A 57,671-nucleotide genomic window follows, 5' to 3' on the forward strand; every position below is an offset into this window, starting at 1 on the left:
CAATTTACCCCGAAATTAGGTGGTCAATTTGGATTGGAAAGTGGTGGTCAATTTGCTCCGGAACTGGTGGTCAATTTACACTGGAAAGTGGTGGTCAATTTGACCGGTTTTTCCAATGATGATTATAACAGCTTGTTTATTTTCGAGTTGTTCCAAAGCACAAAATACTGTTAAGCAAGAAAAAGATAATTTGAACCCAAATAGGATTCTTATTGTCTATTTAACTCGTACAAAGAACACTAAAGCAGTTGCGCAAATCATTCATAACCATATTGGTGGCAAATTAGTTGAATTAGAGCTTCAAAATCCTTACCCTGAAAATTACAAAGCAATTGTTGATCAGGTCGCCAAGGAAAACGAAACAGGGTTTTTACCACCACTCAAAACCAAAATTGACAGCATTGAAAAATATGATACTGTCTTTATAGGTTTTCCAACTTGGGGAATGCAATTACCCCCTCCAATAAAAAGTTTTTTAAGTCAATACAATTTAAAAGGTAAAACTATTATTCCATTTAACACCAATGCTGGTTATGGTATTGGGAGTAGTTTTGATAAGATTAAAGAACTATGCATTGAATGTAAAATATTGGAAGGATTTTCCATTAAAGGAGGTAAAGAAAGAGACGGAATTTTATTTGTGATGGAAGGTGAAAAGAAAATCGAAGCCGAAAAAGAAATACAAAAATGGTTAAAGGAAATAGGGATTCTGAAGAATTGAAATATTTGAAAGAACTGTAAAAAAAATAAGTATGAAGGATTTTAAAATTTTCACTTTTGTAGTGATGATAGTAAGCATTACATTGTTTCCTAATTACGCTAAAGCACATCAGATGGCAACTAACGACTGCAATTTAAGTGCAAAGGAAAAAAGCATTATTAACATTGCATCACTTACAGCAAAAGGCGATTTAGTCAAACTAAAATCAGAGTTAAACATAGGTCTTGAAGCGGGACTTACCGTGAATGAAGTAAAAGAAGTATTGGTTCATACCTATGCCTATTGCGGTTTTCCAAGGAGTATAAGAGGATTGCAAACTTTTATGGAAGTGCTTAACGAACGAAAAATAAAAGGTATTATTGATGCAGCAGGTAAGGATGCTTCTCCAATCAAAGAAGAGGTCAATAAATATGAAAGAGGCAAAAAGATTTTGGAACAACTTACCAAAACGCAACAATCGGATAGCCTTACTGGATATTCAGCTTTTGCACCGGTAATAGATATCTTTTTAAAAGAACATTTGTTCGCAGCAATTTTTGAAAGAGATGTTTTAACCTACACTCAAAGAGAATTGGTTACGCTTTCCGTTATCAGTGCGATTGGGGATGCTGAGCCAATGCTAAAAAGTCATTTGTCAATTGCTCTCAATCTCGGTTTATCGCCTGATCAATTGAAAGAATTTATAGGTGTAATCCAACCAATCATAGGAAGAAAGAAAACTAAAGCTACAAAAGAAGTTGTAAACGAAGTGCTGAAAAGCAAAAAATCTCAATAATTTTAAAATAAAAGAAATGAAAAAATCATCATTAATAATCGCATTAGTAATGTCAATAGCAGCTATAGATATGTCAAATGCTCAAACTACTCAAAAGACACATCAACAAAATCCATATACCTTAGTGTATGAGGGAGCAATAACTGAAAATGTTAAAGGGAAAGTAAACATCCATCCTGTCAGCTATAAAATTAAAGATATTACAATAGTTGCTAATGTTTACACACCTGCTAACTTTGAATCATCAAAAAAATATCCAACATTAGTTATTGCTCATCCTAATGGTGGTGTAAAAGAACAGGTGGCTGGGTTATGTGCTCAACGTTTAGCAGAACAGGGTTATATTACTATCACGGCAGATGCAGCATATCAAGGAGGTAGCGGCGGAGAGCCACGTAATGTGGATAAACCGGCAAACCGAATTGAAGATATACACGCAATGGCCGACTTTATTTCTCAATATAAAGGTGTTGACACAGCAAGACTTGGATTACTTGGAATTTGCGGCGGGGGTGGTTATTCTTTAAAGGCTGCCCAATCTGACAAACGATTTAAAGCAATAGCAACATTAAGCATGTTCAATTCAGGTGTAGTAAGACGTAACGGTTTTATGAACTCACAATTTTCAACGATCCAGGAACGATTAAAACAAGCTTCAGATGCCCGTGCCCAAGAAGCAGCAGGTGGTAAAATTATGTATGTAGGCGATACTCAACTCACAGATAAACAAATAGCAGCACTACCGTTTGATTTATATCGTGAGGGATTTGAGTATTACGGCAAAACACATGCTCATCCAAATTCCACATTCAGGTATACTATGAGTAGTCTTATGGATTTAATGACATTTGATGCCAGTAGTAATATGGACTTGATAAACCATCCTTTATTGATGATTGCAGGAAGCAAAGCCGATACTTTTTATATGACAGATGATGCATTCAACAAAGCAACCAATGCAAAAAATAAGGAATTATTTCTTATTAATGGAGCTACACACATACAAACCTATTGGAAGCCTGAATATGTATTACAAGCGGTAAATAAATTGGTAAATTTTTATCAAATCAATCTTTAAAGTTTAAAATGATGAAACTTAAATATATTGCAGGAATATTTCTTATTGGAGTGTCTGCTTTTACTTGCAATGCACAAAATAAATCAACACTTTCAACAAAAATGGAATCGCAAAAATCAATCATTTTCCCAAAAGGAGAAAAAATTACCAATTATAATTTTACTGGTAAAGCTTATTTACAAATGCTGATAGCTGCTGACAGTCTTAATCCAACCTCAGTAGGAAATGTAACCTTTGAACCTGGAGCAAGAACAAAATGGCATCTTCATCCGGGCGGACAAATTTTGTTGGCCACCGATGGAGTTGGATATTATCAGGAAAAAGGGCAACCTAAAAAAATACTTCGCAAAGGAGATGTAATCAAATGTCCACCAAATATTCAGCATTGGCACGGTGCTAGTGTTGATAGATATTTTGTTCAAGTAGCAATAACAAATACCCAAAACGGGGTGCCTGTTTGGTTAGAAGCTGTAACGGATGAAGAGTATACACAAGTTCAAACAAATAAATAGAAACAGAAAAAAATATCGCCAAAAACTAGTTGCAAAAGCACATGCCTGAAACCTTTAGTGATAATTATATCTGAAAATATTTAAAATTTAAATATTTCTTATTTTGGTTAAATAAATCCTGAATTAAACTGCATTCAATAATATAAAAAAATCCTGCTGAATTTTTTAGTAATTTTATCTTTCAAAAACAGTCGGCTAAGAGTTTCAAATCTTCGAGTAAAAAGGTTCGGATTTTGTACCATAATGTTCACTTAAACCGATACTTTAATTAGTATCGGTTTTTTTGTTTTTAGATGTATTGAAAACTCTTTTTATTATCTTATTTTTATAAAAAAATAGCATTCATGATTTTTTGTTTCAAACCATTTATAATCCTTTGTTCTCTTTTTTGGATTATTTCTTGTAAATCGCAATTGACTATTTCTGCTAATGAAGAAAAAAATAGTCCAATTATCAATGACACGACCTTCGTCAACTTAAAAGACTATAGTCAGGATTTTGTGTATGATATGAAATACGCAACAATGGATAATTTCCTAAAGGCAAAAGTATATGACTGTGCAGCATGTTTTTTAAGATTAAAAACTGTTGAAGCATTGCTGGAAGCCAATAAGAAATTCATAAAGAAAGGCTATAAAATCAAAATTTTTGATTGTTATCGCCCTTTAGATATCCAGAAAAAAATGTGGGAAATTGTTCCTAACCCAGAATATGTAGCTAATCCTGCTAAAGGCTCCATCCATAATAGAGGAGGAGCCGTAGATATTACTTTAGTCGACAGTAATGGAAAGGAATTAGATATGGGAACTTCTTTTGATTATTTTGGTGTTGAAGCCAGTCACAATTACCTAAATGTATCAGAAGATGTTAAAGCAAACAGGGAATTATTAAAAAGGATAATGAATAAAAACGGCTTCAATTCTTTTGATTCAGAATGGTGGCATTATAACCTAAGATCTGTTTTAAAAGAGAAAGTTTCTAATTTCAAATGGGATTGTAATTAACTTATTCTATACAATGGATGTTATTAATGAAATAAGTTTCTGGTTGATAAACCTCATTGTTTAATTCCGATTTAAATTCTTTTCTAAGAATATAATCTTCAGTGTCTGTCAAATATTTAATTCTCATCATTGATACAGGAGAATTTTTTAATTCTTCAAAACTATCTTTCATAAACATAAATTGACCTGAAATCACCCTATTGTCATAGCCTTTGTCATCACGAATCATAGTTCCACAATTCTCTTGATCGATATGCAGTAGTGTTATTATTTTTCCATTATTTAACTGCAAAAACAATTTTGAATTTTTGTCAAAGCAATTCGCTTTCATGAAGTCTTTACTCTTTTGAATCAATTGCACGTTCAATGTTGGTAAACCATCCGTTAAAGCCAATGAATAAAAGATATAACTGGAATTTCCGGCAAAATTTTTCTCACTAATCATGTATTCCTTTGTTGATTTATAAGTTCCCAAAGAATCAGTAACATTTACGCTATATTCACATGTTTTTTGTGCAAATAGGTTAAAGCTTAAGAATAATAGTATTGCGGTAATTGCTTGTTTCATTTCTATGATATTTTGGTGCAAATTAAAACTATTTTATGGTTATTTTCATCAGTTGTAAAAAAACAATATACATTTCCACCATCTTTTATTTTCCATTTTTTTCGAATAGTATCTACAGTGTCAGGAAAGTTTCGGGTTGTAATATTGGCTTTTGTATTTTCTAAATACATTTTCATTTCTGTCTTGCTATAAGCAAATGTATTTTGAATTTCAAAAACTCGTCCAGGAAAGGATATTAAGTCAAGTGAAGTGTATAAATGAGAGTGTTTGTGTAGCTTGTTTAGGTTGTAAAATGAACTTACTTCATCAAATCCACCAGATTTCATTATGGCACTATTTGGTTCATATAAATACTTCTGAGGAAAACTAAAATCAGCTAATTTAGTCTGTTCGCCCAAAACAAAGTCGAATGTTTCGTTCTTGTCTTTTAAAAGATTAACTGTTTTAATATTTACATTTCCAGAATAATCCTTGTGCAATTCCCATAATAATTCTTTTACTTCATTTTCTAGCGCTATTATATGAATCGTTTTAACATTTTGTAATTCTAATAATCCAGCGGAGATATCAAGTAACGGCGCTGTCTTTATTAAAATGGCATTCGAATTCTTAAAATAAAAATCTAGATTTTCTGGAACATTGGGCAAGCAATCTTTAAGCATAAATACTTTCCCCTTAACATCATTTCGACGTGAAGGATCGATATAAATCCAATCCCATTTTGTATTTAAAGTATTTAATGTAGTTAAACTATCTCCACTATAGCAAATGATATTCGAAACATTTAATTGCTCAAAATTATGTTTTACAAGGTCTGATAGTTCTGAATTGATTTCGCAATGAACGACAGTTTCTATTTTTTTTGCAAAATGGTAATCATCTACACCAAACCCCCCTGTTAAATCAATTAAACGTTCTCCTGAAACGATTGAAGCTTTATAAGAAGCTGTTTTTTCAGACGAAGTTTGTTCTATTGAGATTTTACTTGGATAAATAATATTTTTGGTGCTAAACCAATTAGGCAGTTTGTCCTTTGCTTTTGCTTTAGCTTCGATTTGATTTAAAATAGAAATCCAATCCACATCTGGAAAGGGATTTTTTTGAAGCGCTAATTTCGAAATAGAAATTCCGATATTTTCCCCTATAAATTCTTGAATTTCGGGATTTAGAATTTTTAAATCCAAGATTAAATATTTTTTGTTAATAGTTGTATAATCTTATTCTCAGGAAAAAATTCTTTACCAATTACTTTCAATATGGTAAATAATGGAACAGCTATAATCATTCCTAGTATTCCAAAAAGAAAGCCCGCAATTAATATGACAAGAAATATTTCTAATGGATGTGAGCTCACACTTTTTGAAAAAATAATAGGTTGAGACACATTATTATCAATAATTTGTACAATCCAAAAACCTATCAAAACATAAATGGTTGTTGGCAAAATTTGCGTTTGAAAATCACTACCTAAATTACCAATCATAGTCAAAATTGCAGCTAAAATTGAGGCAATTAATGGACCTACGTAAGGAATAATGTTTAAAACGGCACATAAAAAGGCGATGACAATTGCATTTGACACATCAAAAACAAGTAAAACGATAAAGTATAAAATAAACACAATAAATAATTGGAGTAGTAATCCAATAAAATAGCGGGATAATAAGTGATTTATTTTGTCTAAAGAATTTAAAATTTGATCTTCATGGCTGTCAGGAATTAATTTTTTGGCACCATCTTTAAATAATAATCTGTCTTTTAAAAAGAAAAAAGTAATGAAAAGTACTGAAGCTAATCCCATTCCAAAACTACTAATCGTACCTAAAACGGCATTTAGAAAATTTGGAATAAAATTAAAATTTATTTTAGAACTGATGTTAGATTCCTTTAGCATTTTTGTGGAATCAATATTATGACTTTCTAAAAATGAAGATATTTGGTTAATTAATTGAAGCGTATTTTTTTCTATTTCTGTGGTATTTAAAAGCGATAAATTTTGACCTTGTGATGAAATTAAAGGAATAAACATCATTATAAATCCAACTATTATAAGAACAAAAATTAATAATGTTGCAATTGTAGCAAATATATGTTTGAATTTTAATCTTCTTTTAAAAAAATCTAAAATTGGATTTCCAATTAATGTAAGAATTAATGCAACTATTAGATAAATCAGTACCGATTGAATTTGATATAGAAAATAAAGAGATAATGCGACTAAAACGATAGTACTTATTGCTCTTAAAATTCCATTAGCTATAATTTTTGATGTAATCATTTATATTTTTTAGGATATAAAGATAAAAAAAAACTCGCTAACAAGTAGCGAGTTTTAAATTCTAAAATCCGAAAAATTATATACCGAAACCTGCTCTGGCTCCACCAGAAACAAATAAAGCAGACATTCTTGCTTTTTGACCATTGGTAAACATGTACATTCCTTTGTCATCAGTATAATCCATATAATTCATAGTCATTTCGTTGTGAGCTGGCAAACATGGACTTAAATAAGGATATACAGGGTCACCAAAGTTTGCAGTTTTATGAACAGGCGTATCAGAAACTAAATCGTTTCCACAAGAGGCATCACCCCAAATGTGACGAAGGTTCATCCAATGGCCAACTTCGTGAGATGCAGTTCTTCCTAAGTTATAGGGGGAACTTGCAGCACTTGATAAACCAAAATAGAAAGAATCGATAACGACTCCGTCAGTTACTGAAGAACCTCCGGGAAATTGTGCATATCCTAAAATTCCACCTCCTATAGTACAAGCCCATATATTTAATGTTGTGGATGGTGAAGTTGGATCAATACCTCCTTTTTTTGAACTCTTCATTGCATCTCTTGTTCCCCAAGATGTTTTTGTAGTAGATTTTCGAATCGTATTTGCTAATTCAAAGGTGATACCGATATTTGCTGCTACACCTGAAAACTCACTTGGGATATTCTTAAAATCAGTATTGGTCGCAGTGTAATCTTTGTTCAATACATCAATTTGGGATTGTATCTGAGCATTAGAGATGTTTTCTGCGGCTGTTCTGTACAATACATTTACAACAACAGGAATTACTATTTTACCATTAACTAAACGGTTCGTTAACATTGCTTTTTGTGTAAAAGCTTCAATTTGATTCATTCTTAAAGCTAATGTAGGATCAGCTTTCAATTGTTCCGCTAAAACATCTTGTGAAGCACATGTTCGTCGGGCAATAGAGTTTGTCGTATTGGGCGTTAAATCTGTTTGGTCATTTTGACAAGAAAACAGCATCAAAAATGCTGTTGCAGTTAAAATAATTTTTTTCATAATAGTAATTTTTTAAGATTATAAAATACTGTTTATCAAATAAATAATAAGCAATTTACGATTATTATTTATTAAAAATAAATTTATAAGCTTTAAATTATATTGGACCATTACCATTAAAGGAAAATGATTTTCTAAAAGATTCATCAGAGCTATTCAAAAAAAACTCGCTAACAAGTAGCGAGTTTAAAAATCTAAAAACTAAAAAAAAAATTATATTCCGAAACCTGCTCTAGCTCCGCCAGAAACGAATAAAGCAGTCATTCTCGCTTTTTGTCCATTAGTAAACATAAACATTCCTCTATCGTCAGTATAATCCATGTAATTCATAGTCATTTCATTATGAGCAGGTAAACATGTACTTACGTAAGGGTATGTTGGTACACCAAAGTTTGAAGTTTTAGCAACAGGAGTATCAGAAACTAAATCGTCTCCACAAGATGCATCACCCCAAATATGTCTAAGGTTCATCCAGTGACCAACTTCATGAGATGCAGTTCTTCCTAAATTGTAAGGATAGCTAGCAGCGCTTGATAATCCAAAGTAATTAGAATCAATTACTACTCCGTCAGTTGCTAATGAACCACCAGGAAATTGAGCGTATCCTAAGATTCCTCCTCCAATTGTACATGCCCATAAGTTAAGGTTTGTACTTGGTGAAGTTGGATCTAATCCTCCTTGTTTAGTCTTTTTCATGGCATCTCTAGTTCCCCATGAAGTTTTAGTAGTCGATTTTCTATTGATTTTCACTAATTCGAAAGTGATACCAATATTTGCAGCAACTCCAGCAAACTCAGCAGGAGTACTGCTGAAATCAGGATTTGTAGCAGTATAATCTTTGTTTAATACATCAATTTGTGATTGTATTTGTGCATCAGAGATATTTTCAGCTGCAGTTCTGTACAATACATTTACTACTACTGGAATTACCACTTTACCATTTACTAAACGGTTAGTCAACATTGATTTTTGTGTAAAAGCTTCAATTTGGTTCATTCTTAAAGCTAATGTAGGGTCAGCTTTTAATTGTTCCGCTAATACATCTTGTGAAGCGCATGAGCGGCGTGCAGTAGCATTTGTTGCTGAAACTGTTGATTCAGTTTGGTCATTTTGACATGAAAATAGCATTAAAAACGCTGTTGCAGTTAAAAGAATTTTTTTCATAATAATACTGGTTTTTTGTTATAAAAAATTGATTTGGGTTAATAATAATGCAATTTTATAACAAATTATTCGATAAAACAAATTTTTGTAAAAAAAAATAAAAAATCAACTATATCGATATAGTAGTAACTTGTGCGACATTGATACTGCTGTTCTCGTCAAATATATTGATGTATGCGATTTGATTTAAAATTGTTAAAAGTTCATTAAAAACACATCCATTTTGTTGTCTATTTTTAATGAAACTTAAAAAAATCTTTTAAAAGGTTTATTTGTATCGGTAATTTCTAAGGAAATAATTCCGAGTAATACTCCAGTAAATTATTGGTTTCATTAATTATAGAGAATGGTACGTAAAGAAAGGTACTTTGGGCTGTTTTATGAATTGAGGGAATATTCTTTTCTTAAAAGATGATTTTTTCAACACTAAAAGCTTCACTAATTCTAAAAAGTGAGCCCATTTTGTTTTGGAAATAAATATAATGTATGCTGAAAATGATAGGAAATGTTTTCTTTCGAATTGATATCTTTATGCTCTAGTTTTAGAGATTAATTATTAAAGATATAATTAATAATGTTTGCGCCCATTTTTAATGCTTTTTCGCGAACATCTGCGGGATCGTTATGCACTTCAGGATCTTCCCATCCATCGCCTAAATCGCATTCGTATGTATAAAGAAGTACCAATTTACTTTCTATAAATATTCCAAAAGCTTGTGGTCGTTTTCCATCATGTTCGTGAATTTTTGGTAATCCATTAGGGAAAAGATATGGTTTTTGAAAAATAGCATGATTTGCAGGAATTTCGACTAGATCATTGTTTGGAAATAGTTTCTTTATTTCTTTTCTAATGTATTGATCCATACCGTAATTATCATCAATGTGAAGAAAACCTCCTGCAAGCAAATAATTCCTAAGATTAATGACTTCAGTATCGCTAAAAACAACATTTCCGTGTCCAGTCATGTGAACAAATGGATAGGAAAGTAAATCCGGACTTCCCGGCTCAACGGTTCCTGGTTTAGGTTTTATTTTGGTATTGATATTGGCATTGCAATATTTTATCAAATTAGGCAATGAAGTGGGATTAGCATACCAATCACCACCGCCACTATATTTTAATAATGCAATTTCCTGTGAAAATGAAGTAACAGAAATTAATAGTAATAAATAATATATTTTTTTCATAACTATAAATTCGGAATCATTAATTCTTAATTTTCATTAACAAAAACTACGCTATGACAAGCAACAATTGCTGCAGTTTCTGTTCTTAATCGGGTATTTCCTAAAGAAACCGGAATATAATTTGAATCAAGTGCTAATTCGATTTCTTTTTCTGTAAAATCTCCTTCTGGACCTATGAGTATTGTAACATTTTCATTCGGTTTTAAGGCTGTTTTTAAAGTTTTTTTATCGGTTTCCTCGCAATGAGCTATAAAATTTAATCCTTCTTGTTTTTGTTTCAAAAATTCTTTGAACGATATAGCATTATTTAATTTAGGAAGAAATAATACATTAGATTGCTTCATGGCAGTCAATAAAATTTTATCAAATCTTTCGGTATTGATTACTTTTCGTTCGGAACGATCGCAAATAATAGGGGTGATTTCATGAATACCAATTTCGGTAGCTTTTTCTAAAAACCATTCGAAACGATCATTCATTTTGGTTGGAGCTACTACTAAATGCAAATGAAATTTAGGAGTTGCTGATTTTTCAAAAGAAATAATTTTTACTGTGCATTTATTGTCGGATGCTAAGGTAATTTCGGTTTTAAATAAATATCCTAAGCCATTGGTTACAAATAAAATATCACTGTCTTTTTTGCGTAATACTTTAATTATATGCTTACTTTCTTCTTTGTCAAAAGAAAAGCTTTCAGTGGTCTCGTTTATATTTGGATTATAAAATAATTGCATAATTTAGAATTGTATTCTTGCTTTAGAAACGACAGATGAAGCTTCAAATTTTTCATTTAAAAATTTTTGGTAACCTACAATTCCAATCATTGCAGCATTATCCGTGGTGTACTCAAATTTAGGAATAAATGTTTTCCATCCGTATTTATTTTCGGCTTCCGCCAAAGTGTTTCTTATTCCTGAATTGGCCGAAACTCCTCCGCCAATTGCTATTTGTTTTATTCCCGTTTCCTTTACGGCTAATTTTAATTTATCCATCAGAATTTCAATAATTGTATATTGAATTGAGGCACAAATGTCATTTAGATTTTCATCAATAAAATTAGGATTCTCTAGTTTTTTCTTTTGAATAAAATATAAAATTGCGGTTTTTAAACCTGAGAAACTAAAATCTAATCCTAGAACTTTTGGTTTTGTAAAAGCAAAAGCTTTAGGATTCCCTAATTGCGCATATTTATCTATTAAAGGTCCGCCTGGATATGGGAGTCCAAGTATTTTTGCACTTTTATCAAAAGCTTCTCCAACAGCATCATCAGTGGTTTCTCCTATAATTGTCATATCAAAGAAATCATCTACTCTCACAATCTGGGTATGTCCGCCACTTATGGTCAAGGCCAAAAAGGGAAAGGTAGGTTTTTCAAATCCTTCTTCATGTATAAAATGTGCCAAAATATGGGCATGCATATGATTTACGGCAATTAAAGGAATCTTTAAGGCCAATGCCAATGATTTGGCAAATGAACTTCCTACTAAAAGGGAACCCATTAACCCAGGTCCTTGAGTAAAAGCAATTGCGGACAACTGTTCTTTTTGTATATTTGCTTTTTTAAGTGCGGCATCAATAACCGGCACTATATTTTGTTGATGCGCACGTGAAGCTAATTCAGGAACTACACCGCCATATTGATTGTGAATCAATTGATTAGCAACAATATTTGATAGTACTTTGTCTTTTTGTAAAACAGCTGCTGCCGTATCATCGCAAGAACTTTCAATAGCAAGAATAAAAACCTCGGGATTTTGCATAAAAAGGCACAAATTTTGAATTATATTTGACAATCCTATGTAAAAAATGTTTTTTTACATAAAAAGGCAAAATTAAAGAATTTTTATTAAAGCTGTTGCTGTTTCCAAAAGCAAAATAAAATTTTATAAAAAATTAAAACACTATATAAGTATCAAAAAATTTAAAAAAATAGTATTTCGTTCTCTACTTGGACTAATCCTACTTTTATTGGTGCTTGGAATAGCCCTTTCGACACCTTATGTTCAAACAAAAATTGCTCAATATTTTGTTCGAAGTATAAATAAAGATTTCGGAATTAATATCTCTATTGACGGAGTTGCAGTATCTGCTTTTGGAGGTGTGAAATTTAAAAAAGTACTAATTATTGATCATCATAAAGATACTCTTATTTATGCTGATAGAATAAAAACTACCATTCTAGAAGGAAAAAAATTATTGGATGGTGACTTGATTTTTGGAGATTTGCGTTTAGACGGATTAGTTTTCAATCTAAAAACATATAAGAATGAAAAAGAGTCGAATATAGATATATTCATTGCTGCTTTTGGAACTGGAAAGCCATCTCAAAAGCATTTTTTGCTTAAATCCAGTAAGTTGCATATTTATAACGGCCATTTTATTTTAACAGATGAAAATCGGGAAACTCCAAAATCAGTTGATTTTACTCATTTAAATGCTTCTGTAAATAATTTTCAGATATACGGACCAGAAGTAACTACTATTATTACTAAAATGTCCTTTCTGGATCACCGAGGTTTGTATGTTGAAAATTTAAGTTCGAAATTTAGCTATTCTAAAAAGAGTATAAAATTAGAAAACCTTGATTTAGTAACGAAAGATTCGAAGTTGAAGGGAGATGTTTATCTAAATTATAAGATTGAGGATTTCTCTAATTTTACTGATAAAGTTCAATTTGATATAAAACTGAAATCGACTTCGATAGCTTCAAATGATATTCGCTTTTTTTATAAAGAATTAGGTAAAAATCAGCATTTTTATACTAATGCAACTATTAAAGGTACTCTTAATGATTTAAAAATTACAAATCTTAATTTAATAGATTCTAAGAATACACAGATTATAGGAAATGTTAACTTCAAGAATCTTTTTGCTAAAAAAGATCAAAAGTTTTATATGTACGGTAAGTTCAAAAAGCTTTCGTCGAGTTATGATAATCTTATAGTTATACTTCCGGATATTCTTGGAAAGAAATTACCAACTACATTAAAAAAATTAGGAAAATTTACTGCAGTAGGTATTACCCAGATTACAACTACTGCTATTGAAGCTAGTTTTTCTATGGCTACCGCTTTAGGAAAAGTGCAGTCTGATTTGAAAATGAAAAACTTAGATTTCATTGACAAAGCATCATATGTAGGTAAAGTTGTTTTAGAAGATTTTGATATTGGTAGATTATTCGAAAGGAAAGACTTTGGGAAAGTCAGTATGAATATAGATGTTGATGGGAAAGGTTTTAAAGAAAAATATTTAGATACATCGATAAAAGGAGATGTTACTAAAATTGATTATAACAATTATACTTATAATAATGTTGTGGTCAACGGTAAATTTAAAATGCCTAATTATAAAGGTCAGATTTCTGTAAATGATCCTAATTTGAGTATGACATTTGATGGATTATTAGATTTAAGTAAAAAAGATAGCCGTTATGATTTTCATATTAATGTTGAAAATGCTGATTTACATAAATTGAATTTTGTAAAAGATTCCGTTTCGATATTTAAAGGCGATGTTGTTGTTCAAGCTTCTGGGAACACCATAGAAAATCTGCAAGGGAATTTATTTATTAATGCGACCTCATATCAAAATGTAAAAGGAATCTACAGTTTTAATGATTTTGCCGTAAGTTCAGTTTTTGATCAAAATAAAGTTAGAACAATAACTGTAAATTCCCCTGATATTATCCAAGGCCAGATTGTGGGTAAATACGAATTTAGTCAATTGAAAAATATGGTGACAAATTCGTTGGGTAGTCTTTACACAAATTACAAGCCAAATAAGGTAAAAAAAGGACAGTTCCTGAAATTTGATTTTACAATTTATAATAAAATTATTGAAATTTTTTATCCTGATATTTCAATTGGCGCAAATACCATCCTGAAAGGAAATATAAACTCGGACAATCAGGAATTTAAGCTTAATTTCAATTCGCCGCAAATTGTAGCTTCAAACAATACTTTTGATAATATTAGAATAGCTGTAGATAATAAAAACCCGCTTTACAATGCTTATATAGAATTAGATAGTATTAAAAATAAATACTATAAAATTCGTGACTTTAGTTTGATAAATGTCACAATGAAAGATACTTTATACTTTCGTTCTGAATTTAAAGGAGGTGCAAAAGGGGAAGATTATTATAATTTAAATTTATATCATACTATAAATGCAGCCAATAAAAATGTTGTGGGTATTAGTAAATCTGAAGTTAAATTTAAAGATTATCTGTGGTTTTTGAATGCCAAAGAAACGCCTGATAATCAAATAGTTTTTGATAAGGCTTTTAAAAATTTCAATATTGATAATATCATTTTGTCTCATGAAAATCAAGAAATTTCATTGAAAGGAGATTTAAAAGACACGTCCTATAAAGATTTGAAACTGAGTTTTAAAAATGTTGATTTAAATAAAATTACACCGGATAATAACAAATTTGTCTTTAATGGTAATATCAATGGAGAAGTAAATTATAAACAAGATAAAAATGTTTTTCAACCTACAGCATCCATAATAATTGATCATCTGAATTTGAATAAAACGGATTTAGGTATTTTGAATTTTGATATTCAAGGGGATGAGAGTTTTAAAAAATTTACTATAAATTCGAATCTCGAAAATGAAAATTTCCAATCTTTTAATGCTGATGGGAATTTTGAAATTGTAGATAAAGAAACAATTCTAGATTTAAAACTGAAATTCGAGAAATTTAATTTAGGAGTGTTAAGTTCTTTGGGAGGTGAGGTTTTGTCAAATATTAGAGGTTCTGTGTCTGGTAATTCGACGATTCAAGGAAATCTTAATAAACCAGAAATAAACGGTCGCCTCTATGTAGATAATGCAGGAATGACCATTCCGTATTTGAATGTAGATTATGAATTAAAAGACAAGACAATTGTTGATTTGGCTGATGAGAAGTTTTTGTTTAGAAATAATACACTAACGGATACTAAGTATGGAACTAAAGGAACTTTAAATGGAAGTATTAGTCATCATAATTTTGGTGATTGGAAATTAGATTTGGCTATTAATTCAAAAAATCTATTGGCTTTAGATACAAAAGACAGCGAAGACGCAGCTTATTACGGTACCGCTTTTATAGATGGTACTGCAACGATTAAGGGACCAACGAATTCCTTATTTATAAAAGTTGATGCGAAATCTGAAAAAGGAACTGCAATAAAAATACCTATTAATAATGCTGAAAGTGTTAGTGATAATAATTTCATTCATTTTGTTACGGCTAAAGAAAAATATAATATTCAAAAAGGGATTTACGAGAATACCAGAAATTATAATGGTTTAGAATTAGAGTTTGATTTTGATATAACTCCAAATGCTGAAGTAGAAGTTATTTTAGATAGAAATACGGGACACGGAATGAAAGGAAAAGGTTTTGGATCCTTATTATTTAAGATAAACACTTTAGGGAAATTTAATATGTGGGGAGATTTCCAGGCATACGAAGGGACTTATAATTTTAAATATGGCGGATTGATTGATAAAAAGTTTGCTGTAAAAAAAGGAGGTTCAATTTCTTGGGAAGGGAATCCCATGAAAGCACAATTAAATTTGGAGGCAGTTTACAAAACAACGGCAAATCCTGCTGTATTATTAGAAAATTCTTCTTTCAATACTAAAGTTCCTGTTGAAGTTGTGATAGGTCTTAGAGGGGATTTAACAAGTCCGGAGCCAGATTTTAATATTGAATTTCCAACGGTAAGTAATGTCTTGAAATCAGAAATTCAGTATAAATTAAATGATAAGGATGTCAGACAAACGCAGGCATTATATTTATTGTCATCAGGTGGTTTTTTAAGCCCTGAAGGAGTAAATCAATCTGATTTTTCAGGTAGTTTATTTGAAACAGCAACTAGTTTATTAGGTGGTATCATACAATCTGATAACGAAAAATTTAAAGTTGGAATTAATTTTATTGGTGCTGATAAAAGAATCGGTAGAGAAACGGATGGAAGATTTGTTGCTACGATTTCATCAAAAATTAATGAAAGGATTACTATTAATGGAAAAGTTGGGGTGCCATTTGGCGGAATAAATGAATCAGCAATTGTAGGTGATTTAGAAGTGCTTTACAGGGTTAACGAAGATGGTACTATGAATTTACGCCTTTTCAATAAAGAAAACGATATTAATTATATAGGTCAAGGAATAGGTTACACACAAGGTTTAGGGGTTTCTTATGAGGTGGATTTTGACACTTTTAAAGAATTAGTTAATAAAATATTTAAAAAACATAAACTGGATAGAGAAATTAAGCCTACTAGTGAGGACCAAGATTCTAGTTTATCTCCAGATTATATTAACTTTTCGAAACCTAAAAAACCGACTACAGAAAAGCAAAAAACCAACCAGGAAGCTGTTATTCCTAAAGAAGATTAGTCCGTTTATATTTTGTATAAAATATAAAATATTAAAGACTAGTAGTTTATAAAGATGTTTTGTAATTGCGTTTAAAATATTTATAAATAAATTGTGATAATTTTTGTTCAAAAATTGTTATTTTTCGTCGTTTAAAATGAGCGCTGACTTTTTCTAAATTTCAACGATAAAAATCCTATTAATTGTTAATTATCAAATAATAATTGATTTTTTTTTAATTTTGTTAAATAAAATGGGTTTTATTTTGGTTTTTTAAAAACTTATTAACGAAAACGTTTGAATTTAGAGCTGTTTACTAATTTATAAAAAATGCAGCTTTAAAAGTGCTGAATGTTTGCTAATTTTACACTTTAATACTTAAATAATGCCAAAAACAATAAAAAAGGTTGGTGTTCTAACCTCGGGTGGAGATTCACCAGGAATGAATGCAGCAATTCGGTCAGTTGTTCGAACATGTGCTTATCATAATATAGAATGCATAGGAATATACAGAGGATACCAAGGAATGATTGAAGGTGACTTCAAAGAAATGGGACCTCGAAGTGTAAACAACATTGTAAATAAAGGAGGAACGATTTTAAAATCGGCTCGATCTACAGAATTCAGGACTCCAGAAGGAAGAAAAAAAGCCCATGAACATCTTTTAAAAGCAGGAATTGATGCTTTAGTTGTAATAGGAGGTGATGGTACTTTTACTGGAGGTTTGATATTTAATACCGAATTTAATTTCCCAGTTATGGGAATTCCAGGTACTATCGACAATGATATTTTCGGAACAAGCCATACTTTAGGGTATGATACAGCCTTGAATACAGTAGTAGATGTAATCGATAAAATTAGGGATACTGCAAGTTCTCATAACCGTTTATTCTTTGTAGAGGTAATGGGAAGAGATGCTGGTCATATAGCATTGAATGCTGGTATTGGAGCAGGAGCTGAAGAAATTTTGATTCCGGAAGAAGATTTAGGATTGGAAAGATTATTAGAATCATTACAAAAAAGTAAAGCTTCAGGAAAATCATCCAGTATCGTAGTTATTGCTGAAGGGGATAAAATTGGTAAAAACGTATTCGAATTAAAAGATTACGTTGAAGCTAATTTACCGGAGTATGATGTGAGAGTTTCTGTTCTGGGTCATATGCAACGTGGTGGTTCACCATCATGTTTCGACAGAGTTTTGGCTAGTAGATTAGGAGTGAAAGCTGTTGAATCATTATTGGAAGGCAAATCAAATTATATGGTTGGTTTACAAAGCGACAAAGTTGCCCTGACACCATTAGAACAAGCTATAAAAGGTAAAACAGAAATTGATAGAGAGTTATTAAGAGTTTCTGATATAATGTCAACATAGAAGTGGTTAAAGTTTATTGTGAGGAAATTAGACTTTATATAAGTTAAATAAAAACAAACAAAAATTAAAGTAAAATGTCAAAAGTAAAATTAGGAATAAACGGTTTTGGAAGAATAGGAAGAATTGTTTTCAGAGAGTCTTTCAACAGAGATAATGTAGAAGTTGTAGCTATCAACGATTTATTAGATGTAGATCACTTAGCTTACTTATTAAAATATGATTCAGTTCACGGTCGTTTCAATGGAACTGTTGAAGTTATAGATGGAAAACTTTTTGTAAACGGAAAAAACATTCGTATTACTGCTGAAAGAAATCCTGCAGATTTAAAATGGAATGAAGTTGATGTTGATGTAGTTGCTGAATGTACCGGTTTCTTTACTACTATTGAAACTGCAAACGAGCACATTAAAGGTGGTGCTAAAAAAGTAATTATTTCTGCTCCTTCTGCTGATGCCCCAATGTTTGTAATGGGAGTAAACCATGAGGAAGCTTTAGCAACTGATATGGTTGTTTCTAATGCATCTTGTACTACTAACTGTTTAGCTCCATTAGCTAAAGTTATCAATGATAACTTTGGAATTGTTGAAGCTTTAATGACTACCGTTCACGCAACAACTTCTACTCAAATGACTACTGATGGTCCTTCTAGAAAAGACTGGAGAGGTGGACGTGCTGCTTCATGTAACATCATCCCATCTTCTACAGGTGCTGCTAAAGCAGTAGGGAAAGTTATTCCTTCATTGAACGGAAAATTAACAGGTATGTCAATGCGTGTTCCTACAACTGATGTTTCTGTAGTTGATTTAACTGTAAAAGTTGAAAAAGAAACTACTTACGAAGAAATTATGGCTGTATTGAAAAATGCTTCTGAAACTACAATGAAAGGTATCTTAGGGTATACTGAAGATTTAGTTGTTTCTCAAGATTTCGTTTCTGATTCAAGAACATCTATCATTGATGCTAATGCTGGAATTGGATTGAACTCTACTTTTTTCAAAATCATCTCTTGGTATGATAATGAATATGGTTATTCTAGCAAATTAATTGATTTATCTGTACATATTGCAGGTTTAAAATAATTCTTTATATTTACAAAGTCCCGTTATATTATATTTAACGGGATTTTTTATTTTTTGTGCACTTTTTAAAATGTAAATTTTATACTTCATGCATTTTAAATAAGTAAAACGAAATACAAAAAAACCAAAAAAACCAAAAAAAATGAGATTATTAGTTGATAGTGGTTCTACCAAAGCTGATTGGATTGCGATAGATGATGATGGAAAAGTATTGTTTACAACGCAAACTTTAGGATTAAATCCAGAAATTTTGGAGGGAGATGAAATAGTGGAACGTTTAAATGACCGTTTTGATATTTTACAAAATAAAAAGGAAGCGACCCATTTGTTCTTCTACGGAGCAGGTTGTGGAACCGAAAGAATGAAAGTTGCACTTTCACAAATTTTTCAAAACTATTTTCCAAATGCAATTATAGTTGTTGAAGAGGATACTTATGCTGCTGTATATGCTACAACACCTAAAGGTGAAAAAGCTATTGTTAGTATTTTAGGTACAGGATCTAACTGTAGTTATTTTGATGGTAAAGAATTACATCAAAAAGTACAATCATTAGGTTATATCGCTATGGATGATTGTAGTGGTAATGTTTTTGGAAAAGAATTAATCAGAAAGTATTATTTCAATAAAATGCCGAAAGAATTGGCAGTAGAATTTGAAAAAGAGTACGATTTAGATCCTGATGCTATTAAAAGTAAATTATATAAAGAACCAAATCCAAATGCTTATTTAGCGACATTTGCCAAGTTCTTAATTCAACATAAAGAAACTGAATTTTGTAGAAAAATTATTTTCAAAGGAATGAAATCTTTTGTGAAGAATTATATTAAACAATATGATAACTGTAAAGAGGTGCCTGTACATTTTGTAGGTTCTATAGCATTTTATTTAAAAGAGGAACTTCAAGAGACTTTTGATAAATATGAATTAAAATTAGGTAACGTACTAAGAAGACCAATTGATGGACTTATTGCGTATCATATTGCTAATAAATAATTTTTATGGAGATTGCAATAATTGCACATGATGGTAAAAAAGCAGATTTAGTTCAGTTTTTAGAAAAAAACAAAGCTATTTTACAAGAAGAAAAAATACATTTAATTGCAACTGGGACAACAGGAGGCAAAGCCGAAAATTCAGGATTCAAAGTGACAAAAATGCTTTCAGGTCCTTTAGGAGGTGATGCTCAAATTGCAGCCAGAGTTGCTGAGGGTAAAACTCAAATGGTTTTCTTTTTTAAAGATCCATTATCAAGTCATCCTCACGAAGCTGATATTAATATGCTTATTCGTGTTTGTGATGTACATAATGTGCCATTGGCTACAAATGAGGCAACGGCACAATTACTATTAAATGCTATTGCACTGCAATCATAGAAATTTCCACATTTACATTTTTTGGCAAACAAGCCACTTGAACCGTTTCACGAGCTGGAGCGGTTTTTTCGTTAAAATAAGAACCATAAATAGTATTTATTTTTCCAAAGTCATTCATATCCATTATGAAAATTGTAGTTTTTACTACGTTTTCAAACGTCATTCCGGCAGCCTCTAAAACTGCTTTCATGTTTTGCATAACTTGTTCAGTTTCGGCTTCAATTGTTTCGGTAATTAATTCTCCAGTTGCTGGGTCTATTGCAATTTGGCCAGAAGTATACAGTGTATTTCCCTTAAGAACAGCTTGATTGTATGGACCAATAGGAGCAGGAGCATTTTCAGTAAAGATTATCTGTTTCATAATATTTTAGCGTTTAATTATTTAAGTCGAAAACTATAATTTAGAATTATAGCTTATTTGTATAGAGAATTATTTCTTAAGGAATCTAGGCTTGAGTATTAGTTCAAAATGGATGGATATTGAGCTAAACTATCTGTTCGTTCTACTTCTTTTATCGAATTTTATATCGCTCAATACCCCGGATTTTATTCCGATAAAAAAGCCCCAATTAGCATTTGTTCCAAAAGGTGTCCAGTTGAAATCCATTCTCCAACTTAATAAATCTCTTTCAAAACGTAGTTGGGTAAAAGTAACCCCTTTTTGTACAAAATCATAACCTGTTGATACACCAGCTTTCCATTTTGGACTTATGTCTGCATTGGCTGATATCATTATAGAATTCCCTATGATTTTCTTTTCTCTATTGTTGTTTCCGTAAGTCAAAGAGTAAGCAAAAGTCATGTCCCATGGTAGTTTTGCATTGAAGAATTCAGAAATTTTATCTTCTTCTTTTTCACTTTCGCTAAATTGACTTTTTCTACTGTCGTTTAAATCAGTATTTGTTCCAAATAAATCATCTTCACGACCTCCATTTCTTTCGCTTTGAACGTTTTTATCTTTCTTAGTTTTATCTTTTTCTTTACTTGAAATAGCATAATTCAAAGTCATATTAGCACTGGTCATTCTAAACAAACTTCCACCATTGTCAATATTATAAACATTAATTCTAGTGCCTGAATTGTCAATTGCATAAGGATCTAAAGTAGCTCCAAAATTAACATTCATTTTGTTGGCAAAAAGTTGTGTTCCACCGCTAACTCTAACTGGTGACCATGCTAGGGATGTTTTACCATCAGCATTAAGATTATAGCTGGTTGAAAAATTTAAATTATTAAGCAGCATTACCTTTTTAGGTTCCACCTTAGTACTATCCTTATCAGTAACTTTAGCTTCAAAAGTATTACTCAAGTCAAATCCTAACGTATTAGAGTTTGAAATACCTGGCGCTCCAAAAATTCCAGCTTCAAATCGAGAATATTGCTTTGTCATAGTCCCGGTTGCATCTGAAGCATAGGTATCGTAATATTTTTCAAAACTGGGTGTATAACCATACGAAACTGAAGGACGCATGACGTGACGAATTGATTTTATTTTTTTGTCTGCTCCAAAATTAAATGTTCCATAAATAGTCGTTCCTAAACTTGATGAAAAAGAGTAGGTTCTATAGGCATCAAATCCATTTACAATATTATCGACTACTTTACTTTGTTCGTCATCATAACTTCTATTAATCGTCTTTGTATACCAAACTTCTCGATAGTTAAAAGAAGAAGAAGCACTGAAATATTTGAATAATTTAAAATTGGTACTGATTGGAATAGTATGTTCAATACCAGTTTTTGCATTTCTAAACATTTGAGGCTTAAAGAATAAAGAATCGGTTGTTACAATGCTATTTTTACCGCTCAGGTTATATTGTAGATTGATGTTCTTAAAGAACCCCTTTTTTACGCCATCTTTACCTACAAAAGGATATAAACGATCAACACTTACTTGGAGTGTTGGTAAAGTCATATTAATTTCTTCAGTTTGTGTGTTTTGAGAATGTGTTGCTGTCAATGACATTCTGACTTGTGGTACTGAATTGAAGGTTTTACTGTAAGAAACCGAAGAGCTTAATGTATTATTAAGATTAGATCCAATGTTTGCCTGATTTATGGATTGTCTAAAATATTTACTACTTCCAAGATTTACGGAAGCAGAAAAACTTGAGTTAGGGTTTGATTTAGAATCTTTAGAATGAGACCATTGAATATTATAAATTTTCTGCTTTAAATAATCAGGATAACCTCTTTCGCTTGTAATTAAATTTTCAAATCGTACATTTAAATTTCCTCGATATTTATACCGTTCGGCGTAACTAGACTCAAAACGCATTCCATAACTACCATTGGTATAATAATCTCCTAAAACAGTTAAATCATAATTATTACTAAGTGCAAAATAATACCCTCCATTTTGTAAAGAAAATCCTCTTGTGTTAGAATCATTATAACTTGGTAAAATCAATCCAGAAATGCTGGTCTCTTTACTCATTGGGAAAAATGCGAATGGTAAAGCTATAGGTGTAGGTACATCGGCAATAACCATATTGGTCAAACCAGTGACCACTTTTTTACCTGGAATAAATTTTACTTTGTTCGTTTGGAAATAATATTCTGGATTATCAACATCTTTGGATGTGGTAAAGCGAGCGCCTTTTAAGAAATATACAGAATCATTTTCTTTTTTAGTAATAGCCGCTTTTATTTTAAATTCCCCTTGATCTGATCTGGAATTCCATATCAATGCTTTTTTTGTTTTAAAATTAAAACGAATTGAATCAGGTTCGACAACATTAGTCCCTTGCTTGAAGTTTGGATATTGTTTGTAAGCTCCTGTCGAATCCTTTATCCGGCCTGCATAAACTTCGTTCTTTTCATAATCCATGACGATAAGTCCAGATTTTAATTCGACATCCTGATAATATAGCTCTGCTTTATCATATAAAGTGATCAATTTTTTCTTTTGATCAATTTTCACATATTTCTCAGCCTTGTATTTTACTTTGCCGTCTAGAAATGCTTTTTGGGGTTTGACAGTATCTTTTTTTATCGAATCAGTTTCCTTTTTTATAGTTGTAGTCGATTTTCCAGTATTATTAACAAAGGTTTTGGAGCTATCTGTTTGTTTTTTAGTAGCTATAGCTGTTGCTTTTTTTGTTGTATCTTGAGAATATAATTTACCAGCTCCTATTGTTAGGAAAATTGATAATAAAACGATATTAAATAAGTTTGTATGCAAAGGTTTAAATGCTATTTTTGTAAAATTATGGCTTGTTTTTTGACATGTCAAACTTACATATTATTTTTTGTCAAAAATAATCAAATAAAGAATTTATAACCTTAGTGTTTTAATTAAAATTAACTTTTAAATTTATGCATATTTCATATAAAATTAAAATAATATTTACCCTTCTTTTTACAGTTGGTTCATTTAGTATTTATGCTCAATCAAATATTTTTAAAGTAACATTGGACGCAGGTCATGGAGCTCATGATTTTGGTGCAGTTTACAATGGACATGTAGAGAAAAATATTGCGCTTGCAGTAGTACTGAAAGTAGGGAAAATTTTAGAATCCATGCCAAAAATGGATGTGATATATACCCGAAAAACGGATGTTTTTATTGACTTAGTAGAAAGAGCCAATATTGCGAATAGGGCTGATGCTAATATTTTTGTATCGATACATTGTAATGCAAATAGAAATACTGAGGGATATGGGACGGAAACCTATGTAATGGGTATGACAAAAGTTGCTTCAAATTTAGAAGCGGCTAAAAAAGAGAACTCCGTTATAACCTTAGAAAAAGATTATAAACAAAAATATGAGGGATTTGATCCTAATTCTCCTGAAACAATGATAGGCATGACCTTGATGCAAGAGGAATATTTAGATAATAGTATTTCACTGGCAAGTAAAGTTGAAGATGCATTTGAGTTATTGGGTAAAAAAATAAGAGGAGGAGGAGTTAAACAAGCGCCTTATATGGTACTTCATAAAGCATATATGCCCAGAGTTCTTATTGAAATGGGTTTTATTTCTAATTTTACGGAAGGAAACCTTTTAGACTCAGAAGATGGTCAAAATGAAATTGCTAAAGCTATAGCAGAGGCTATTGTAAGTTATAAAAGAGATTATTATGGGAATGGTGAAACTGAAATTATTGATGTAAAACCGTCACAGAAAATTTTTGACAAGCCAATAAAAGACACTTCATCTCCTGTCAAACCAAAAGTAATTTTAAATTCTTCTGAACTCAAAAAATCAATAAAAAATGCGGATAGTTCCCAACCTCTATTTAAGGTGCAACTTTCTGCCAGTGTAAAAAAAGTGGAGTTAGCCCCTAAAAATTTTAAAGGGTTGAAAAATATATCTATTTCATATGACAATAGAGTTTATAAATATATGTATGGAGAAACTTCAGATTATGATGAGGCAAAAAAACAATTACAAGAAGCAAAAGATAAAGGCTATAATTCTGCATTTTTAATTGCATTTAGAAATGGAGAAAAAATTAGTGTTCAAGAAGCACTCAAATAATAATAACAAGTTGAATATTTTATATTAATTTTGAAAAAAAATTATATTTTGAAAATAACTAGAGAAATCAAAACTGCCATATTAGTCATTGCATCAATTTTATTATTCATTTGGGGCTATAGTTTTTTAAAAGGAAGAGACCTTTTTACAAATTACAAAACATTTTATGTAGAATATGAGAGTGTAGAAGGATTAGCCACATCGGCGCCTGTAACTCTAAACGGTTTGATTATAGGAAAAGTAAATAGTATTGCATTAAATGAAAATACAGGGAAGTTATTGGTTGAATTACAATTGAAAACTGATTTTCCTATTTCTAAATCCAGCACTGCTTCTATTTACGAACCAGGATTCATTGGAGGAAAGCAAATTGCAATTTACCCAAATTTTAATGATAAAACGCTAGCTGTTGATGGACAGAAATTGCAAGGAGAAACTAAATTAGGACTTACCGATAAAGTAGGTGATAAATTAGCTCCTCTTCAGGAAAAGCTAGAAAAAATAATGGTTAACACTGATAAATTAATATCAGGGATTAACAATGTTTTAGATAAAAACGGACAAGAAAATTTAAAGGTTAGTTTAGCAGAATTAAGTAAAACTATGGAGCAATTTCATAAAGCTACTGTAGGTGTTAATGCTTTATTGGATGATAATAAAGCTCAAATAAAAGGAGCGGTAACCAACTTTAATAAAATATCTGGTAATTTTTCTAAAATATCGGATTCATTGAATAAAGCGGATATAGGTAAAACTGTCAAAAATCTAAATAAAACCTTAGCACGTGTTGATGGTATTATGATTGATTTGGAATCAGGAAAAGGCTCTATGGGGAAATTATTAAAAGACGAGGCTTTTTACGAAAATATAAAAGCAACAACAAAAGAATTGGAATTATTACTTCAAGATGTAAGATTGTCTCCTACAAGATATGTTAATATTTCTTTGTTTGGAAAGAAAAATAAACCTTATGTTGCTCCAAAAAATGATACTTTAATAAAAGTAAAAAACTAGTGATATGAGCTATTTAGACAATATATTATTTGCTATATTATTAGGTATTGGTTTTGGTTATTTTTATGGTAATGTAAAAAAAATCATTAGAAATATAAACCTTGGTGGAGCAATAGACCGTAAAGACAATGCTAAAGAGCGTTGGAAAAATATGGCTATGATTGCTCTTGGACAATCTAAAATGGTGAAAAGGCCTGTTGCAGGGTCACTTCATATTGTCGTTTACCTAGGATTTATAATTATCAATATTGAGTTATTGGAAATAATTATTGATGGTCTTTTTGGTACTCATAGAATTTTTGCTTTTTTAGGAACTGCTTATAATATATTGATTGCTTCATTTGAAATTTTGGCTCTTTTAGTTTTAGTTGCTGTTTTTGCTTTTTGGATAAGAAGAAACATAATTAAGTTGAAACGATTTTCAAGTGCTGATTTGAATGGCTCTCCTAAAAAAGACGCCAATTATATTTTGTATTTTGAAGTTGTTTTGATGACATTGTTTTTATTAATGAATGCTTCTGATTTGCATTTGCAAAATATACCAGGAGGTTTTTCTCATTTTATTAAGGCAGGTTCATTTCCAGTAAGCCAATTTATTGAGCCATTGTTTAATGGAATGTCAAATGAATTGGTAATGCTTCTTACAGAAATATTTTGGTGGTTGCATATTACCGGGATTTTGATTTTTATGAACTATCTCTATTTTTCAAAACATTTGCATATAATATTAGCATTTCCAAATACCTTTTTTGCAAATTTAAATCCACAAGGTCAATTTGATAATTTAGAATCAGTTACTAAAGAAGTGAAAATGATGATGGATCCTAGCGCTGATCCATTTGCAGCAGCGCCAGTTAACGAAAGTGAAGCACCAGCTAAGTTTGGTGCAAGCGATGTTCAGGATTTAAATTGGGTACAATTATTGAATGCTTATACGTGTACTGAATGTGGTCGTTGTACCTCTTCTTGTCCTGCCAATATTACAGGAAAAAAATTGTCTCCTCGAAAAATCATGATGGATACAAGAGATAGGCTGGAAGAAGTAGGAAGAAATATAGATGCTAATAAAGGAGTTTTCGTTCCAGATAATAAATCATTATTAAACGATTATATAACACCTGAAGAACTTTGGGCATGTACTTCATGTAATGCATGTGTTGAGGAATGTCCAGTAAGTATAAGTCCTTTATCTATTATTATTGATATGAGACGTTATTTAGTAATGGAACAAAGTGCCGCACCAATGCCAATAAATGCTATGATGACCAATATAGAAAATAATGGGGCACCATGGCAATACAATCAGCAAGATCGTTTGAATTGGAAAAATGAATAGTCGTTTTATTGTTTAATTGGTTATTTTTTTTACTGAATAACTGATTTAAACACTAACAATTTTCCATTAACCAAATAAGCAAATAACCGCATCAATAAAATATTATGTCAGAAAGTTTAATAGTGCCAACCATGGCCGAAATGCTAGCTCAAGGAAAACAACCTGAAGTTTTATTTTGGGTAGGCTGTGCAGGAAGTTTTGACGATAGAGCAAAAAAAATAACTAAAGCATTTGTACGAATTCTAAATCGTGCAAATGTTTCTTTTGCAGTACTTGGTACAGAAGAAAGTTGTACTGGAGATCCAGCTAAAAGAGCGGGGAATGAATTTTTGTTTCAAATGCAAGCCATGATGAATATTGAGGTTCTCAATGGGTATGAAGCTAAGAAAATTGTTACTGCTTGTCCGCATTGTTTTAATACGTTAAAAAATGAATATCCTGAATTAGGTGGGAAATATGAAGTAGTTCATCATACGGAGTTTTTAAAATCCTTATTAGATGATGGAAGATTAACTATTGAAGGAGGTCAATTCAAAGGGAAAAGAATTACTTTTCATGATCCATGCTATTTAGGAAGAGCGAATAATGTATATGAAGCGCCAAGAGATCTAATCCTTAAATTAGATGCCGAATTAGTAGAAATGAAACGTTCTAAAGCAAACGGATTATGTTGTGGTGCTGGCGGTGCGCAAATGTTTAAAGACGCTGAACCTGGTAATAAGGAAATCAACGTTGAGAGAACGGAAGATGCATTAGAAACAAAACCAGAAATTATTGCTGCGGGTTGTCCTTTTTGTAATACTATGATGACTGATGGTATTAAAAATAAGGAAAGAGAAGCAGATGTGAAAGTGATGGACATTGCGGAATTAATCGCAAACGCTCAAGATTTGTAGGGTTATATTATTTAACGTTTACCTATTTTATTATGATTTACAAAAATTTTATATTTTTCATAATAATGGTTACGAGTTTTGTTTCAATGGCTCAAACCATAGATAAAACAGATTCGATAGCTAGTTTAAAAGTTAAAAATAATTATCAAATACAGTTTAAGGCAAAACAATTGATTATTCCTGTAGCTTTAATTGGGTATGGAATAATCGGAATTGGTAGTGATCAATTAGAAGCATTTAATTTTGAAATTAGAGAAGAGGTAAAAGAAAATATAGATAGAAAATTGTCAATTGATGACTTTTCTCAATACGCTCCTGTTGCCTCAGTATATGCTTTGGGTGTTTTAGGAATTAAAGGAAAAAATAATATTCGAGATAAAACTATTATTGTTGCAACTTCCTATTTAATTATGGGATTAACTGTGAATAGTCTAAAAAAAATAACTAAAGTGGAACGGCCTGACGGTTCCGGTTTAAACTCTTTTCCTTCAGGGCATACTGCAACAGCTTTTATGGGAGCAGAATTATTATATCAAGAATATAAAGATGTTTCTATTTGGTATGGAATTTCTGGGTATGTTGTTGCTACAGGGACGGGAGTCTTTAGAATGTATAATAACCGTCATTGGTTTACTGATGTAGTTGCAGGAGCTGGAATTGGGATATTGAGTGCAAAAGCAGGCTATTGGTTGTATCCTACCATAAATAAATTATTATCATCTAAAAAGAACACAAATAAAAAATCAACATTTATTCCTTATTATGATGGAAAGCAAGTAGGATTTGGCCTTGTAACTGTTTTTTAATCATAAGAATAGTAGAATTAATTATAAAAAAATAGTATGTATATTCCATTTGAAAATTTACCAGAAGAATCCAAGATATGGATTTATCAATCGAACAGAAAATTTTCGGATGAAGAGTTTTCTGAAATTGAAACAGCTTTGCAATCTTTTCTTGAAAGTTGGGCTGCGCATGGTACAAGTTTAGAATCATCTTACCAATTAAAATACAATAGGTTTATTATTATTGCCGTAAATCAAGATGTTCAAGCTGCCACGGGTTGCTCTATAGATTCCTCTGTAGAATTTATCCAAAGTTTAGAACAAAAATATAATGTTGATTTACTGGATAAAATGAATGTGACTTTTAAATTAGGCGAGCATATTGCACACAAGCCTTTAATTGATTTTAAGAAAATGGTTAAAGATAAAGCCGTTACTGAAAACACAATCGTTTTCAATAATTTGGTTAATAATATAGAAGAATATAATGAGTCTTGGGAAGTTCCAGCCATTGACAGCTGGCATAGTCGCTTTTTTTAATAAAATAGTACAATGAAAAAAATAGGCATCAAAATTGTTTTTTTTTATGTCTTATTTTTCTTTGTTGCCACTAGTTGTGTCGGAACAAAAATTAATAAGCCAAAAATAATTTTAACTGACGTTCCGTCTGAAATAGAGAATCTTGATAGTGAAAAATCAAGTAATGTTCCCACGCTTTTTGAATTATCTACCCAAGGCAACAAATGGGTAGATAGCGTTTACAATGGAATGAATCTTGATGAAAGATTAGGGCAATTATTTATGGTTGCCGCTTATTCTAATAAAGACACTGTGCACTTCAACGTAATTGACAAACTGATTAAGGAAAACAAAATTGGAGGATTAATTTTCTTTCAAGGTGGTCCTGTTCGTCAAGCGAATCTCACTAACCGTTTTCAATCGAAATCAAAAATTCCTTTATTTATTGGTAATGATGCAGAGTGGGGATTAAATATGCGACTAGATTCTACGTATCGTTATCCTTGGAATATGACACTTGGAGCCATCCAAGACATGAAACTAATAGAAAAAGTGGGCGTTCAGATGGGAGAACAAAGCAAGCGATTAGGAATCCAATTTAACTTTGCCCCAGTTCTTGATATTAATACTAATCCAAGAAATCCCATTATAGGATTTCGCTCTTTTGGAGAAGATAAATATAAGGTTACTGAAAGAGCCATCGCATTAATGAAAGGAGTTCAGAGCCAAGGTGTATTTTCAACGGGAAAGCATTTTCCTGGTCATGGCGATACTGAAACAGATTCTCATAAAGGATTGCCAACAATAAATTTTTCGAAAGAAAGATTAGATAAAGTAGAGTTTTATCCCTACAAAAAGATGTTTCATGAAGGACTTTCTTCTGTAATGGTGGGACATTTAAATGTGCCCAGTTTAGAATCAAGGCCTAATTTCCCGTCATCGATTTCTTATAATGTGGTAACCAATATTCTCCAAAAAGAATTAGGTTTCAAAGGACTTATATTTACTGATGCTTTGAATATGAAAGGGATAAGCAGTTTTAATATACCTAGTGAAATAAATTTTGAAGCTTTTATGGCCGGAAATGATGTTTTGTTATTTCCCGAAAATGTGCCATTAGCAATTGAAAAATTTAAACTGGCTTATTCGACTAATTTAATAACAGAAGAACGTTTGGCTTTTTCGGTTAAAAAAATATTGAAATTTAAATATAAAGCAGGTTTGAATTCCTTTAAACCTATTGTAACCAATAATTTATATAATGAATTAAATTCTCCTGAAAACGAAACGCTAAACTATGAATTGTATGAAAATGCAATTACTGTTTTGAAAAATACTGCTTCGGTTTTACCTATTAAAAATTTAGAAAGTCAAAAAATTGCTTATGTAAAAATAGGGGATGATACTAATGACTCTTTTGTTTCAACCTTAAAGAAATATGCTGATATAACTGTAATTTCAGATACTAATCTGGATAGTTTGCAAATGAAATTGAAACCATTCACAACAGTAATTGTTGGGTATCACAAATCAGATGTAGCTTTTAAAAATAGCGATTTAAAATCAGATGAATTATTTAAGATAAATTATTTAGCTAAAAACAATAATGTCATTCTGGATATTTTTGCTAAACCGTATTCATTATTACCCATTACAAATTTTGATGATATTGAAGGATTAGTAGTTTCTTATCAGAATAGTGATATTGCACAAATAGTTTCTGCAGAATTAATTTTTGGGGCTATTGAAGCCAAAGGGAAATTACCAGTATCCATAAATACAAATTTCAAAGTAAATGATGGTTTAACAACTGAAAAATTAAACCGATTAGGATTCACAACTCCGGAAAATGTTGGAATGAATTCAGCCGTTTTATCACAAATTGATGCACTAGCAAAAAAAGCCATCAGTGCTAAAATGACACCGGGAATTCAGGTTCTTGTTGCAAGAAATGGAAAAGTTATTTATCAGAAATCATTCGGTTATCATACGTATGATTCCACTTTAAAAGTTAAAGATTCGGATATTTATGATGTAGCTTCATTGACTAAAATTCTTGCCACATTGCCTAATGTTATGCTACAGTACGACCAACAAAAAATTAATTTGGAAACTACATTAGGGTCCATGTCTCCAATTTTTAAAAATACGAATAAACAAGATATTCATTTTAAAGAATTATTGTCTCATTATGCTGGACTTGTTGCAGGAATCCCATTTTATAAAGCTACCATGGACAAATCTAAATTTCCTTCTGAAAAATATTTTAGAAGAGTTTCTGAGGAACAGTTTTCTAAACAATTGGGCGATAGTCTTTTCATAAGAAATGATTTTCATGATACAATAATGAAAATGATAATTAAAAGTAAATTATCATTAAAAAAAGAATATAAGTACAGTGATTTGACTTTCATGATTCTTAAAGATTATTTAGAAAATACAACAGGTAAAAAACTGGATGATTTAATTCAAGAGAATTTTTATCATTCACTGGGAATGAATAATTCAACTTTTAATCCATTGAGAAAGTTTGATAAAAACAGAATTCCTCCAACGGAAATAGACACTTATTTTCGTCATCAAATTTTGCAAGGGTATGTAAATGACCTTTCGGCAGCTTTAGAAGGCGGTGTTTCAGGTCATGCCGGTATTTTTTCTAATGCAATGGATGTAGCTAAAATGATGGAACTCTATTTGCAAAAAGGAAATTATGGAAATCACCAGTATTTTTCAGAGAAAACATTTAATGATTTCAATACCTGCTATTTTTGTGCAGCAGGGAATAGGAGAGGTGTTGGTTTTGATAAACCACAATTAGGCACAGAAGGACCTACATGTGGTTGTGCATCAATGACAAGTTTTGGTCATACTGGTTTTACGGGAACTATGGCTTGGGCTGATCCTGAAACACAAATCGTGTATGTGTTTTTATCCAATAGAACTTTTCCATTGGCTACTGAAAACAAATTATCAAAAGAAAATATTAGAGAGGATATTCAAGAAGTAATTTATAATGCAATTATAAAATAAAATATTTAAGTAAATTTATTTATAGGCCAAAATGAAATTTTAATAATTTTATTTTGGCTTTTTATTTTCAATACTTCAGTACAAATAACAGGTTGTATTATAGTATATTTGATATGTAAATCAATACTATGAAAAATAAAATTAAAGTATTTAAAACTAGTTGTTTAACTATATTCCTTTTTTGTGTAAGTATTGTAAATGCTCAAAATATTGATATAAATATTTTAAGAGATATTAATGTTAATAGAAACAAGAACTTAGATCCCACTTTTAAGTTAGTTAGTAAAAGTGCCCTTCCTATAAGTATTGCGGCTCCTATTATTATCTATTCAGTTGGTTTGATAAAGAAAGATAGTACAATAAAAAAACAGGCAATTTTTATTGGTGAAACATTCTTAGTAAACGCTTTTATCACAACCGCATTAAAACAAGTTGTAAAAAGAAATAGACCTTTTGATACTTATGCCGATATTGATCAAGCAATTTCTGCAGGTGGTTATTCATTTCCTTCAGGCCATACATCTGTAGCTTTTGCAACAGCGACATCATTGAGTATGGCATATCCTAAATGGTATGTAATTGCGCCCTCATTTGTTTGGGCGAGTGCAGTAGGATATTCACGCATGCATTTAGGGGTTCATTATCCTTCGGATGTTTTTGCGGGTGCTATCTTAGGAAGTGGCTCTGCATATCTTACCTATAAAGCTAATAAATGGATTAATAAAAAACGATCTAAAAAGGAAAAATAGCTGTTTGTATTTATGAAATGATCATTTAAAAAAGAAGAAAATTTAAGGTGAAAATATTAAATTATATTTCCAAAACAGTCTGGGTTTTATCCGTAGTTAGTTTGTTTACAGACACAGCTAGCGAGATGCTTTACCCAATAATGCCTATTTATCTTAAATCAATTGGGTTTTCAATTGTATTAATTGGTGTTTTAGAGGGTTTTGCCGAAGCGTTAGCGGGATTAAGCAAAGGATATTTTGGTAAATTATCCGATAATTCCGGTAAACGAGTTCCTTTTGTTCGATTGGGATATACTTTAAGTGCTATTTCAAAACCAATGATGGCAGTTTTTATATTTCCAATGTGGATTTTCTTTGCACGATCAATTGATCGATTTGGAAAAGGAATTCGTACTGGGGCAAGAGATGCAATATTATCTGATGAGGCAACACCTGAAACTAAAGGAAAAATTTTTGGATTTCATAGGTCAATGGATACTTTAGGTGCTGTGTTAGGACCAGTAATCGCTTTAATTTATCTTTATTTTTATCCGCAACAGTATAAAACACTTTTTTATATTGCTTTTATCCCGGGATTATTGGCAGTATTTGCCTCTTTTTTGCTCAATGACAAAACTAAAAAACATTTAGCTGAAAAAAAGCTGACACCTTTTTTCTCTTTTCTAAACTATTGGAAAACAAGTCCGGCACAATATCGAAAAGTGGTAATTGGATTATTGGTATTTGCATTATTTAATAGCTCTGATGTTTTTTTATTATTAAAAGCGAAGCAAGCAGGTCTTAATGATACTAATGTAATTGGAATTTATATTTTTTATAATTTGGTTTATGCTCTTTGCTCATTTCCAATAGGGATTTTAGCAGATAAAATTGGTTTAAAGAAAATGTTCCTATTTGGAATTTTATTATTTTCAATTGTCTATTTTGGAATGGCTTTCAGCAAAAATAGTTACACGATTGCGCTTCTCTTTTTTATTTATGGCGTTTATGTAGCTGCTACCGAAGGAATATCAAAAGCTTGGATTAGCAATATTTCCGATAAAAAAGATACTGCCACTGCAATAGGAACCTATTCTGGATTTCAAAGTATGTGTACTTTAATTGCTAGTTCTCTGGCAGGACTAATTTGGTATCAATTTGGAGCCAATGCAACATTTATGATTACAGGAATAATGACAGTTTTAGTTATTATTTATTTCTCTTTTTTTATTAAGGATAAAATTATTAAAAATGACACACAAACATAACGACAAAGAATCTTGTTGTACTTTAGAAAAAAAAACAGTTAAAAAAAAATCTCATGATTCTGGATGTTGTTCTCACGATGATTCAGAAAATCATTCACATGAAGATGATCACGATCATTCAAATGGAAGTGATAGTGTTTTTAAAATGTTTTTGCCTTCAATAATAAGTTTAGGATTACTGTTAATAGCTATTTTATTTGATAATTTTTCCCCTCAAACCTGGTTTGTAGGCTGGGTTAGAATTGTATGGTTTTGTGTAGCGTATATTCCTGTAGGCTTGCCTGTATTGAAAGAAGCTTTTGAAAGCATTCGCAAAGGTGCAGTTTTTTCTGAATTTTTTCTAATGTGTATTGCTACACTTGGCGCTTTTGGAATTGGTCAATATGCTGAAGGCGTTGCCGTGATGTTATTTTATTCTATTGGGGAATTATTCCAAATGTTAGCTGTAAAAAGAGCCAAATCCAATATCAAATCGTTATTGGACCAAAGACCGGATACTGCAAACGTTATTGAAGGATTTGCGACTGTTTCTAAAAAAGCCTCGGATATTACGATTGGAGAAATCATTCAATTAAAACAAGGAGAAAAATTGGCTTTGGATGGGAAACTACTTTCAGGGCATGCCACTTTCAACACTGCTGCATTGACAGGGGAAAGTAAACCAGATACCAAATCAAAAGGAGAAGCTGTTCTCGCAGGAATGATTAATCTTAATGCTGTTGCACAAGTTGAAGTTACCACAGCTTTCAACGATAGCAAATTATCCAGGATTCTTGAAATGGTTCAGGAAGCTTCAGCTAAAAAAGCACCAACCGAATTATTTATTCGAAAATTTGCCAAAATTTATACACCAATAGTTGTTTATCTGGCAATCGGGATTTGTTTTCTACCGATACTTTTTGTGACTGATTATGTTTTTAAAGATTGGTTGTACAGAGCATTAATCTTCTTGGTAATTTCATGCCCATGTGCATTAGTAATCTCGATTCCATTGGGTTATTTTGGAGGAATTGGAGCAGCAAGTAAAAATGGAATTTTAATTAAAGGGTCTACCTTTCTTGATATTTTGGCAACGATTCAAGTTGTGGTTATGGATAAAACAGGAACATTAACCAAGGGCGTTTTTAAAGTTCAAAAAGTAGTAGCCGTTGGAATTTCAGAAACTGATTTAGTAAAATATACTGCAGCAATTGAAACGAAATCGACACATCCTGTTGGTTCAGCTATAATTGAATATGCTAAGGATATTGTGAAAGATACAACTGTTACTGAAGCGCATGAAATTGCTGGTCATGGAATAAAAGGACTCGTTGATGGAAAAGAAATTTTAGTAGGGAGTGCTAAATTGATGAAAAAATTTGACATCAGTTATAATACTGAAATTGATACGATTCCATTTACAATTATTGTTGTAGCCATCAATCAAAAATATGCTGGCTATTTTCTTATTGCTGATGAAATCAAAGAAGATGCCAAAGAAACTATCCAAAGCTTACATAAATCAAATGTAAAAACGATTATGCTTTCAGGTGACAATCAAGCAATAGTTTCGCTTGTCGCCAAAGAGTTAAATATTGATCAGGCTTTTGGAGATTTATTACCGGAGAATAAAGTTCAAAAAGTATCAGAACTAAAAGCGCAGCATTTAAAAATAATATTTGTTGGTGACGGAGTCAATGATGCTCCGGTTATTGCCTTGGCCGATGTAGGAATTGCAATGGGCGGTTTAGGAAGTGATGCTACCATTGAAACTGCAGATGTAGTAATTCAAAACGACCAACCCACTAAGATTTTTACAGCAATCAATATTGGAAAAAAAACAAAACAGATTGTTTGGCAAAATATTGGCTTGGCATTTACAGTTAAGTTTATCGTTCTTGTTATGGGAGCTGGAGGTATTGCCACCATGTGGGAAGCAGTTTTTGCAGATGTTGGTGTAGCATTATTGGCAATTTTAAATGCCGTAAGAATTCAACGAATGAAATTTTAAGTTTGATAGTATTTAACTTAAATTTCCATAAAACCCATTCCTATTTTTATTAATTTCGTTTCATTAAAATACATACATGAAAATTGCAATAGTTTGTTATCCTACCTTTGGAGGAAGTGGTGTAGTCGCTACAGAATTAGGTCTTGAATTGGCAAGACGTGGTCACGAAATACATTTTATAACCTACAGTCAGCCAGTACGTTTGGCGCTTTTAAATCCAAATGTACATTACCACGAAGTGAATGTTCCTGAATATCCATTGTTTCATTATCAGCCTTATGAATTGGCTTTGTCGAGCAAATTGGTCGACATGGTAAAGCTATATAAAATAGAATTAATGCATGTGCATTATGCCATTCCTCATGCTTATGCGGGGTATATGGCAAAACAAATGCTGAAAGATGAAGGCATTAATATTCCAATGGTGACAACTCTTCATGGTACTGATATTACTTTAGTTGGAAATCATCCCTTTTATAAACCTGCAGTAACCTTCAGTATTAATAAATCTGATTTTGTTACTTCGGTGTCCCAAAGTTTGAAAGATGATACCCTTAAATTATTTAATATAAAAAATGAAATTGAGGTAATACCTAATTTTATTGAATTGGATAAAAACGTTAATGATCCCAGTATTGCTTGCCATCGCTCCGTAATGGCAAAAGAGAATGAACGAATAATAACTCATATCAGTAATTTCAGAAAAGTAAAACGAATTCCGGATGTCATTAAAATATTCTATAATATTCAAAAAGAAATTCCGGCTAAATTGATGATGGTAGGGGATGGTCCTGAAAAAGAAAAAGCCGAATATCTATGTCAGGAATTAGGAATTATAGACAAAGTGATCTTTTTTGGGAATAGTAATGAAATCGATAAAATATTAAGTTATACAGATTTATTCTTGCTTCCATCTGAAACCGAAAGTTTTGGTCTTGCTGCTCTTGAAGCAATGGCTTGGAGAGTTCCTGTAATTTCCAGTAATTCAGGAGGATTGTCAGAAGTTAATTTTGATGGCATTTCTGGTTATTTGAGTGATGTGGGGAATACTTATGAAATGGCTGTGAATGCTTTGAAAATTTTAAAAGATGATGCAACTCTGAATAAATTTAAAGAGAATGCCCTTTCGATTGCTAAAAAATTTGATATTAAAAACATCTTACCTTTATATGAAAATTTATACCAAAAGGCTATAAATAAATACCTATAGGGAACACTTTTTCAAATTAATTTTAATATTTAAAAAATCAATAAAAAATGAAAAAATTATCTTCTTTGTTTTTGGTTTTACTATTAGTTTCTTGTGGAGCTTCTTCTACTAAAAGTTCAGCCAAAAGACCATTATTTGAAGTCTTGACGCAGCAAAATGATGGAGGAGCAAGTATTCGTTTTTTTGAGATTCTTACGGAGCCTAATGAAATTAAAATGCTGCAGAATGATGAGAACTTAAAAAAGAAAATTAGCTCAAATGATATTCAAACTTCAAACTTCATCATTTTGAATATGGGTAATAAAAACTCCGGAGGATATAAGATTGGTGTTGAAAATGCTGTTGAAACAGATAAAAATATAATCGTCACAATAAAAGAAACTATTCCCGGACCTAATGAAATGACAACTCAAGCAATAACAAATCCCTTTTGTGTAGTCAGAATAAATTCTAAAAAAGAAATCATTATTAAATAAAAAAATGCCACTATTTCTAGTGGCATTTTAAATATATTTATTTGTTAAATATTAGAATTGGTATCTAAGACCTAAAGCTACATCAGAACCATAATTGTTTTTGTAATACCCATTTCCACCAAATTCAGGTCTGAAATCCAATGAAATTAACAAAGGAAAATCAAAGTTATATTCAAGACCAATATCTCCAGCTGCAAATGCAAAAGTATCATTGTATGAATTGTTATTATTATCATCATAACTGTAGCTTCCTACACCACCACCTACACCAGCATACCAGTTGAAACCACCATCAATGTTCCATACCCATTGGTACAAACCTGTTAATTTTATTGCTCTGTCATCATAACCATTATTGTTATAATTACTTCTGTTTCTCCAACCTAAATCTAATTCTAAACGATTATCAGTAGCTAATTTTCTTTGGTAAGAAATCTCTCCACCAAAACCATTATTACCTCCTAAACGTAAACCTAAAGCGTTTTTTGAAATATCTTGTGCTTGTGCGGCAAATGTTAATCCCATTAACATGATAGCCGATAAAATAATTTTTTTCATAAGTAAATTTTTGTTCTTACAAAGGTATTGTTAAAGTCCATAAATGGATTTATAAAATTTTAATGAAATGTTATATAATTCCCACTTTTAGATTATTTATGATTTTAATAACAAAAATTAAAGTAAAATATTTTGTTTAGAAAATAATATTGAAGCAACAAGTTGATTACTAATAACATCCTCCATTTCGAAAAGATTTTCTTCTTCATTATAGTTTGCTTCTGAGTAACGAAATAGCTTCCATCGTTTTTTATTGTATTCCAATGCTGTTAAATTTTCAACCCAATCTCCTGAATTCAAATACATAGTAGCGCCATTTTTATTTTCTTTCAAAACCATTTTTGGTTCATGGATATGACCACAAATAACAAAATCATATTTTTTTTCAATAGCCAATTCGGTTGCTGTTTCTTCAAAATCCGAAATGTGTTTCACCGCTTTTTTTACGCTTGCCTTTATTTTTTTCGAAAAAGAATACGGTTCTTTTCCTAATCGTAACAAGCACCAATTTACAAAACGATTCAAAAGGATTAAATAATCATAACCCAGACCACCCAGTTTTGCAATCCATTTTGAATGTTGTACCGAAGCATCAAAAACATCGCCATGAAATATCCAAGCTTTTTTATCATCTAGGTCTAATACTAATTTATCAACCAAAGCAAAATTACCCATGTTCATGTCGCTGAATTTTCGGAGCATTTCATCATGATTTCCTGTTATGTAATAGACCTTAGTCCCTTTGGAAGCAAAACTTATAATTTTTTGTATAACTTTTAAATGTGTTTTTGGGAAGTAAGATTTTCTAAACTGCCAAATGTCAATGATGTCGCCATTTAAGATTAATGTTTTGGGCTTAATAGCCGATAGATAATTGTAAAGTTCTTTAGCATGACTTCCATAAGTTCCTAGATGTACATCTGATATAACAACTAATTCGACTTTTCTTTTTTTCAATGTATTATAATTTGAAGTTTAACAAATTAATGTAATTACTATTAAATGAAATACAACTTAAGGTTAAGAAATAGTTTTTAGTATGAATTTAAAGTCAATAAATAGGCATAGTTTTTTAAAAGTTTATCCTGAAATCTCCGTATAAGCTTTTAAACTTTAAACTAAAATAGTACTTTTGTTCAAAACTTAATATAATGGCAGGAAATAGCTACGGAACACTATTTAGAATAACAACTTTTGGAGAATCACACGGAGAAGCTTTAGGCGGAATAATCGATGGTTGTCCATCTGGAATAGCAATAGATCTAGAAGCAATTCAATTTGAAATGTCAAGAAGAAAGCCAGGTCAATCGGCTATTGTTACTCAAAGAAAAGAACCAGATGATGTACAATTTCTTTCTGGAATTTTTGAAGGAAAAACTACAGGAACTCCAATTGGTTTCATCATTCCCAATACCAATCAAAAATCAGATGATTACTCTCATATAAAAGATAATTACAGACCTAGTCATGCTGATTATGTGTACGAAAAAAAATACGGAGTACGTGATTATCGCGGTGGTGGACGCAGTTCTGCTCGTGAAACTGCCAGTAGAGTAGTAGCTGGAGCCATTGCAAAACAAATGTTACCCGAAATCAAGATTAATGCTTACGTTTCTTCTGTAGGTCCTATTTTTTTAGAAAAACCATACCAAGAATTAGATTTTTCAAAAACCGAAAATAACCCAGTACGCTGTCCAGACGAAGAAATGGCAGTTACAATGGAAGAGTACATTCGTGAAATTCGCAAAGAAGGGGATACCGTAGGTGGAACTGTAAGCTGTGTGATTCAAAATGTGCCTATTGGTTTAGGAGAGCCTGTTTTTGACAAACTCCATGCTGAACTTGGTAAAGCAATGCTTTCTATAAATGCCGTAAAAGGATTTGAATTTGGAAGCGGTTTTGAAGGTGTTAAAATGAAAGGAAGCGAACATAATGATTTATACAATCCTGATGGAACAACTAAAACTAATCTTTCAGGCGGAATTCAAGGCGGAATAAGCAACGGAATGGACATTTATTTCCGTGTGGCTTTCAAACCTGTTGCAACCATTATGCAAAAACAAGAATCACTGGACAATAAAGGAAATATTACTGAAATGACAGGTAAAGGTCGTCATGATCCTTGTGTGGTTCCCCGAGCAGTTCCTATTGTAGAAGCTATGGCAGCTATAGTTTTAGCTGATTTTTATTTGATTAATAAAACCTATTTAAAATAGAATTGCATACTCAGTATTTTGACGAGCTAAATCCTGAGCCATAACTTTGAAATCAATTTGTTAATTTAATGAACACAACTACAACCAAGAAACCATCATTTTTTTCAGGCTTAACCGGCCAAATTTTAATAGCAATGTTTTTAGGTGCTGTTTTAGGAATTATTATTCATAATTCAATTTCAGCAGAAGCTGCCCAATCCTTTAGTGGTAAAATAAAAATGCTGGCAACGGTTTTTATTCGATTGGTTCAAATGATAATTTCTCCATTAGTGTTTACTACACTTGTTGTTGGAATTGCTAAATTAGGAGATATAAAAGCGGTAGGGAGAATTGGAGGTAAAGCTTTAGGTTGGTTTTTTACGGCCTCATTCATGTCTTTATTGTTAGGAATGTTTTTTGTAAATATTCTTGAACCGGGAGTTGGACTTAATTTATCAAATGTTGATTTGGCCTCAGCCTCAGAAGTAACTGCAAAAACACAGAGTTTATCCTTTGAAAATTTTATAGAGCATATTGTTCCTAAAAGTATTTTTGAAGCGATGGCAACTAATGAGATTTTGCAAATTGTTATTTTTTCTATTTTCTTTGGTTTAGCGGCAGCATCTTTGGGAAGCCACGTAAAACCAGTTATAAACGCTTTAGACAAAACATCTCATATTGTTTTGAAAATGGTAAACTACGTAATGAAGTTTGCTCCAATAGGTGTTTTTGGTGCCATTGCAGGTGTATTTGCTGTAAGAGATTTTCAGGAATTAGCAATCACGTATTTCAAATTCTTTGGTTCTTTCCTAATTGGAATTTCATCGCTTTGGGTTGTATTAATACTTGTAGGGTATATTTTCCTTAAAAGCAGAATGACTGTTTTGCTTAAAAGAATTGTAGGACCTTTAATTATTGCTTTTGGAACAACAAGTAGCGAAGCTGTTTTTCCTAAACTTACGGAAGAATTAGAACGTTTTGGTGTCAAAGATAAAATTGTTTCTTTCATGTTGCCATTAGGCTATTCCTTTAATTTGGATGGAAGTATGATGTACATGACATTTGCCAGTATATTTATAGCACAAGCTTATGGAGTTCATTTAGATTTAGGCACACAAATGACAATGCTTTTAGTATTGATGCTTACCAGTAAAGGAATTGCAGGAGTGCCAAGAGCGAGTTTAGTAGTTGTTGCGGCAACTTGTGGAATGTTTAAAATCCCTATTGAAGGAATTGCTTTAATTTTACCGATTGATCATTTTTGTGATATGTTTCGTAGTGCAACAAATGTTTTAGGAAATGCATTAGCTACATCAGTTGTAGGTCAATGGGAAGCTGAGAACGAAAATGAGACTGTACCAGTAGAATAATTATTTTTTTTAATATTAAAAAAGCCTATTTGATTTTTCAAATAGGCTTTTTTTGTCTAAATTATGCGACTGTCCGTTACTAATACCAATATATTTAATTTTGTCATTTCGACGAAGGAGAAGTCTTATTAGTGCTCGTGTTATATGATTTCTCCTTCGTCGAAATGACAAAACAGCTAAATTTTATTTATAAAATGTAGCTTGCTACAACTAACAGATAGTTGTAATTATTTAACAAATAGTCTAGTTAATGTTTGTTATTTTTTAGTTTTGAAATTTAGAGTTTTTCTGCTATCGTAATATATTAATAGATACAGCCATGTTTTTATTAATATATTTGTATATTTGGCTTAAGAATAGCAAGATATGTCCCAAATCAGAATCGGTTTATTAATATTAGCACTTAACATTTTTAATATTAATTGTTATTCTTTAACTCCAACTCCTTCAAAAAAGCAAATTGTAAAGTTAACAGAGCAAGCTTCTAAATTTATTCATGAATTAAATTATGAAAAATCTTTAATAGCTTCAAGGCTTGCATTGCATTATGCCATTGACGCTAAAAATGATAATCTTGTAGCCATATCCTATAATATAATTGGTAGAAATTATGATAATTTATCAGAGTATGATAAAGCTATCTTTTTTTATAAAAAAGGATTAATTTATGCCAATAGAACTAATAATGATACCATTAAAGATTGGATAAATAATAATTTAGGAAACATATATTGCTTTCAAAAAAAGCAATATAAAGAAGGAATAAACTATTACAAAAATGCATTAAAGTTTGGTGAAAAAATTGCTGACCCAACAGAAATTTATTTTACAAAATTGAATATCACTTGGGCTTTTTTTGATAATGGTCAATTTGATGAAGGTTTTCCTTATTTAGAATTTATCAATAAATTTCAAAAGAAATATGGTAATGAGACTACAGTAGTTGCCTTAAATATGCTTAATGGAATGTATTATGGTTTTAAAGAGGAGCGTGAAAAAGCAACAGCCTCTTTTTTAAACGGCATAAAATTAGGAAACGAAGGAAAAGAAAAATCGGATTTGTCATATACACATCAAGAGTATTCTAAATATTTATTAAAAAACGGAGATTATAAAAAGGCATATGAAAATCTGGTGCTTTATGATAAAATCACAGAAGAACTCAATAATAAAGAAATGATTAAAAAGGCCAATATGGCTGGTATTAATCTAGAACTTGACGAATATAAACGTGAGATAGATAAAATTGAAACAGAGAAAGATTTACAATATCAAAGTTTAAAAAAATCACGAGTAATTGTTTTGTTATTTGTGATTGTATTATTTGTCTTATTACTTCTTGTTTATACGCTTTATAAAAACAATATTTTTAAGAAAAAAACGAATAAAGACTTGTCTCTTGCTAATGAAAAACTTTTTATTGCAAAAGAAAAAGCGGAGGAAGCATCTATACTAAAATCACAATTTGTTTCTACTATTAGCCATGAACTAAGAACGCCTTTATATGGAGTAGTTGGCATCACTAACATGCTATTAGATGAACATAAAGAACTTGCAAACAGTCCTCATTTAAGTTCTCTTAAATTCTCAGCCAGATATCTATTGTCACTAGTCAATGATGTATTACAAATTAATAAAATTGAAGAGAATAGAATTGTTCTTGAGAATTTGACTTTCAATATTTCTGATGAAATAAATATGATAAAGAACTCTTTGTCTTTTATTGCAAAGAATAATAATAATTTCATATTTGTCAATATTGACCCAGCAATTCCAGAATATTTAATTGGAGATAAATTAAGACTTTCCCAAATAATTATAAATCTGGTGAGTAATGCACTAAAGTTTACAAAGAATGGAGAAGTATTCATTGATGTGAATTTATCTAAAGTTACTGATAAAATGCATTTTATTGAATTTAAAATTAAAGATACTGGTGTAGGAATAGCAGTTGAAGACCAAGAAAAGATTTTTGAGAAATTTGTTCAGGTTGGAAGAAAAGAAGTAGATTATCAAGGAACAGGTCTTGGCTTATCGATTGTGAAACGTTTATTAGGGTTGTTTGATAGTGATATTTCACTTAAAAGCACAATTGGAGTAGGAACAGAATTTACTTTTACAATTGCATTTGAATATGATCCTGAAAAAACGAATGAGATAATAAATAATATTCCAGTAGATTTATCTACAAATAAGCTATTAAAAGTACTGGTCGTTGAAGACAATAAGATTAATCAAATTGTTACTGAAAAAATCCTCAAAAAAAATAATTATACCTGTACTCTTGTTGATGATGGATTTCAGGCTATTAAAATATTAGAAGAAGAGAACTTTGATATTGTTTTAATGGATATTAACATGCCTTTAATCAATGGTTTTGAAACGTCAAGAAGAATTCGCCATAAAGGGATAAAAATCCCTATAGTTGCATTAACAGCATTTGATAAAGAAGAAATTACCGAGGAAGCAATTTCGGCAGGAATAAATGATATTATAGTAAAACCTTTTGATTCGGTCAAGTTATTTAAAGTTATCAATGTTTTAATTTCGAAAACTAAAATAGCAGTTTAAAAGTAGTTTTTTACTTTTAATATTGATAGTATTTCAGATGTAGAGGAAAATAAAAAATGAAGTTTTTTAAAACTTCATTTTTTATTTTTTTGAAGTATTTTTTAAATAAAAAGCACTTCGTTTTCTTTAGAATACATTATCATTAATAATGGGTGTGGTATTTTTTTATTCCCCAAAGCATCAAAAATGATTGCAATTTCAAGTTTTGGATGAGTCAACTGGTACTCTTTATTTTCTATGTTTTTGGAATCTATTAAGGATTGATTTTTTTTTTAAAAATGTTTTGACGTCTTCATAATATCACTTTTGATGTTATTTATAATTGTCTTTCAATAAAAGTTGATTAGGGAGGTAAGTAATAATTCAAAGCTAAAATCGTTAAACTATTTTAAGGAAATGGTTTAACGATTTTAAATTATTGTTTAATAAAAAACAGATCGGACAAGTTTTTATTTAATGGCAATAGTTTTATGTATTTTTTTCTTACCATTTTCTTTTTTAGCAATGGCAACATGCAGAATTCCATCTTTATAACTTGCTTCTACTTTGTTTTCATCTATATATTCCGGTAAATAGAAAGATCTGTAGAAAGATTGATAACTAAACTCTTTTCGGAGGTAATTGTCTTTTTTTCTAGATTCTTCTTTGGATTCTTCTTTTTCAGAAGAAATCATTAGCATATTATTATCAATTTCAACTTTAAAATCTTCTTTTTTCATACCAGGAGCTGCCAAATCAACTTCTAATTTATCTTCTGATTCTTTTAAATTAACTGAGGGTAAATTACTGCCTATTGTAGCAAAATTTTTATCACTCCAATCGAATACATCCTTTGTGAAAAAATCATCAAAAAAAGTATTCAATGTTGGTAATGAACTGTTTCTTTTAACTAGAGTTTCCATATGTTTGTATTTTTAAGTTGTTTAAAATAAGTTGAATCAAATTTAATGAAATTATTTACTTGAAAAAGATATTTTAACTTATAAAACGTTGAATAATAATGTATTAACAGCAAAATGCCTTTTTAACTAAAGTTAAAAAGGCATTTCTTACAGTGTGAAATTTAGTGTGGATAAAGTATTAATACCAGCGTTTTTTGTTTTGTTTCGAAACTTCTGATTTTCTTGATTTATGCGCTCCGCCGCTACGATTTGAGTTTTTTTGTGCAGCAGCAGGAGCTGTTTCCGGGCTTCCTGAATGCCAAGGATAAGGATGGTCATTTACGGTTTTTACATCCACTTTTATTAGTTTTTGTATGTCTTTCCAATACGCATGTTCATCTTTACTACAAAAAGAAATTGCAATACCTCCATTTCCGGCACGACCCGTTCTACCAATCCTGTGGACGTAAGTTTCTGGAATATTTGGTAAATCAAAATTGATTACAAATGGTAATTGATCAATATCAATTCCTCTGGCTGCTATATCAGTGGCTACTAAAACGCCCACTTCTTTGTTTTTGAAAGTATCCAAAACGCGTTGTCTTGCATTTTGTGATTTATCACCATGAATAGCTTCAGCTGCGATGTTATTTTTTCGTAGTGCTTTAACAACATTGTCTGCACCATGTTTAGTTCTGGAAAAAACCAATACATCCGATAAATTTTCATTTTTAATCAAATGATATAACAGGTTTCTTTTTTCCGTTTTTTCAACAAAATAAACTCTTTGTTCAACATTTTCGGCTGTTGAGGATACTGGAGAAATGGTTACAGTTGCAGGATCGGTCAAAAACATTTCGGCTAATTCTCTAATGGCAATTGGCATTGTAGCAGAGAAAAATAATGTTTGTCTGTTTTTTGGCGTAAGCTTTACAATTTTCTTTACATCATTTACAAATCCCATATCAAGCATTTGATCTGCTTCATCAAGGACTAAAGTATGTAAATGATCTAAATCGATAAAACCTTGTTTGTGTAAATCAAGTAATCTTCCTGGTGTTGCTATCAAAATATCGACACCATTTTTTAGTGTTTCAACTTGCGGATTTTGTGAAACTCCACCAAAAATAGTCAGTTGCGTTAAGTTGGTATACTTACCATACAAATCAAAGCTTTGCCCAATTTGAACCGCTAATTCTCTCGTTGGAGTAACTACCAAAGCACGAATTTGTTTGGCTTTTTTTGAAGAACCTACAATTCGGTGCAATTGATGTATAATTGGAATAGCAAATGCCGCAGTTTTTCCTGTTCCCGTTTGTGCACAACCTATTAAATCGCGTCCAGCTAATACTAGTGGAATTGATTGTTCTTGAATGGGAGTTGGGTTTGTGTAGCCTTGTTCAAATACGGCTTTTTGTATACTTTTTGAAAGTGATAAATCTTCGAATAACATATTTTTGATATTAAATATCTTGTATTAAGTACATAGATAGTGCTGCAAAGGTAGTGTTATTTATCGATTAGGTTAATCGGTTATCCGTTTAACCGATTTATCGATTAAACAGTTAAACAATTTGTTGATATGCTTTTATAAAATCAGTTACAAGATACCCTATGAGTTTACCTATTAGGTGATTGTTTTTTTCTTCTCCTAAATCAGGAGCACCTTCGCAAATATGTAAATAAGTAGCATTTTTATTTTTTGCAAAAAACGAAACAAATTGACGAAGTTGTTCTACTGAAAAACCGCTTAAAGTCATAGCGCTGCATGCAATATTTGGAATTGCATCCAAGTCGATTTCAACACCATAAAAATCATCATTTATGAATTCTAAAGCTTGAGTCATTTCTTGATTAAACTCTTTTTCTTTTCGAATATTTACGTTGTCATACGTATTATAGCGTACACGGTCTTCTATTTTTTTTATGATATCCAAAACACTTTTAGAAGTATAATTTTCATGCAGGCCAAAAATGAAATATTTTTTAAGAAATCCTTCTTCATAAGCGTACGAAAAACCGTTACCACTGTGTCGTCCTTCTAAAATTCTAAAATCAGAATGAGCATCAAAATTTATTGCATTTATTGGTTTACCTTTAGCTAAAGCAGAACCTTTTATATTTCCATAGGCGTTATTATGTCCACCACCAATGACTATAGGTATTTTTCCTAATTTCACTATATTGAAAATGATATGAGAAACATCTTTATCAATTTTTTCTACTAATTGACTCAATTTTGATCGATCATCAATATCATTAAAGTCTAGATGTTCCACTTCTTTCATTTCCTCGCTAACGTTTAATTGCCCTAAGATGGCCAATTGACTTCCTTTACAAAAACGATTATGTTGAATGTTCGCAATACTTTTTATTGCGCTATCCCAAGCCGATGCGGCCCCAGGTCTTCCAAAATTTGCTCTTATGCCAATATCTTCAGGTATTCCAAACAGCACATATTTAGCTTCACAAGTTTTTAGAAATGCAATAGGATCCGTCCCTTTTGGTACGGTTATCATTTTCTCTCCAAATTTTATTTCACCACTTCTGTGATTAGTAATTTTTGCAAGATCATTGATTGTAAACGGGATAATTTTTTCCATTAAAAAAAATATTTTTCCCAAAAATAATATAATTGTGCTAACTTACGTTATAACATAGTTATATATTGTTAAATTTGTAAAAGTTAAATTAAATTAAATTGAATATGGAAAATCAAAAAAGCAGTTCAGGTCTAAAAGCAGTTATAGCAGTTTTAGCCGTTTTACTAGTGGGAAGTTTAGTGTATATTTTTAAAATGACTTCTGATACTGAAATCGTAAAAACAGAATTGAAAACTACAATGACCGAAAAAGAATCGGTTATGAAAGATTTACAAGAATTAAAATCTACTTATGATGCTGCAATTGCAGAAAATACATCAATGTCTGATGAGTTAATTCAAGAAAGAGATAAAGTGGTAAACTTAATGTCTGATTTAAGTAAATCCAAAGGAGATGTAGCTTCTATGTCAAAGTATAAAACACAATTTATAGCTTTACAAGGGAATATGAAGACTTTAATGGCAGAGAATGAAGGTTTGAAAAAACAAAATACGACTTTAACTACGCAACGCGATAGTACAGTAGTAGTATTAGGGGAAACTAAGAAAAATGTTGAAGCATTAACAGGACAAAACGAAGAATTAGCAAAAGCTGTTGAAAAAGGGTCAAAATTGACTGTTTTAAACACAAAAGGTTCTGCATTCAAATTGAGAAGCTCTGGTAAACAAATAGAAACTGATAAAGCAAGTAGAGCAGATGCTCTTAAAGTTAGTTTTACAATTGCTGAAAATCAAATTGCTCAATCAGGTGATAAAACGTATTACGTTCAAGTAATTGATAGTAAAAATAATGTTGTAGGAGATAAAAAAACGGAGACTTTTGGAGATAATACTTTAACATACAGTTTTGCAACTAATGTTAAATATGAAAATAAAACGGTTAATGTTTCACAAGATTTAAAAGGGAAAAATTTCGAAAAAGGAAATTATTTTGTAAATGTTTTTGATAAAGGTGAATTAGTTTCTAAAACAAGTTTTACTTTGAAATAATATTTTCAAGCATAAAATAAAAAAAAGAGGAACATTATGTTCCTCTTTTTTTATTCAAAATTTTTACCTTCTATTAGTACAGCGTCAATAAGATTACTGCCAAATGCATAAGGCAATTGATAGTAGGAGGGAATAGGTTTCGTGATGATAAGATTTGCTTTTTTACCAATCGTAATACTTCCGTGGGTTTCTGAAATTCCCATTGCATATGCTCCGTTTATTGTAGCAGCATTTATGGCTTCTTCAGGAGTCATTTTCATTTTGATACAAGCAGTAGCAACAACAAAGTTCATATTTCCAGATGGAGTAGAACCAGGATTATAATCCGTTGCTAATGCTAATGGAAGTCCTGCAGTAATCATTTCTCTAGCTGGAGTATAAGGAATACTCAAGAAATAAGAACAGGATGGTAGAGCAACAGGCATTGTTTCTGTATTCTTTAAAGCATTAATATCTTCCGTTGTCATAACTTCAAGATGATCTACAGAAAGCGCTTTGTATTTTATTCCAGCCTGAATTCCTCCAATAGAATTAAACTGGTTGACATGGATTTTTGGCTTTAAGCCAAAACGAATTCCGGCTTCCATGATTTGTTTGGTTTCATCAACAGTAAAATAACCAGTTTCACAAAATGCATCTATAAAATCGGCCAGTTTATTTTTGGCAATTTCAGGAAGCATTTCGTTAATGATTACATCTATATATCCTTGATGGTTTCCTTTATATTCTAATGGGAATGCGTGAGCACCTAAAAAAGTTGCTTTTATGGTTATTGGGTAGTTTTGAGCTAGACGTTGAATAACACGAAGCATTTTTAGCTCTCCATCAACTGTCAATCCATATCCTGATTTGATTTCGACTGCTCCAGTTCCTAAACGCATGACTTCTTCCAGTCGATCTTTTGATTGATCGTAGATTTCTTCTTCAGTAGATCCATTGAGTTTTTTTGCCGAATTTAAGATTCCACCACCACGATTGGCAATTTCTTCATAAGTCAAACCATTTATTCTATCGACGAATTCCAGTTCCCTATTGCCAGCATAAACAATATGAGTATGACTGTCACACCAAGATGGTAAAACCATTTTCCCTGTTACATCAATAGTTTTATCAGCATTTATTTTAGGCAAATTATCCATCGAGCCAAAATCAGCAATTAAGTTATCTTTAATTATTAAAAAAGCATTTTTGATTGTTGGGAGAATAGCCATTTCAGCACCGGAAACCTTAGCAATAGCTGTTTCCCGAACCTGAAGTAATTCCTTAATATTGATGATGAGTGTTGTCATATACAAAATTATTCTGAAACCGTTATTTCAAATATTTTATCCCAGTTTTTACCAGTAACAAATATGGTTTTAGTTTTTGGGTTGTAAGCGATACCGTTCAAGACTTCGGCTGTTTTATTTTTTACAAATTTTCTCAAACCTGACATGTCCAAAATACCTTCAACAGCTCCATTTATAGGATCTACTACAGCGATAGCATCTTTTTGCCACACATTCGTGTAAATTTTTCCATTAATCCATTCTAATTCGTTAATACTAGGAATTTTTGATTCTCCAGAATAAACATTGATGTAGCCTATCATTTTTTGGGTGTTCGGATCCATTTTCCAAATTTTTTCCGTTTTGTCTGTTTGATAAATGTATTTTCCGTCATTTGTCATTCCCCAACCCTCGATATCTTTATCGTAAGCGAACGTTTTTTCAAGTTTTAATGTTGTTGCATTGTAGATAAAACCGGTTTTTTCTTGCCAAGTCAATTGATACATTTTATTGTTCAGGAAAGTGATTCCTTCTCCAAAATATTTTGCATCAAGATTAATTTGTTTAAAAACTTTTCCTGTTTTATAGTCGTATTTTCTAAAGTATGAATTGCCTTTTAATCCTGTACTTTCGTATAAAGTGTCTTTGTAAAACTCTAATCCTTCGGTGAAAGAAGTTGTGTCGTGAGGAAATGTATTCACAATCTTGTATTTCAATAATTTTGGTTGCACATTCGAAACTAGTTCCACTCTTGCAGTAGCTTCTGAGTTTTCTCCTTCGTAGTAAACTAAAGCTTTAAGGTTTTGGTACCCTAATTTTTGGTCTTTCAATTCAAATGTTAGTTTGTCAAGTCCTTTTTTAGAAGCTATTTTTTTATCATTTACGTAGTAGATAATACTGTCAACTGCTTTCGAATTTGGGTTCGAAATCCCTAGTTCTATAGCTTCTTGTGGCTGATATTGTTCCTTAAATTTAGAAATATCGAAGGTAAATACTGTATTTTCACCTTTTTTTGTATCGTTGCAACTTGCTAAAGTGATTCCTAATAAAATGAAAGATAGGAAGTTATAATTTTTCATAGTTTGATTTTTTGATGCACCAATATACAACGTTATTTTTATAGGTACAAAGCACTTGCAAAAATATAAAAAGTTTGTATATTTGCACCGGCAAGTCCTACACGACCAGCTCCTGCAGACTCCCCCAGGATGGGAACATAGCAAGGGTACGTGGTTGAGCGGTGCGATGTAGGTCGCTTGCCATTTTTAAATCTGAATTTATTTCAGATTCTTTTCAAAATACACAGAAATAAGTAGTCTTCCTTCGGGAGGATTTTTTTATTTTTGGACCTTTCGTATAATAAACATCAATAAAATGGATAAAGTAGTTTTAATTACCGGAGGTTCCTCAGGAATAGGAAAATCTATTGGCGAGTTTTTGCATCAAAAAGGTTTTGTCGTTTACGGAACCAGTAGAAATCCGGAACGAATTTTAAATTCGGTTTTTCCTTTGGTCGCTTTAGATGTTCGGGATACGGATTCGATTCATGCGGCTGTTGCCAAAGTTATTGCCCTATCCGGAAGACTAGATGTTGTAATCAACAATGCTGGTGTTGGAATTACTGGACCGCTGGAAGAAATTCCAATGCATGAGATTAAGAATAATTTTGAAACTAATTTCTTTGGACCAATTGAAGTGATGAAAGCGGTGTTGCCACAAATGCGTGTGCAAAAATCAGGATTAATTATCAATATTACTTCTATTGCTGCTTATATGGGTTTGCCATACCGAAGTGTTTATTCGGCTTCTAAAGGTGCTCTTGAACTCATCACTGAAGGGTTACGTATGGAAGTGAAGTCCTTTGGCGTTCATATTACGAACGTTGCACCTGGTGATTTTGCCACAAATATTGCTTCGGGACGTTTTCATGCTCCGGTTATTAAAGGTTCTGCTTATGAAAGTCCGTATGGAAATACATTAAAAACTATGGATGAACATGTGGATAGCGGCAGTAATCCAAATGAAATGGCAGAAGCAGTGTATAAAATTATTCAAACTCCTGAGCCTAAAATTCATTATAAGGTGGGTGTTTTCATGCAAAAAATATCGATTGTCTTGAAGAGAATTTTACCGGATAAAGTATATGAAAAAATGCTTATGAACCATTATAAGTTGTAACGCCACATTAAAATACTATTGCGTACTATTCCCAATAAACAAAAGACATTAGCTCTTTATTTATTGGGGTTTTTTATTTTTAAAAAATAGCCTAAAACACAATAAAACGCAATGCTATGCAAATAAATGTCCACAAGTTTGTCCACAAGTTTGTTAATTTACTATCTTTGAAGTATGAGAACAATCACTTTAGAGTTAAGAGGGAATACAGATGTAAAAACAATCCAATGTAGAGTTGAAAGTGGGCGTATAAACCGTGTTCGATGTTCTACAGGAATAAAAGTTAATATTAATAATTGGGATGTCGTAAAAGAACGCCCTTTTCCAAAGGATGCTATTGATAAAAAAAATATCTCGAAACTAAATGAAATCGAGAAGTTAATTAATAATGATACTGAAACTACGGTTTTAACAACTGAATGGTTAAAAAATATTATTGACGTTGTAAACGGAAAAATCAAAGCAGACGACAAACTTTTGTTTCTTAATGCGTGTACGGAATATATCCAATCTAAAGAGGGTAAACTTGCAAAAAACACATTAGACTCATACAATAGAGTCTTTACCTTACTTACTGAATTTATAGGAGCGAAAAGACCTCAAATAAAAGATATTGATAAAGTTTTTATGTTGGGTTTTGAAAAGTGGTTAAAGACTGTAAAAGAAACCTCAATTAATACAGCTATACAACATACAAGATTTATAATAATTATTCTGAATTATTGTAGTAATGAGAAAGGTTTAGATGTTTCAAGTCTAAGGAATTATAAAGAAAAGCCAACTAAAAGAGATAAGAGAGAAATTGTAAGACTGGACAGGCTGGAACTTCAAAAAATAAAGGATTTGAAAGATTTGCCCGAGCATTTAGAAAATTCCCGTACTTGGTTTTTGATTGGATGTGAAGTAGGACAACGTTCAGGCGACCTTTTGAATATTACACCCTCAAACATATCTAACAATAGATTGAGATTAAGACAGCAGAAAACAGGCAAAGACGTTGTAGTGCCGTTGTTTCCTGATACTTTAATGTTATTGGATAAATTCCCTCGAAAAATTGATATTATTACCTTAAATCGCAATATAAAGACTTTGTGCGAACTTGCTAAAATTGATACACCCGTACTGAAAAAAGTAAATGATGTATTAAAAGAAGTTCCAAAACACAAAGCCGTATCAACTCACACGATGCGTAGAAGCTATGCGAGTAATCAATATAGCATTATACCCACCGCACTTATAATGTCAGTTACAAAACACGCTACTGAATCCCAGCTACTAAAATATATCGGTTTGACTGATGACGAAATAGCAGACGAGTACGAAAAAGCAATTAATAAAATAGTGTAATGATGAAAGCACAAACAAATAAAGGTTTATGGATTGGGGATTTTATCCAAAATCAAAAGGACAATAAAACACATACTTACAACGCTATCAAAAGGAATATTGACGATAACGGTTATTTTGGCATAAGTATAAAGCCGAATCCACCTGTAAAAATATACACTACTGAACTAGGTTTGCTTTTAATGACTGGCGAAATACCCCAACACGGAATTAACACTTTTGATTACATTAAAAGTTATACAGAATCATACAACAAAGGGATTAAGTTTTTTCAGGATAATTTTTTACCGAACGTTAATATTCTTTATGGGGCAAATGCGGAGCTGTATGTCAAGGATATTCACAATAATTATTTTCACACCGACCACGGCAATGGAGTTGAAGGATGGAATCATATTAAAAATCACTATCCTGTAACTTTATCGCACGAAATTATTAACGAATTTGGGTATTATGCTGGAATAGTTAGCGAAGTAGATAAAATGGTAGATAGTTATTTTGAATTGTTTCAAAAACTGGACAAAGGATGTTGTGAAGATATAACCACTGATGAAAAACTTGCTGACAAATTAACTTTAAAGCAATTAGCCTTAAAATTAGTTTATGAGGGTAAAGATGTAACACGTAATAATTCTAAAGACTTCCTTATAAACACAAACCTTAATTCAGGCGATAAACTTTATAATGAATTTACGTTTTATAGAAGTACGACCGACAGAAAAGCAAACCCACAAAGCAAAGTTAAATTAGAACATAAGATAAAATTATTTGAAATTGTTATCGATTTACTTGACGACAAATTTAAACCAAAAGCACAAGATGAACTTAAAATACTAAAAAGCTATCTTGTTGAATATTAGGTTATTGTAAATCAAAAACTGGTTATAACTGGTTACGTACTCTCAAGTGGTTGCAATCTTTGTTAAACTTTAAAACAAAGAAAAATGAGCAATCCATTTGAAATTTTAGAAACAAGGTTAAGTAGTGTTGAATCCTTATTACTGGATATAAAACACAAAGAAACCACACCCCCTGAAATACTTCTTTCTAAAAAAGAAGTAACCGAACTTTTAGGAATAACTTTGAATACTTTGGACAAATACACTAAAAACGGAACTATACCAGCGTATGGACTTGGTTCACGTGTGATGTATAAACGTTCCGAAGTATTACAATCGTTAATTAGGATAAACAAATAAGGCTATGAGTAAAGAAACCCATAGCCCCGCAAATTCTTTATCAACTCTACAGGATAAAGATAAACTAAAACACCTTTTTAGAACCCAAGAAAAAACCATATTTCTCTATTTGACAAATCATATTGCCACAGCTTCGATGGTATCAAAAGTAACAGGCGTTCCACAGAAAAATATTTGTCGCTTTAAAAAAGACCTCGAAAAAAGAGGCTTACTTTATGAAGTTATAAAAAAGCGTTGCAAATTAACAGGCTTCAAAGCATGGTACTTAACCACCAACCCCGATTTGTTCCCAAAGTCTAACCTTAAAAATAGATTAGGTAATGGATAACATAATTGAAAAAACCAAAGCTGACGTAATGAGCGACTGGAAAGAGGAATTTACAAAGAGAATCCAAGCCGAAAGCAAAAGCCGTAAAGAATCATTTTATTTTAATGATGCGTGCCAAAAACCGAAATACCACACCAAGCGGGATAAAGTGTTTTTGTCGGTTATTTCCTTTTTAAGAAGTGAACCGTTAAGAGATAACGATTATGTGAAATTTGTTTCCTGTTACATTACCACAGGCAAAAAACTCGATACGAAATACTTTAGAAACAACCTCAACAAGCTAAACGAATATTATAAAAAAGTTGATGAGGCAAAAGCAAAAGACGAAACGTTCAACCCGTTTAGTATTAAAGCGTATAAAAGATATGTTTTGTTTATGGTTTTGAAGTTTAGCGGGGAATATACAAGCGATTTAAATGAGGCTTTTGGGGTGCAAACCGTTGGACATAGGGAATACAACCCCTTAACAAATATACCGTCCGTATTGCGTGGGGAATTACCTTTTGTAGTAAAAGAGTATGACATTAAAAGAGCATTCCCGACGTTTATCGATATTGAACTGAACACGAACCACCGAGCGACTATTTACGATATACTCGACAAAAAAACATTTGCTTATTTGCTTAATTCAAACGTTACCAACAAAGGAGCAGACAGGAACGCAATTTTAAAAGAGTTATCAAAGGTTTACGACAACGATGCGGACAAAGTTTGTACCGTCGATAGGTTCGACACCAAAGGAGGTGCATTTATGGACTTTTGTAAATACGAAAAGGGATATATCGAAAGGTTTGCAAGCGAAAATAATTTAGTTGATTACGTGAGATTACACGACGGCGTTTTTGTATTACAAGAAACTGAATGTAAAAACACCAAGTTTGATAAAGTAGAATTTTCGATTAAAGAATGTATTAAGCCAACCATTGAAAATGAAATAGTAAACTTTTACACCATTGATGAAAGCGATAAGATTTATACTTCGCCAACGATGTACGCAAACTTCTTTATTCAAGAAAAATTTTTAAGAATTTCGACACCCGACGACAAAATATTTTTGTTGAGAGATACAAATAACGTGGTTGATTTTTTCAATCACAATACTGATGTAGTTTCGTTTCTCAAAGAAAATGTAAACGAGTGGGGACATTCATTTGATGCAGTAGCCGACACCATTGCAAGGGAAAATTTTAGCACCGTAAAACAGGGTTTTTTATTAATTCCTCCGATTGAATTAAATTACTATTCCGATACAAAAAATACTTTTGGACTGCCTTTTAAAAATGGGTTCTTTGAGTTTAACGGTACTGAAATTGTCTGCAAAGAATATTCCGATGTAAAAGGTTTTTTTGCACCTCACGAAATACAAAGCCGAGAGTTTAAATATACCGATGAGGTTGGAATGTTTGAGCAGTTTTTAATTAGAGCCTCAATAGGACGTAAAGAAGCCAATACACAAGATACCAAAAACATTGTAGAGAGCTTTAAGACTATGTTTGGTTATTTGTGTCACAACTACAAGGATATGACAAAAAACCCCTGTATTGTTCTTACTGATATGGATGCGGACGACGAAACAAGAAACGGACGGCGAGGAAAAACATTAATATCAAAAGCAATACAAGAAATACAGGAATCAATTATTAAGGGAGGCAAAGAATTTGACAGCGGTTATACTTTTGTGTTTGCAGACCTCGACAAAAAGCATAATGTTTATATCATTGACGACGTACCAGCAGGATTTAAATATGATGATTTATACACCAATATTTTGGGCGACATATCTTGCCAAAGAAAAGGATTGAAAGCCGAATTAATCAAATTTAAAGATGCGCCAAAGTTTGCTATTACTTCAAATTGGGTTGTTCCTTATGATGAGAAAAACGCTTCGACAAATGGGCGGTTTATTGAATACAAGTTTACAAACTACTA

49 protein-coding genes and 1 other RNA gene (1 of these 50 running past the window's edge) are annotated in these 57,671 nt (G+C 31.4%); 33 read left to right on the forward strand and 17 right to left on the reverse strand.

Annotated features, from left to right (window positions below; translation table 11 throughout):
• Positions 1-115 precede the first annotated feature (115 nt).
• The 5 genes from ACM55H_RS16375 (at position 116) to ACM55H_RS16395 (ending at position 4,090) form a co-directional block, all read left to right on the forward strand.
• A complete protein-coding gene (locus ACM55H_RS16375; RefSeq protein WP_416837534.1) occupies positions 116-721 on the forward strand; it encodes a flavodoxin family protein in 606 nt (201 codons plus the stop codon).
• Positions 722-752: 31 nt separating this feature from the next.
• Positions 753-1,496, forward strand: coding sequence for a carboxymuconolactone decarboxylase family protein (locus tag ACM55H_RS16380; protein WP_416837535.1), 744 nt, complete (start codon positions 753-755; stop codon positions 1,494-1,496).
• A gap of 16 nt (positions 1,497-1,512) precedes the next feature.
• Positions 1,513-2,574, forward strand: coding sequence for an alpha/beta hydrolase (locus ACM55H_RS16385; protein WP_416837536.1), 1,062 nt, complete (start codon positions 1,513-1,515; stop codon positions 2,572-2,574).
• Positions 2,575-2,582: 8 nt separating this feature from the next.
• Positions 2,583-3,086 carry a cupin domain-containing protein gene (locus ACM55H_RS16390; RefSeq protein WP_416837537.1) on the forward strand — a complete coding sequence of 168 codons (504 nt, stop codon included), beginning with the start codon at positions 2,583-2,585 and terminating at the stop codon, positions 3,084-3,086.
• Between the two features lie 344 nt (positions 3,087-3,430).
• A complete protein-coding gene (locus ACM55H_RS16395) occupies positions 3,431-4,090 on the forward strand; it encodes a M15 family metallopeptidase (RefSeq protein ID WP_416837538.1) in 660 nt (219 codons plus the stop codon).
• Position 4,091: 1 nt separating this feature from the next.
• Here ACM55H_RS16395 and ACM55H_RS16400 read toward each other — a convergent pair whose 3' ends face one another.
• The 8 genes from ACM55H_RS16400 to tsaD form a co-directional block, all read right to left on the reverse strand.
• Positions 4,092-4,658 carry a hypothetical protein gene (locus tag ACM55H_RS16400; protein ID WP_416837539.1) on the reverse strand — a complete coding sequence of 189 codons (567 nt, stop codon included), beginning with the start codon at positions 4,656-4,658 and terminating at the stop codon, positions 4,092-4,094.
• Positions 4,659-4,660: 2 nt separating this feature from the next.
• Positions 4,661-5,842, reverse strand: a complete 1,182-nt coding sequence (locus tag ACM55H_RS16405) for a class I SAM-dependent methyltransferase (RefSeq protein ID WP_416837540.1) — start codon at positions 5,840-5,842, stop codon at positions 4,661-4,663.
• Positions 5,843-5,844: 2 nt separating this feature from the next.
• Positions 5,845-6,936: an AI-2E family transporter gene (locus ACM55H_RS16410; RefSeq protein WP_416837541.1), complete on the reverse strand. Its 1,092-nt coding sequence runs from the start codon at positions 6,934-6,936 to the stop codon at positions 5,845-5,847.
• Positions 6,937-7,012: 76 nt separating this feature from the next.
• Positions 7,013-7,963 carry a zinc metalloprotease gene (locus ACM55H_RS16415; protein WP_416837542.1) on the reverse strand — a complete coding sequence of 317 codons (951 nt, stop codon included), beginning with the start codon at positions 7,961-7,963 and terminating at the stop codon, positions 7,013-7,015.
• A gap of 213 nt (positions 7,964-8,176) precedes the next feature.
• Positions 8,177-9,127 (reverse strand): zinc metalloprotease, encoded by a 951-nt coding sequence (locus ACM55H_RS16420; protein WP_416837543.1) that lies wholly within the window; start codon positions 9,125-9,127, stop codon positions 8,177-8,179.
• 549 nt (positions 9,128-9,676) lie between these two features.
• Positions 9,677-10,315, reverse strand: a complete 639-nt coding sequence (locus tag ACM55H_RS16425) for a DUF4159 domain-containing protein (protein WP_416837544.1) — start codon at positions 10,313-10,315, stop codon at positions 9,677-9,679.
• Between the two features lie 26 nt (positions 10,316-10,341).
• Positions 10,342-11,049 carry a 16S rRNA (uracil(1498)-N(3))-methyltransferase gene (locus ACM55H_RS16430; RefSeq protein WP_416837545.1) on the reverse strand — a complete coding sequence of 236 codons (708 nt, stop codon included), beginning with the start codon at positions 11,047-11,049 and terminating at the stop codon, positions 10,342-10,344.
• A 3-nt stretch (positions 11,050-11,052) separates the two neighbouring features.
• The gene (gene tsaD / locus ACM55H_RS16435) at positions 11,053-12,075 is read right to left on the reverse strand and encodes a tRNA (adenosine(37)-N6)-threonylcarbamoyltransferase complex transferase subunit TsaD (protein ID WP_416837546.1); all 1,023 of its coding nucleotides are present in this window, start codon (positions 12,073-12,075) and stop codon (positions 11,053-11,055) included.
• Positions 12,076-12,286: 211 nt separating this feature from the next.
• Here tsaD and ACM55H_RS16440 point away from each other — a divergent pair, with 211 nt between their 5' ends.
• From ACM55H_RS16440 to ACM55H_RS16460, 5 genes are all read left to right on the forward strand, one after another.
• Complete coding sequence (locus tag ACM55H_RS16440) at positions 12,287-16,714, forward strand: translocation/assembly module TamB domain-containing protein (RefSeq protein WP_416837602.1); 4,428 nt, start codon at positions 12,287-12,289, stop codon at positions 16,712-16,714.
• A 364-nt stretch (positions 16,715-17,078) separates the two neighbouring features.
• Positions 17,079-18,065, forward strand: coding sequence for a 6-phosphofructokinase (gene pfkA, locus ACM55H_RS16445; protein ID WP_035672830.1), 987 nt, complete (start codon positions 17,079-17,081; stop codon positions 18,063-18,065).
• A gap of 74 nt (positions 18,066-18,139) precedes the next feature.
• The gene (gene gap / locus ACM55H_RS16450) at positions 18,140-19,144 is read left to right on the forward strand and encodes a type I glyceraldehyde-3-phosphate dehydrogenase (RefSeq protein ID WP_035672828.1); all 1,005 of its coding nucleotides are present in this window, start codon (positions 18,140-18,142) and stop codon (positions 19,142-19,144) included.
• A gap of 142 nt (positions 19,145-19,286) precedes the next feature.
• A complete protein-coding gene (locus ACM55H_RS16455; RefSeq protein WP_039109859.1) occupies positions 19,287-20,138 on the forward strand; it encodes an N-acetylglucosamine kinase in 852 nt (283 codons plus the stop codon).
• 5 nt (positions 20,139-20,143) lie between these two features.
• A complete protein-coding gene (locus ACM55H_RS16460; RefSeq protein WP_416837547.1) occupies positions 20,144-20,518 on the forward strand; it encodes a methylglyoxal synthase in 375 nt (124 codons plus the stop codon).
• Here ACM55H_RS16460 and ACM55H_RS16465 read toward each other — a convergent pair.
• Positions 20,499-20,879 carry a RidA family protein gene (locus ACM55H_RS16465; protein ID WP_416837548.1) on the reverse strand — a complete coding sequence of 127 codons (381 nt, stop codon included), beginning with the start codon at positions 20,877-20,879 and terminating at the stop codon, positions 20,499-20,501. The two genes, ACM55H_RS16460 and ACM55H_RS16465, sit on opposite strands and share 20 nt — an antisense overlap.
• A 129-nt stretch (positions 20,880-21,008) precedes the next feature.
• Positions 21,009-23,753 (reverse strand): putative LPS assembly protein LptD, encoded by a 2,745-nt coding sequence (locus ACM55H_RS16470; RefSeq protein WP_416837549.1) that lies wholly within the window; start codon positions 23,751-23,753, stop codon positions 21,009-21,011.
• 83 nt (positions 23,754-23,836) lie between these two features.
• On the opposite strand from ACM55H_RS16470, the gene ACM55H_RS16475 reads away from it, so the two are divergent.
• The 12 genes from ACM55H_RS16475 (at position 23,837) to ACM55H_RS16530 (ending at position 38,255) form a co-directional block, all read left to right on the forward strand.
• Entirely contained in the window at positions 23,837-25,003 is a 1,167-nt protein-coding gene (locus tag ACM55H_RS16475; protein WP_416837550.1) for an N-acetylmuramoyl-L-alanine amidase family protein, read from the forward strand.
• A 48-nt stretch (positions 25,004-25,051) separates the two neighbouring features.
• The gene (locus tag ACM55H_RS16480; RefSeq protein ID WP_416837551.1) at positions 25,052-26,017 is read left to right on the forward strand and encodes an MlaD family protein; all 966 of its coding nucleotides are present in this window, start codon (positions 25,052-25,054) and stop codon (positions 26,015-26,017) included.
• A 4-nt stretch (positions 26,018-26,021) separates the two neighbouring features.
• Entirely contained in the window at positions 26,022-27,353 is a 1,332-nt protein-coding gene (locus ACM55H_RS16485) for a 4Fe-4S dicluster domain-containing protein (RefSeq protein WP_416837552.1), read from the forward strand.
• Positions 27,354-27,457: 104 nt separating this feature from the next.
• Positions 27,458-28,249: a (Fe-S)-binding protein gene (locus tag ACM55H_RS16490; RefSeq protein ID WP_416837553.1), complete on the forward strand. Its 792-nt coding sequence runs from the start codon at positions 27,458-27,460 to the stop codon at positions 28,247-28,249.
• Positions 28,250-28,335: 86 nt separating this feature from the next.
• A complete protein-coding gene (locus ACM55H_RS16495) occupies positions 28,336-29,055 on the forward strand; it encodes a phosphatase PAP2 family protein (RefSeq protein WP_416837554.1) in 720 nt (239 codons plus the stop codon).
• Between the two features lie 36 nt (positions 29,056-29,091).
• A complete protein-coding gene (locus tag ACM55H_RS16500) occupies positions 29,092-29,574 on the forward strand; it encodes a hypothetical protein (RefSeq protein ID WP_035672808.1) in 483 nt (160 codons plus the stop codon).
• 12 nt (positions 29,575-29,586) lie between these two features.
• Complete coding sequence (locus ACM55H_RS16505; RefSeq protein ID WP_416837555.1) at positions 29,587-32,583, forward strand: glycoside hydrolase family 3 N-terminal domain-containing protein; 2,997 nt, start codon at positions 29,587-29,589, stop codon at positions 32,581-32,583.
• A 128-nt stretch (positions 32,584-32,711) separates the two neighbouring features.
• On the forward strand, positions 32,712-33,332 hold the full coding sequence (locus ACM55H_RS16510) for a phosphatase PAP2 family protein (protein WP_416837556.1): 621 nt from the start codon (positions 32,712-32,714) through the stop codon (positions 33,330-33,332).
• A 47-nt stretch (positions 33,333-33,379) separates the two neighbouring features.
• Positions 33,380-34,579: an MFS transporter gene (locus ACM55H_RS16515; protein WP_416837557.1), complete on the forward strand. Its 1,200-nt coding sequence runs from the start codon at positions 33,380-33,382 to the stop codon at positions 34,577-34,579.
• Positions 34,563-36,569: a heavy metal translocating P-type ATPase gene (locus tag ACM55H_RS16520; RefSeq protein WP_416837558.1), complete on the forward strand. Its 2,007-nt coding sequence runs from the start codon at positions 34,563-34,565 to the stop codon at positions 36,567-36,569. Before ACM55H_RS16515 ends, ACM55H_RS16520 begins: the two co-directional genes overlap by 17 nt.
• 76 nt (positions 36,570-36,645) lie before the next feature.
• Complete coding sequence (gene bshA, locus ACM55H_RS16525) at positions 36,646-37,779, forward strand: N-acetyl-alpha-D-glucosaminyl L-malate synthase BshA (RefSeq protein WP_416837559.1); 1,134 nt, start codon at positions 36,646-36,648, stop codon at positions 37,777-37,779.
• A gap of 47 nt (positions 37,780-37,826) precedes the next feature.
• Positions 37,827-38,255, forward strand: a complete 429-nt coding sequence (locus tag ACM55H_RS16530) for a protease complex subunit PrcB family protein (RefSeq protein WP_416837560.1) — start codon at positions 37,827-37,829, stop codon at positions 38,253-38,255.
• A gap of 51 nt (positions 38,256-38,306) precedes the next feature.
• Here ACM55H_RS16530 and ACM55H_RS16535 read toward each other — a convergent pair whose 3' ends face one another.
• On the reverse strand, positions 38,307-38,813 hold the full coding sequence (locus ACM55H_RS16535) for a hypothetical protein (protein ID WP_416837561.1): 507 nt from the start codon (positions 38,811-38,813) through the stop codon (positions 38,307-38,309).
• Between the two features lie 117 nt (positions 38,814-38,930).
• A complete protein-coding gene (locus ACM55H_RS16540) occupies positions 38,931-39,770 on the reverse strand; it encodes a UDP-2,3-diacylglucosamine diphosphatase (protein ID WP_416837562.1) in 840 nt (279 codons plus the stop codon).
• A 194-nt stretch (positions 39,771-39,964) separates the two neighbouring features.
• On the opposite strand from ACM55H_RS16540, the gene aroC reads away from it, so the two are divergent.
• From aroC to ACM55H_RS16555, 3 genes are all read left to right on the forward strand, one after another.
• Positions 39,965-41,029: a chorismate synthase gene (gene aroC, locus ACM55H_RS16545; protein WP_416837563.1), complete on the forward strand. Its 1,065-nt coding sequence runs from the start codon at positions 39,965-39,967 to the stop codon at positions 41,027-41,029.
• Positions 41,030-41,097: 68 nt separating this feature from the next.
• On the forward strand, positions 41,098-42,378 hold the full coding sequence (locus ACM55H_RS16550) for a dicarboxylate/amino acid:cation symporter (protein WP_416837564.1): 1,281 nt from the start codon (positions 41,098-41,100) through the stop codon (positions 42,376-42,378).
• Positions 42,379-42,744: 366 nt separating this feature from the next.
• On the forward strand, positions 42,745-44,949 hold the full coding sequence (locus ACM55H_RS16555) for a tetratricopeptide repeat-containing hybrid sensor histidine kinase/response regulator (RefSeq protein WP_416837565.1): 2,205 nt from the start codon (positions 42,745-42,747) through the stop codon (positions 44,947-44,949).
• 449 nt (positions 44,950-45,398) lie between these two features.
• On the opposite strand, the gene ACM55H_RS16560 is transcribed toward ACM55H_RS16555, so the two are convergent.
• From ACM55H_RS16560 to ACM55H_RS16570, 3 genes are all read right to left on the reverse strand, one after another.
• On the reverse strand, positions 45,399-45,851 hold the full coding sequence (locus ACM55H_RS16560) for an Hsp20/alpha crystallin family protein (protein ID WP_416837566.1): 453 nt from the start codon (positions 45,849-45,851) through the stop codon (positions 45,399-45,401).
• A gap of 178 nt (positions 45,852-46,029) precedes the next feature.
• Positions 46,030-47,283: a DEAD/DEAH box helicase gene (locus ACM55H_RS16565; protein WP_416837567.1), complete on the reverse strand. Its 1,254-nt coding sequence runs from the start codon at positions 47,281-47,283 to the stop codon at positions 46,030-46,032.
• A gap of 112 nt (positions 47,284-47,395) precedes the next feature.
• Positions 47,396-48,433, reverse strand: a complete 1,038-nt coding sequence (locus ACM55H_RS16570) for a formimidoylglutamase (RefSeq protein ID WP_416837568.1) — start codon at positions 48,431-48,433, stop codon at positions 47,396-47,398.
• A 104-nt stretch (positions 48,434-48,537) separates the two neighbouring features.
• Here ACM55H_RS16570 and ACM55H_RS16575 point away from each other — a divergent pair, with 104 nt between their 5' ends.
• Positions 48,538-49,422, forward strand: a complete 885-nt coding sequence (locus ACM55H_RS16575) for a hypothetical protein (protein ID WP_416837569.1) — start codon at positions 48,538-48,540, stop codon at positions 49,420-49,422.
• Between the two features lie 50 nt (positions 49,423-49,472).
• Here ACM55H_RS16575 and hutI read toward each other — a convergent pair whose 3' ends face one another.
• Together hutI and ACM55H_RS16585 are read right to left on the reverse strand one after the other, a co-directional pair.
• Positions 49,473-50,711, reverse strand: a complete 1,239-nt coding sequence (hutI, locus tag ACM55H_RS16580; protein WP_416837570.1) for an imidazolonepropionase — start codon at positions 50,709-50,711, stop codon at positions 49,473-49,475.
• Between the two features lie 8 nt (positions 50,712-50,719).
• Positions 50,720-51,769, reverse strand: a complete 1,050-nt coding sequence (locus tag ACM55H_RS16585; RefSeq protein ID WP_416837571.1) for a glutaminyl-peptide cyclotransferase — start codon at positions 51,767-51,769, stop codon at positions 50,720-50,722.
• 88 nt (positions 51,770-51,857) lie between these two features.
• On the opposite strand from ACM55H_RS16585, the gene ffs reads away from it, so the two are divergent.
• The 7 genes from ffs to ACM55H_RS16620 all read left to right on the forward strand — a co-directional run.
• Positions 51,858-51,955: signal recognition particle sRNA small type (gene ffs, locus ACM55H_RS16590), an RNA gene on the forward strand.
• A gap of 109 nt (positions 51,956-52,064) precedes the next feature.
• Positions 52,065-52,868 (forward strand): SDR family oxidoreductase, encoded by an 804-nt coding sequence (locus tag ACM55H_RS16595; RefSeq protein WP_416837572.1) that lies wholly within the window; start codon positions 52,065-52,067, stop codon positions 52,866-52,868.
• A gap of 174 nt (positions 52,869-53,042) precedes the next feature.
• Positions 53,043-54,215 (forward strand): tyrosine-type recombinase/integrase, encoded by a 1,173-nt coding sequence (locus tag ACM55H_RS16600; protein ID WP_416837573.1) that lies wholly within the window; start codon positions 53,043-53,045, stop codon positions 54,213-54,215.
• Positions 54,215-55,075, forward strand: coding sequence for a hypothetical protein (locus tag ACM55H_RS16605; RefSeq protein WP_416837574.1), 861 nt, complete (start codon positions 54,215-54,217; stop codon positions 55,073-55,075). The genes ACM55H_RS16600 and ACM55H_RS16605 overlap by 1 nt, the downstream gene beginning before the upstream one ends.
• An 84-nt stretch (positions 55,076-55,159) precedes the next feature.
• Positions 55,160-55,414 carry a helix-turn-helix domain-containing protein gene (locus ACM55H_RS16610; protein ID WP_416837575.1) on the forward strand — a complete coding sequence of 85 codons (255 nt, stop codon included), beginning with the start codon at positions 55,160-55,162 and terminating at the stop codon, positions 55,412-55,414.
• A 4-nt stretch (positions 55,415-55,418) separates the two neighbouring features.
• Entirely contained in the window at positions 55,419-55,742 is a 324-nt protein-coding gene (locus ACM55H_RS16615) for a hypothetical protein (protein WP_416837576.1), read from the forward strand.
• Positions 55,735-57,671, forward strand: the 5' portion of a protein-coding gene (locus tag ACM55H_RS16620; RefSeq protein ID WP_416837577.1) for a hypothetical protein. Its footprint extends 430 nt past the window's final position; only the first 1,937 of its 2,367 coding nucleotides appear in the window; the start codon lies at positions 55,735-55,737; the stop codon falls past the right edge of the window. The genes ACM55H_RS16615 and ACM55H_RS16620 overlap by 8 nt, the downstream gene beginning before the upstream one ends.

Source organism: Flavobacterium cryoconiti, from assembly GCF_048158645.1.
Taxonomy (GTDB): domain Bacteria; phylum Bacteroidota; class Bacteroidia; order Flavobacteriales; family Flavobacteriaceae; genus Flavobacterium; species Flavobacterium cryoconiti.

What these genes read in the sequence shown, in the direction of transcription:
- ACM55H_RS16375 (WP_416837534.1), top strand. Translation starts at nt 116, where the DNA reads ATGATGATTATAACAGCTTGTTTATTTTCGAGTTGTTCCAAAGCACAA.
- ACM55H_RS16380 (WP_416837535.1), top strand. Translation starts at nt 753, where the DNA reads ATGAAGGATTTTAAAATTTTCACTTTTGTAGTGATGATAGTAAGCATT.
- ACM55H_RS16385 (WP_416837536.1), top strand. Translation starts at nt 1,513, where the DNA reads ATGAAAAAATCATCATTAATAATCGCATTAGTAATGTCAATAGCAGCT.
- ACM55H_RS16390 (WP_416837537.1), top strand. Translation starts at nt 2,583, where the DNA reads ATGATGAAACTTAAATATATTGCAGGAATATTTCTTATTGGAGTGTCT.
- ACM55H_RS16395 (WP_416837538.1), top strand. Translation starts at nt 3,431, where the DNA reads ATGATTTTTTGTTTCAAACCATTTATAATCCTTTGTTCTCTTTTTTGG.
- ACM55H_RS16400 (WP_416837539.1), bottom strand. Translation starts at nt 4,658, where the DNA reads ATGAAACAAGCAATTACCGCAATACTATTATTCTTAAGCTTTAACCTA.
- ACM55H_RS16410 (WP_416837541.1), bottom strand. Translation starts at nt 6,936, where the DNA reads ATGATTACATCAAAAATTATAGCTAATGGAATTTTAAGAGCAATAAGT.
- ACM55H_RS16415 (WP_416837542.1), bottom strand. Translation starts at nt 7,963, where the DNA reads ATGAAAAAAATTATTTTAACTGCAACAGCATTTTTGATGCTGTTTTCT.
- ACM55H_RS16420 (WP_416837543.1), bottom strand. Translation starts at nt 9,127, where the DNA reads ATGAAAAAAATTCTTTTAACTGCAACAGCGTTTTTAATGCTATTTTCA.
- ACM55H_RS16425 (WP_416837544.1), bottom strand. Translation starts at nt 10,315, where the DNA reads ATGAAAAAAATATATTATTTATTACTATTAATTTCTGTTACTTCATTT.
- ACM55H_RS16430 (WP_416837545.1), bottom strand. Translation starts at nt 11,049, where the DNA reads ATGCAATTATTTTATAATCCAAATATAAACGAGACCACTGAAAGCTTT.
- tsaD (WP_416837546.1), bottom strand. Translation starts at nt 12,075, where the DNA reads ATGCAAAATCCCGAGGTTTTTATTCTTGCTATTGAAAGTTCTTGCGAT.
- pfkA (WP_035672830.1), top strand. Translation starts at nt 17,079, where the DNA reads ATGCCAAAAACAATAAAAAAGGTTGGTGTTCTAACCTCGGGTGGAGAT.
- gap (WP_035672828.1), top strand. Translation starts at nt 18,140, where the DNA reads ATGTCAAAAGTAAAATTAGGAATAAACGGTTTTGGAAGAATAGGAAGA.
- ACM55H_RS16455 (WP_039109859.1), top strand. Translation starts at nt 19,287, where the DNA reads ATGAGATTATTAGTTGATAGTGGTTCTACCAAAGCTGATTGGATTGCG.
- ACM55H_RS16460 (WP_416837547.1), top strand. Translation starts at nt 20,144, where the DNA reads ATGGAGATTGCAATAATTGCACATGATGGTAAAAAAGCAGATTTAGTT.
- ACM55H_RS16465 (WP_416837548.1), bottom strand. Translation starts at nt 20,879, where the DNA reads ATGAAACAGATAATCTTTACTGAAAATGCTCCTGCTCCTATTGGTCCA.
- ACM55H_RS16475 (WP_416837550.1), top strand. Translation starts at nt 23,837, where the DNA reads ATGCATATTTCATATAAAATTAAAATAATATTTACCCTTCTTTTTACA.
- ACM55H_RS16485 (WP_416837552.1), top strand. Translation starts at nt 26,022, where the DNA reads ATGAGCTATTTAGACAATATATTATTTGCTATATTATTAGGTATTGGT.
- ACM55H_RS16490 (WP_416837553.1), top strand. Translation starts at nt 27,458, where the DNA reads ATGTCAGAAAGTTTAATAGTGCCAACCATGGCCGAAATGCTAGCTCAA.
- ACM55H_RS16495 (WP_416837554.1), top strand. Translation starts at nt 28,336, where the DNA reads ATGGCTCAAACCATAGATAAAACAGATTCGATAGCTAGTTTAAAAGTT.
- ACM55H_RS16500 (WP_035672808.1), top strand. Translation starts at nt 29,092, where the DNA reads ATGTATATTCCATTTGAAAATTTACCAGAAGAATCCAAGATATGGATT.
- ACM55H_RS16505 (WP_416837555.1), top strand. Translation starts at nt 29,587, where the DNA reads ATGAAAAAAATAGGCATCAAAATTGTTTTTTTTTATGTCTTATTTTTC.
- ACM55H_RS16510 (WP_416837556.1), top strand. Translation starts at nt 32,712, where the DNA reads ATGAAAAATAAAATTAAAGTATTTAAAACTAGTTGTTTAACTATATTC.
- ACM55H_RS16520 (WP_416837558.1), top strand. Translation starts at nt 34,563, where the DNA reads ATGACACACAAACATAACGACAAAGAATCTTGTTGTACTTTAGAAAAA.
- bshA (WP_416837559.1), top strand. Translation starts at nt 36,646, where the DNA reads ATGAAAATTGCAATAGTTTGTTATCCTACCTTTGGAGGAAGTGGTGTA.
- ACM55H_RS16530 (WP_416837560.1), top strand. Translation starts at nt 37,827, where the DNA reads ATGAAAAAATTATCTTCTTTGTTTTTGGTTTTACTATTAGTTTCTTGT.
- ACM55H_RS16535 (WP_416837561.1), bottom strand. Translation starts at nt 38,813, where the DNA reads ATGAAAAAAATTATTTTATCGGCTATCATGTTAATGGGATTAACATTT.
- aroC (WP_416837563.1), top strand. Translation starts at nt 39,965, where the DNA reads ATGGCAGGAAATAGCTACGGAACACTATTTAGAATAACAACTTTTGGA.
- ACM55H_RS16550 (WP_416837564.1), top strand. Translation starts at nt 41,098, where the DNA reads ATGAACACAACTACAACCAAGAAACCATCATTTTTTTCAGGCTTAACC.
- ACM55H_RS16555 (WP_416837565.1), top strand. Translation starts at nt 42,745, where the DNA reads ATGTCCCAAATCAGAATCGGTTTATTAATATTAGCACTTAACATTTTT.
- ACM55H_RS16560 (WP_416837566.1), bottom strand. Translation starts at nt 45,851, where the DNA reads ATGGAAACTCTAGTTAAAAGAAACAGTTCATTACCAACATTGAATACT.
- ACM55H_RS16565 (WP_416837567.1), bottom strand. Translation starts at nt 47,283, where the DNA reads ATGTTATTCGAAGATTTATCACTTTCAAAAAGTATACAAAAAGCCGTA.
- ACM55H_RS16570 (WP_416837568.1), bottom strand. Translation starts at nt 48,433, where the DNA reads ATGGAAAAAATTATCCCGTTTACAATCAATGATCTTGCAAAAATTACT.
- ACM55H_RS16575 (WP_416837569.1), top strand. Translation starts at nt 48,538, where the DNA reads ATGGAAAATCAAAAAAGCAGTTCAGGTCTAAAAGCAGTTATAGCAGTT.
- hutI (WP_416837570.1), bottom strand. Translation starts at nt 50,711, where the DNA reads ATGACAACACTCATCATCAATATTAAGGAATTACTTCAGGTTCGGGAA.
- ACM55H_RS16585 (WP_416837571.1), bottom strand. Translation starts at nt 51,769, where the DNA reads ATGAAAAATTATAACTTCCTATCTTTCATTTTATTAGGAATCACTTTA.
- ACM55H_RS16595 (WP_416837572.1), top strand. Translation starts at nt 52,065, where the DNA reads ATGGATAAAGTAGTTTTAATTACCGGAGGTTCCTCAGGAATAGGAAAA.
- ACM55H_RS16600 (WP_416837573.1), top strand. Translation starts at nt 53,043, where the DNA reads ATGAGAACAATCACTTTAGAGTTAAGAGGGAATACAGATGTAAAAACA.
- ACM55H_RS16605 (WP_416837574.1), top strand. Translation starts at nt 54,215, where the DNA reads ATGATGAAAGCACAAACAAATAAAGGTTTATGGATTGGGGATTTTATC.
- ACM55H_RS16610 (WP_416837575.1), top strand. Translation starts at nt 55,160, where the DNA reads ATGAGCAATCCATTTGAAATTTTAGAAACAAGGTTAAGTAGTGTTGAA.
- ACM55H_RS16615 (WP_416837576.1), top strand. Translation starts at nt 55,419, where the DNA reads ATGAGTAAAGAAACCCATAGCCCCGCAAATTCTTTATCAACTCTACAG.